Source organism: Rhizobium sp. SRI_017 (genome assembly GCF_057586295.1).
In genome coordinates this window covers 449,726-494,628 of record NZ_JBYCZP010000004.1, presented here as the reverse complement: position 1 = coordinate 494,628, position 44,903 = coordinate 449,726, and the positions used below count along the sequence as shown (strand labels likewise).

The window sequence follows — 44,903 nt, the reverse complement described above, 5'->3', positions numbered from 1 at the left end:
GACGGCCGTTCCCACATCAACGGTCTTGGATCGCTTGAGGAACGATTTGACATGCGCTTCGACACGCTCGGCCTCGGCCCGGCTCTGTATCCAGACCGTTTCCTTGGACAGGACCGCGCTCTTATTCTGCGCCGAGGAGAACCCGGCGTCCGTGGCAGTGAATTCGTTGGAAGCGCAGCTTGCAAGGAGAAGTGCCGCGGCGAGTGCCCCTGCTATCGAAAGTTCTCTCATGACTGGTCGCCTCCTTCGGAAGCGGCGTCGTCATTCAATTTCTTCCACGGCTTGGGATCGACTGGATCGCGGTGCTGGTAGCCCGCGACCGGGTTATGGTGATGTGTCGAGACGACTTCGGCGCGAGGGTCCGAAGGGTCTCTGGAGGCCGTGACCTCCGGAAGATAGGTGGACGCGCATCCGCCGAGCAAGAACGGCAGGATGGCCACCGACAACAGGTGTCTCATTGTGGATTCCGGGCATGGATTTGAACGGGGCGCGTTCGAAAGACGAACTACGCCCGGCGAGCCGCATCAGCGGCTTTCGGTCATGCGCGGATACTGGGGGGACGATGCAGGCTTGAGAGCTGGCCGACGACTGAACGCTCGTCGAAGTGCAGACGGACGGAATCCTGCACAGGAGCCAGAATGGCAGGTGCCTCGGCCAGAATGGCGAAACTGATGCAGAAATCAGTGCAACAGTTGGGCTTGTCCTGCTTCTGGTCCTTCTCGGCCGTTTCCTTGGCGACCCCATGGTCGTGGTGATCGGAGACATCCATCGAGGCGTGATCGGCGAGCGTATCGTCGAGGTTCACGACAACCGACGAAGAAGCGCCGCCATGCATGGCGAACGTCGCAGTGGGCAATGTGTAAAGCACCAGCGATGCCACCATCGCCAGGCGAAACAGAACCAGCATATTCGTCAATGCGATTCGCAACACGCTTCCCATGATCTGCTTCTTAACATTGACATTGATCATGTCAATTACGACCGATTGAGGGCGACCCGCCGCTGGACGTTTGTTTCCAACAGGGGTTAATACATTGCCACGCATGCTCGAGCCTTGACGTCGATGACGAGCATCAGTCCGCCCCCGCCCGTTTCCTCGACATTGTTGTTGGTCGTGTGGTGCGGGATATGGCAGTGGACCAGCCACTTGCCGGGCCTCTGCGCCTTCCAGACAACGTCGTACCGTTGACCCGTGCCTACATTGACTGTGTCAGCCTTGTACCGCGCCGACGGTTGCGGGGTCTCGCCATCGACAGCCACCACTTCGAACGGGCCGCCATGGATATGCATCGGATGGATGGCCATGGTGTGCGAGCCGACGAGCCGCACCTTCATCGTCTCGCCAACTTTCATCGGAAGGGTCTCGGTTGATGGGTAGGATTTGCCGTTGATGGCGAAGCAGCTCGGCATCGCCCCTTCCAACGGCATCGCCGGGAAGGTCAGCCATTGCCGCTTGAGCCACTCCCGGAGCTGGATGGTGTGTCCGTGGTCGGCACTGACCTCGGAGGCCGGGTCCTTGGGATCGATGATCAATGCCTAGAAAACAGAGATTGACAGCGTTGGAAGGTCAACCGCGCTCGAGACTATTGTGGTCGGCAGATGGCGGCTTGACCTTGTATCGGTCCAGACCAAGTAATCTCCTGGCGGAATCCTGCCGCCCGGAGACCTCCTGCATGAGACTTTCTTCGATCACTTTTGGTTCGATGATCGCCATCGGAGTAGCTTGCGCGAGCTATGGCGAGACTAGTGACGGGATTCGTAGCCGCCAGGAGGACATGAAAATCATGTCGGCGGCGGCGAAGAGGCTCAGCGACTACTTTTCGGGCAAGCGAACCTACGACATAGACGACTTCAGAACGTCCGCGAGGCAAATCTCGGCGCGGTCCGGCGAACTCCTATCTGCTCACTTCTCAGCCGGCATCGCGGCTGAGGGCAGCAACGCCAGCCCGTCGATCGCCAGTGACGGCGCGAAGTTCGATACTCTTGCCCGCGACCTTGAGCACTATTCGCGGCAGATCGCCGACAGCGCCAAAAAAGGAGACATGCTGCCGGACGAGATGAAAATGCGTTCGGGCGAGGTTCTGGAGGGTGGGCCGTTCGCCAAGAAGAAGGCCGATACCGATATCACGTCCTTCAGTTCCGAACACGCGTTTCATATGATGCTGCAGACCTGCACGGCTTGCCACGCGGCGTTCCGCCTCAAGCGGCAGTGAGAACGGTTCCCGATTTCCGTGGTTGAATGAGTGGAGGCCCTGCCTGGGAGTCGAACCCGGATCGGCTGCGAACGAAGCAGCTGCTCTGACGTTAAGCTACGAGGGCCGTTGACTTAGATATCCTCGGGCCCTGTGTGCGTTGCAAGCGGTTCCCGGAGTTAAGGTTACTCCTCATAACCAGCGGGAGCCGATTTCCGCCTCCACCTTCTTGCGGCTGTTGCCGACCTCGTGGTCCTGTCCGGCTGCGGTGCCCTGCCCCGCGATCATTTCGTCAGCCGACTTCTCCTGCTTGGATTCGATGTGTCGAATCCAAGCAGCTCAGCTCGGCGAAGGTTCCTGATGGACACAGCGGTCAAACGTAGGAGATGTCGAGCGGCAGCTTGCGGCCCGGTACCGCCATCTGCTTGGCTTCGTGCCACCGCACCTCCAGCCCGGGCGAATGCGTCGCCTTCTTGAGCTCGTCGGACACGACCAGGGTCGCGCCGACAGACTTCGACACAACCTGCAGTCTCTGCGCGACGTTCACGACATCGCCGAGCACCGTGTACTCGCTATGGCAGCCCGCCTCCAGGACACCAGCCATGGCGGTTCCCGCATGGAGGCCTATTGCCGCCTTCAGTGCCGGGCGGCCGGCCGCTTCTTCGCGAGTGCGCCACTGTTCGAGCGCCTGAACCAGTTCAAGCGCGCAGGCGAGCGCTCGATCGGCGTCGTCCTTGCGGGGAGCGGGATGTCCGAACACCGCCATCACCCCGTCGCCAAGGTATTTGTCCACCGCGCCGCCGTGCCGTACGACGACTTCTGAGACGATGTCCCTGAACTCGGCCAGCATGTGTCGCAACTGGTCCGAGGACGCGGACTCGGCGAAGCTTGTGAAGCCCCTGAGATCGACGAACATGACGGCGATGGTCCGACGCTCGAGCCGCAGGTCGTCGCCATCGGCGAGCTGGTCGACCACAGTCGGTGAGAAGAAGCGCGCGAGGTTGCGCCCCCGTTTCCGCGCCGCCGCGGCCTCGTCTGCTCTTTGGACGTTGTCGCGCACAATCGCGTAGACGGCAAGCGCGGTGACACCGAAGCTCAGAGCCAGCCCGAGTTCGCGCTGTACGTCCGCGTCCAGCAGCGCTTCCGGGATACCGAGGCCCGAGTTGCCCACGGCGACCGCGATTATCGAGACCCATCCCGCGAAGACGAGGCCGGAAAACCACCCAACCAGCTTCGCGTCAAACGAGAGAGCCGCGTTGATGAGGAGGATGAATGTGACGACCAGCCCGGGCGGCGTCAGGGCGTTCTCGTGGTCGAGCGGCCCTCGCCCGACATGCATGTAGAGCATATGAAGGATGGCCACAGCATCCAGAAGTAGGAACAGCGGCCGCCGCCAACCTGCTACCGAAAGCTTCGTCGTGAGGAACAGCGACAACAGCGTCACCGCCAGATAGCCGCCGATGAGGGCCGTGTGGACTGGACTTCTTTCGTAGGTGCCGAGAACGAAATTGCCCGCAAGAACCGCGACGGCGGCCAAGCGCAAAAGCTCGCTTCTGACGGCACCCATGCGAGCCGCGGGGCGCGACTGAAACAATTCGGGAGGATGATGGGGCATTGAATGGGCGGACATGGATTCCCTGCCTACGCAATACGCGGCTCGTAGCCAGCCCTGGAGACCGCCTCGATAACCGCGCCGGGGGCAGACGGATCGCTATAGGAAACGGTTGCGAGGTTCACATTGGCGGCTTGGACAACGGGAACGGCGGCGATCGCTTTCTCGACACTGCGGATGCACGAGGCGCAGGTCCTACCGCCAAAGCCGATCTCCGCCTTGGAGGTGTTGAAACCTTGTTGATCGAGCGATTTCAGTGCAGTCATGGAAGGTCCTTTCGCTAACTGCACCGATAGATAATCCTTCCAAGCTTGGTAAGGTCAAGAGCTTCCTACGAGAAATTCTGAACGGTTCAGGTGCTGAGCGATCATCGTCTCCGGCGCGCGGACATCTCGCGATAAAGCGCCTCCGGCGACACGCCGATTTCCTCCGCGACGTCTTTCCAACCTCCCTTCGCCGGCATCCCGCGTTCATTCCACGCCAGCCACGCGTCGAGGCGCTCACCGACCGTTCGCAGCGACACGAGTTCGGCGCGCTTCCGCGCCGCCAGGAGCTGCTGTGATAGCGCGGCCGCCCACGCGCGGCAGAACCCGACATCGGTGTCTAAGAGACGTCTGATATCCGCGACGGCATAGGCGTGCGTCACCGCATCCTCCGTGACAACCCCGTCGCAGTGGTACTCGGGCGAGAACACCGAAGCTTCAGCCAGGATGCCTCCGGACCCGGCCCGCTGGAGGACGGCTGCCTGCCCTTCCGACTGGTATCGCACCAGCCGGATTGCTCCGGATCGCACCACATGGAGATTTTCCACGGGATCGTGCCGATGGAAGATGAAGGCTCCGGCTGCGAAGTGGCGGTTTGCGTGATGTAGACATCGCAGGCGCTCTAGAAGTTCTGTGGACATGACAGCTATCATGTCACGCCTCAAAGATGGTGCGCAATATGACCAGACACAAAGGAGGAAAGCATGCGGTTCATTTCGATCCTCATCGCTCTCGCGATGGCGGCCCACCCTGCCCTCGGCAACGAAGCGCACCACAAGCACGACCACGCGTCCCCCTACGCTGGGCAACAAATGCGCGACATCAAGACTCTTTCCCAGGAGGATATCGAGGAACTCAGCCGCGGCGGAGGTTGGGGTCTTGCCAAGGCCGCTGAGTTGAACGGCATGCCGGGACCCACGCACGTACTCGACATGGCGTCCGACCTCGCTTTGTCAGCCGAGCAGACTGACAAGGTGAGCCGGGTGCGCGACGAAATGCGCCACAAGGCGGTGGTGCTCGGCCGACGGTTCGTCGCCGGCGAGGCCGAGTTGGAAGCCAGGTTCCGCGACGGCGAGATCGGAGAGGAGGAATTGGATCGTCGGGTGAAGGAGATCGAAATGACGAGGGCGAAGCTGCGCGTCGCCCACCTTGCCGCGCATATCGCCGTCTTCCGAATCCTCACGAAAGACCAAATCGCCCAATATGGCAGGCTGCGCGGCTACCACTGAAGGAAACCCGCCCGGCACCGCGATGCGATACCGGGCCAGTTGAGAGCGCTCAGGCAGCCTTGTAGGTCGCCGGGTACCCGGCCTCGTCGAGCGCCGCGCCGATCGTCTCGGGATCAGCTTGGCTTTCGACGGTCGCCTTGCGCTTGCTCAAGTCGACATTGGCGACGGCAGTCGGGTCGACCGATCTAATCGCCTTCGTTACAGTGCCGGCGCAGTGGCCGCAGGTCATATCGGGGATGTCGAATTCGTACATGGAAATATCTCCTGTCGCTGGAACTTGAGGGAATGTGGGGGTTCCAACGCTGGCAAGGTCAAGGGCTGCTTGAATCAATATTTGCGCCAGTACCAACTACTGGCTCAACCGTCTTTTCGCCATCATCGTCTTGACCTGAAAAACCTGACAGCACGGCTCATCGATGGCGATTAGTCTGGTTTTGGGCGCTTGCAGATCATCGTAACGGACCACGCCAAGTTCGACGACGATCCAGAGTTCGTCAGCCATATTAAGGATGACTGGTGGCAAGGAGGGGCATTGATCCCCGAAGAGTGGATTGGAACTCCGGGATAGAGGTAGTATTGTCGAGCAGAGTCTTGCCAATAGACCTCGCGTGGTCAATGCCTTCATTTCGCGATGACTGCTTCTCTAATCGGGCATTTTCGTCAAGCTCTTTTTGATCTTTGACGGCCTATCGTTCACGCGGGTCACGCTTCTCTTCGGAGTCTATTGGCTCCTAGCGTCTGGAGCCGCTGCACGCATGCATGGGATCAGGGTCTGGAGAGCCTCGCTTGGGGCGCGCTCGAAGCACAGCAGTCATAGTCGACTTCACGCGGCGCGCACTGCAAACCCTCTCTCAGAGTATTCCAACGGTATCGGCCAACTGGAGCCAAGGCAGCGGCCCGATAGCCTACCGACTCGGGAATCCGCGCCGTAGCGGTCAGCACGCGTTTGCCAGTCGACCCCGCGCCGTGCTTCTCTTTTAGGTACGGCATCCTATCGCTCCACGTATGTTAGTGATATCTTTTCTAGGAGGCCAAGGGTTGGTTCTGAGGAGGATGCCATGACGCCGTGGGAAATCGACGCGCTCGAGATCGCGAACTGCAATTGCAGCTTCGGCTGCCCCTGCCAGTTCAACTCGCTGCCGACGAACGGCAACTGTGAAGCCGCGGTCGGATTCATAATCAAATCAGGCTTTCACGGGGACGTCCGCCTTGACGGCGTGAAGATGGCGTTCACGGCCAAGTGGCCGGGTCCGATCCATCTCGGCAACGGGACGGTCCAATTGATCGTGGATGTGAGCGCCACCGACGCCCAGCGCGATGCGGTGGCCACCATAGCCTCCGGCGGCGACACCGAGGACATGGCGACCATGTTCTGGGTGTTCAGCAAGATGTCGCCCACCAAATTAGAAGTGCAGTCGAAGCCCATCAACCTGGAGGTAGACGTCGAGAAGCGGACGGGTCATGTCTATGTGCCCGACGTGTTCGAGATGGAGGTTCAGCCGATCCGCAATCCGGTCACCGGAGCGGAGCACCGGGCGAGGATCAACCTGCCGCACGGCTTCGAATATCGTGTCGCCGAGATGGCCAGCGGCACCACGAAGACGACGGGCGCAATCTCGCTCGCCAACAACAAGGACAGTCACGCCCACATCTGCCGGATCTACATGAACGGCCAGGGCGTCATCGAACACGCCGCCTGAGACCGGGCCATGGCGCAGTCCACAGCCGAACGCCTGCTCGTACGCGAACGGCTGGTCGTCGTCGTGGCGCTCGTGCTCTCTTTCACCCTTTCCGCCTGGTACATCCTCGACGGCGCGGGGACGGGAATGTCCTCCGTGGAGATGTCTCTGGAGACCGGGCCCGCGGGAGCTCTGATCGCGGGCACAGACGACATGGTCGCGCCTCATGTCTGGTCGTTTCGCTACGCCGTGGTCGTGTTCGTCATGTGGTGGCTGATGATGGTCGCCATGATGGTGCCGAGCGCCGCGCCGACCGTCCTGCTCTACGGGGCGCTCTACCGGGAGCGCGGCGCTTGGGGTCCGCTGGAATTCCTCGCCGGATATCTTACGATGTGGGCTGCGTTCAGCCTGATGGCGACGGCGGCCCAAGGCCTTCTCGCGGCGAGCGGGATGATGTCCGCGATGTACATGAACTTGGCGACCAACTACTTGGCCGCCGCGGTGCTCATCGGCGCGGGCCTATACCAGCTATCGCCCGTCAAAGCCGCTTGCCTGGACCACTGCCGGGGTCCCGTCGACGCCCTTACCCGCCATCGGCGCACGGGCCGGGCGGCGGCGTTTCGCATGGGCCTCGTCCACGGCCGCTATTGCTTGGGCTGCTGCTGGGCGATGATGGCTCTGCTGTTCGTCGGAGGCGTCATGAATATCTGGTGGATCGCAGCGATCACGATCTATGTCGCCGTTGAAAAGCTGGCTCCCGGCGGGAAGAAAGTCTCACGCATCATGGCAGCCACCCTAGTTATCGCCGGGATTGCACTCCTCGCGAAATCCATCGCTTCGATGTAATCTGGACCCAACGCCATTCAGACGTAGGCGATGTCGAGAGGCAGCTTTCCTCCCGAGATCGCCACCGACTTGACGTCACGCCAAGATGAGGCCGAGCCTACGGCCTTCACGGCCGACTTGACCTCTTAGAGACCACCAAAGTCGCACCCACTGACTTTGAGACCGCCTGGAGGCGCCGCGCCACGTTGACCAGGCCTCTGAGCACCGTGTACTCGCGTGTGTGTCGCCGTGAGCGGGACCTCAAGCTGCCGCATGATCGGCCGTTGGCGGATCGTCGACCCCGATCTATGGGATCGCGGCCATCTCGATCTGATGGAACTGGCGATGATAGCGATCGGAGCCAACAGTCACGGCGAAATCGCCCTCGGCGCGCTGCAAGTCGGCCTCGATATCGGCTACAGCCAATACTTGGTCCACTTCACGTGGACCAAATTTTGACGAAATGGACGAAGTCTCCGGCGACGGACACGCCGAACTGCTCGATAACGGCGCCATCAAGATCACATAGTGTATCGAGACGGCGAAGAGGACGTCCTCAGCGCCAAACGAGAGACTTCTTCAACAGACGGCTACTCGACGTTGATCGTACCTTTTATGGTCACATCCGGATCGTTGTCTTCCCTGATGATGACCTTCCTCTTCTTCTTGATAATAATGTCAGGGTCCTGACGCTCCTTAATGACGATGCTGTTCGTGGGCTCCGGATCGGTTTCGCGGATGGTCACGCTGTCGGCATAAGCGAAGGATGTCGCCGCAAATGTTGCAGCACAGGCAATTACAAGTGTGTTGCGCATCGTAGGTCTCCTTGTTGGATACGATGCGGGGCAAATGCGACACATCTGCAATTGTTCCGGCATCATTTCCTTGAAAGGCCCGCATCCGTCGGCGCAGAATAGCAGCGACGGGCATTTCTCACGTACGACAAGGGCGGCAGATGCGTGCGGTGCTACCTGGCAGAGAAGCCGATGCAATTTCGGATAATTTCACATGTGGCGCCTATTTTGCGGAGCCAATATAATAGATCCGCCCATTCTGGATCGGGCGCGTCGCTGCAATAGAATATCTATCATCCCCAAGCCGTTCCGGAATGACGAAGCCGATCTGGGCTTGTCAATGACTGTATTCGCCGAGGAACTGAAAATGATCAGGATTGTCCTTACTGCGATTGCCGCGGTCGCTGTCCTCACCGTCGTCGGCGCCTCGGCAGGCGTGGTGATCAATGGTCTGATCACGGCTGACAAGTGCGAACGCGGAGAATTGTCTATCCGGTGCGAGTTGGAATGGTGATATCGAGCAGTCAGCCTGTCATCGGGTCCAGATCGCATAGCATGTCGCCACGACGAGACCCCCGATTGTCATCCAGGGTGGCAAGAGCCAGGCGAGAAACAGGAATACGACAACGACCAGGATAATGATGTGCATCGGGTTCACCTGTTGTCCATGTGGCAGGTGACGGATGATTCCCGACGGATATTCGGACGACGAGGCGACCATTGTTTTGGGATGACGTTTGCCGGGGAAAATGCCGATCAGAAATACGAGGGCCGAGGCCCTCGTTTCCGAAGCCCCTTCAATGAATGACGTCGTAGCCTGTCTCGACATCCATCGTCCGGTCGCCTGGGCTCCAGGTGCCGGTCACCAGGCCGAAGCGATGGCTGTCCTCTCCAGAGGCGAGTTCGACCCGCTGGCCCCGCGCCATCTTGCCGAGGACGAGGCTGTCACCCATGACATGGCCACGGCCGACGACCCTTCCTGCGCCATCCTCGTATATATTGATCTCGAAGGCGCAATGGCCGGCGGCTGCATTGTCGACATAGACCGGACCTGTGCCGCTCACGGTTCTGATTCTTTCCATTTCTGGATCCTCCGTGTCTCGATGCAAGGTCCGGACAGGATCGCGCAACAACGGTCCAAATGCAAGTTTCCGCTTCTCGCGCTCCCGATTTGACGCGACGTCCCCGTGGGCCTTAGTGCCAAGTTAGGGACGATCCCGCCGCATGTTTGACAAAAGCCGCTGGTTCCTGCCCTCTCCCCGAACAGGAGGAACAAAGGATGGCAATGCCTGATACCGGCGTCGGCGCGGATCTCAATGGTTCGATCGCATTTTCGGCGGACAGCGAATGGAACATGCGCGTGGATTTCACGCCTATGGACAAACATTCGGCCAAAATCATCAAGGCAATATCGCCGGATCGCGGATTGCATGCGGATTTCGGCTCCGGCCTTTGGGACGGCGAGAAGATCGGTATTCCCTATATCGTCGTTGGTGAGGACGAAGAGCTCACCGATTTCCTTTGCACGCTCTGGCCGAGCGAAAGCGACGAAGGCCCCTTCCCCATCCCTGAGGATGCGCCGATCGAAGGCGGCGGCGACCACCACGTGATTGTGGTGCAGCTCGACAGTTCCGCGCCCAATGGGCTCGGCAAACTCTATGAAATCTACAATGCCGAATGGGACGACACGCACGATCGCTGGACCGGCCAGGCGGCGGTGTTCGACCTCCAGGGCGGCGACCTTCAGCGACCGGACGGCTGGACGTCCGCTGATGCCGCGGGACTGCCGATCTTTCCGGGTCTGGCGCGCTGGGACGAGGCCGAGGCGGCCGTGGCGACCGATGGCACACTCGGCCATGCCCTGCGATTCACGCTCTCGCAGGCGCTGACGGCGATGAAGGCGATCGGTGCCGCGAGCCACTGGGCCGACAGTATCGATGGCCCGGCAGCCTTCGGCATGCATGTCCGTCTGCGCGCGGGCTTCGAGATTCCTGACGATGTCAGTGCGGAGACCCGCGTCATCATCAACACGCTCAAGCAATATGGCATGATCCTCGCCGACAACGGCTCGGACTGGTACATATCGGGCGCGCCGGACGAGCGTTGGGACAATGACGCGCTGCATGCGCTCGGCCAGATCCGCGGGCGTGATTTCCAGGTGGTCGACAACGACAAGATCGGCGTCGTCTATGTCGGACGCAGTTCCGCCGACGAGATCCAGGGCAGCGAGCGCGACAACCGCATCTTCGGCGAAGGCGGCGCGGATACGCTGACCGGAGCCGCGGGCAATGATCGGCTGGCCGGCTGGCGTGGCCATGACGCACTGAGCGGCGGCGACGGCCGAGACATCTTCGCCTTCAATTTTGCCAGCTTCGGCAAGAATTCGTCACGAGCGCTGGGTAACGACACGATCACGGATTTCGAGATCGACGGCTCGGACCACGATGTTCTTCAGATCGACGGCAAGCTCGGAGTCAGCGAGTTCGAACGGCTGATGCTGAATGCCGACCAGCGAGGAGTTGACACGGTCATCACCATCAATGGCGGGACCTCGGTCACACTCCTCGGTGTCGACAAACTCGATCTGACGGAAAATCACGTCCTGTTCGTTTGACCGTAAGAATTCGGGCGGCTCCCGTCGTGGACCCACTTAGCCTTCGTTGCCGTCGGACACCCAGTTCTGCTCGACCACCGGCCGTACCGGATCGTGGTCGGGGCGATGCTCGAGGCACCACCAGCCGGAGACACCATCTCCGCCGTCATAGCCCCAGGCGCCCCACCGGCCGCAACTCTCGTAGTGACAGAGATGGTTGGCGCCGCTGAGGGTGTCGGAACCGTTGGATGGGGTGACCCTGGTCATGGCTTGTCTCCTCCCGAGATGCGGCTTTGAGGAGCATACATGGCTGCACGACCTGCGCAATGGTCAGGCGTGGCCGAGATCTTGGGCGCTAGTCGCTGCCATGGGTGTGTGGGCTTTGATATAGTCGACCATGCCGCGCGCGATCTCGCGCTCGCCCATGATGACGACGTCAGCACCGAATTTCTTGAGATGCTCGATCTCGTCGTCGGAATGCGCCCGCGCAATGATGCAGATCGTGGGATTGGCCGCCCGGGCCTGCTCCGTCACCTGTCCCGCTTCGAAGGCATCGGGTATGGCCACCAGGATCGTCGTGGCGCCGGCGAGATTCGTCAGCGCCAGAATTTCAGTCGAAACCGCGTTGCCGACGATCACTTCGACACCCTCTTGCCTGAGACCCTCGATGCGCTTTTCGGAATCTTCGATGACGATCAGCGGCGTGCCAGCGCTTCGCACGGCCTGGGCGACGATGCTGCCGACGCGGCCGTGGCCGACGACAATCGTATGACCGCTGAGCCTGGTCGGCGGTTGAACCAACACCTCATCTGGCTCCGGAGCGGGCTCAGCCTGTCCAGCCACCGTGCTCGCAGGGTCTTCCCGCGTGAAGCGTCGCTCCAGCCATGGTCGAGTCCGACCGCAGACAAAGAAGACGAGCGGATTGAGGATGATCGATATGATGGCGCCGGCGAGGATAAGGTCGCGTCCCTCCTTCGGCATCAACTCGAGACCGACACCCAGTTCGGCGAGGATGAAGGAGAATTCACCGATCTGGGCAAGGCTGGCGGAAATCGTGAGCGCCGTACCGGCCGACTTGCGGAAGGCGACGACGATCAGGAAGGCCGCGACGGACTTGCCGAGGACGATGATGACGACGGTCGCTGCGACCGGCAGCGGGTCGCGCAGGATGCTCGCCGGGTCGAAGAGCATGCCCACGGAGACGAAGAAGAGCACCGCAAAGGCGTCGCGCAGCGGCAGGCTTTCCTGCGCGGCGCGATGGCTGAGCGGGCTTTCCGAGAGAATCATGCCCGCGAAGAAAGCGCCGAGGGCCAGCGAGACGCCGAAGAGCTTTGCCGCACCGAAAGCGACACCGAGCGCGATGGCGAGCACGCCGAGCCGAAACAGCTCGCGCGAGCCGGTATGGGCGATGTGATGCAGGATCCAGGGAATGAGCTTCCGGCCGAAGACCAGCATGAAGCCGATGAAGCCCGCAACCTTGAACAGCGTCAGCGCAATCATGCCCGCTATGCCGAGATCGACGCCCAGCATTTGCGATAGCTGCAGAGCCACCGGATCTGGGTATGCCTGCTGACCCCCCGCGACACCGGCAACAGCCGGAATGAGAACCAGCGCCAGGACCATGGCGAGGTCTTCGACGATCAGCCAGCCAACCGCGATCTTGCCCCGTTCCGTGTCGACGATGCGCCGCTCCTGCAACGCCTTGAGAAGCACGACCGTCGAGGCGACGGAAAGTGCGAGACCGAAGACGAGGCTGCCGCCATGCCCCCAGCCCATAACCCGGCCGAAACCCCAGCCGAGCAGCGTGGCAAAGGCGATCTGCACGATGGCGCCCGGCACCGCGATGAAGCGAACGGACAGCAAGTCCTTGAGCGAGAAATGCAGGCCGACGCCGAACATCAGCAGGATGACGCCGATCTCGGCCAGCTCCAGCGCCAGGCTCTGGTCGGCCACGTAACCGGGCGTATAAGGGCCGACAAGGATGCCGGCGATCAGGTAGCCGACGAGCGGTGGAAGCTTGAAACGATTGGCAATCGTGCCGAAGACGAAGGCAAGAACGAAACCCGCAACGAGCGTTGTGATCAGTGGGGTTTCATGCATGCGCCACTCCGTGTCTGGAAATCTTTGATCGAAAATGCCATATATGGCTTATATTGACCAATATGGTTGAGATTGACGATGATTCAAGAACAGGACGGTGCAATTTTGTCTCCAGCACTCTGCCGGGCGGCGCGTGGGCTTCTCGATTGGACGCAGAGCGACCTTGCCGAGCGTGCCGAGGTGTCGCGCAGCACGGTGCGCGACTTCGAAGGCGAGCGCCATGACATCCACCGGGCGACCGGTGCACAGCTGCGTCGCGCCTTTGAAGACCATTCTGTCGCCTTCGTGATGATTGAGGGCATCGGCCCCGGCGTCTGTCTCAAGCACCGTTGATGTCAGACCTATTCCGTGGTCACATGTCTCGAACGGCTACCGAACGAGGATTGGGCAATGACCGTGGAAACGACCGAAGGCACGACGATTTCCGTAAGCTTCGATGGCGCGCGCTGCATCCATGCCCGCCGTTGCGTGACCGGCGAGCCCGCGGTCTTCCGGGCGAATGTCGAAGGCCCCTGGATCGACGCGGATGGTGCGAGCGCCGATGAAATTCTCCGCGTCGCCATCAATTGTCCGTCCGGGGCTATCACGATCCGGCGCAAAGACAGTGGTGCCAACGAACCTCCACCTAAGGCGAACAAGATCCTGGTTCGTGAGAATGGTCCCTTGGCTGTTCATGCCGACAGTGAGATTGAGGGCCACGGCGCGATGCTGCGCACCACGCTCTGCCGCTGTGGACTCTCGAAGAACAAGCCGTTCTGCGACAATTCCCATATCAAGGCGGGGTTTGTTGCGACGGGCGAGCCCGAGGCGCGGGAATCCACGCTGGCGATTACCGAACTCGTCGGACAGCTGATGATCACGCCGACACCGAACGGCCCCTACATGGTCGTCGGCAAGGTGGAGATCGAATCCGGCACGGGCCGCAACGTAAACCGCGTAGGCAAGTGCTTTCTCTGTCGGTGTGGGCATTCAAAGAACAAGCCCTATTGCGATGGATCACACAAGGCGGCGGGTTTCGAGGCACCTTGAAGCAACCAGCCGTAGAAAATGCAGTCTCCCCAGAAATAGTTCTATCAACTCATTGAGAACCAACTACACTGCCGAAGCCTGAGAAGTGCATGAAGCACTTCCGGCGATGTTTTCGGGAGAACTATAATGAAAGTTCACACCAAGCTTGCCTTCACGGCTCTCGTTGTTTGCGGAACTTTGGCTGCAACCGTGCCGGAAGCTTTCGCATGGTCCTGCCAGGCGACCGCCAGCGACGGCACCTACGGCTACAGCTACGGATATGGAAACCGTCGTGAGGCGCGGCGCCGGGCGCTGGCGGAATGCAACGCCCGGACCTATGACGATTGCTACATCGTCGATTGCCAGCGTAACGGCTGATCTCAGGATCATCGCCGCCAATACTGGCGCCCGATAAATCAGGCGAGCAACGCATCCTTGCTTTCTTCGAAGAAGGCGCGGAAGGGTTTGGGTTTGCGACCTGTCAGCGTCTCCACGTCATCAGTCAGCGCGCCGAGATTGCCCTCGCGCGCCGCGGTGTCGAAGCTCACGAGCGTCGGGATCAGGAATTCCGGGACGCCAGCCGCCTTCATCCCGCCCGCGAGTTGCTCATCGCTGAGATGGATGACTTCGATCGGCTTGCCGGTGACCTCGCTGGCGAGCGCCGCGACCTCGTCCGTTGATCGCAGTTCGGCACCCGTCAGGGTGTAGGTCTTGCTTTCCGTCGAGCCCGAAGCCAGTGCGGCGGCGATCGATTCGGCGCAGTCTTCGCGCGCGATATGCGCGATTTTGCCGGCGCCCGACGATGTGTACCAATGACCGCTTTTCAGAACCTGCGGCAGGTTCATGAACAAGTTTTCCTGATACCAGGTGTCGCGCAGAAACGTGTAGGCCAAGCCAGAAGCCTTGATCGCCTTCTCGGTATTGAGATGATCGGGGGCGAAGATGACCTTGGAATTCTCGGCGTCCGGCAATGAGGTGTAGACGATATGCTTGACGCCGGCGGCCTTGGCAGCGGCAACGGCATCCGCCTGTTGCTTCTGGCGAGTGCCCTTGTCGTCAAGCGCGTCGGTTGAGATCAGGGCCAGACGATCGGCGCCGGTGAAGGCTTTCCCGGTAAGTTCGGCGTCATTGAAGTCGGCTGCACGCACCTCGATGCCCTTGGCCGCATAGGCAGACAGCTTCGACGGATCGCGGGTCGTCGCGATAATATTGGCGGCGCTGACGCCGCGGGTGAGCAGTGCGTCGAGTACGAGTTGGCCGAGCTTGCCGGACGCGCCGGTGACGAGCAGTTTCTGTGCCATTGATCCATTCCTTGTCCTGCCGCCGGGCTCAAGTGCCTTGCGGTTTACGGGTGAAGTCTATATGGTCTCTTTTTGAGACTTGCTCTTATCTAGAGATTTCGAAATCGCTGTAAAGACGGCAGTTTTTGGTAGCCTGGTTACCTGGAAGGAACTACCCCATGACAATTTTGCGAGACAAGGGTCTGCCGACGTCGCGGCTGGAAGCCTTCGAGAAGATGGGCTTCACGCCCGCCAACTGCCCCGTGCGGGACGTCATGGATCATGTCAGCGGCAAATGGTCGTTTCTGATGCTGCTCGAACTGATTGACGGCCCATTGCGCTTCGGCGCGATCCGTCGGCGCGTACCTGATATCTCCCAGCGTATGCTGACCCAGACACTGCGTGACTTGCAGCGCGACGGCTATGTGTGCCGGACGGTCTATCCGACTCAGCCGCCGAGTGTCGAATACAAGCTGACGGAGCTTGGGCAATCCTTCTCCAAGCCATTGGTTGAACTGGTGGATTGGGCCGCCAGGAACCACGAGACGATCAAACAGGCCCGCGAGGAATTCGACGGCGCTGCGGCGGCTTAGACGGCCTATTTGATGTACCAGCCCCAGGGCTCGTCGCTGTTAAAGCCAGTGATCTGTTTGACCTCTAGATAATTCTCAAAACCCCAGCGACCGAGCTCGCGGCCGATACCGGACTGTTTGTAGCCGCCCCATGGCGCATCGGTAAATGTCGGCTGCGAGCAATTGATCCAGACGATGCCGGCGCGAAAGGCACGTGCCACGCGCTCCGCCCTCGCCCGATCCTTGGACATGACGGCCGCGGCGAGACCATATTTCGAGTCGTTGGCCATGCGGATCGCGTCGGCTTCGTCCTTGAACGGCTTGACGCAGACGACGGGGCCGAAGATTTCTTCCGTCCAAACCCACGCGTCTTCACCCATGTCGGTAAGGATAGTCGGCTCGATGAAATAGCCTATGTCGAGACCATCAGGACGCTTGCCGCCGGTGACGACCGTCGCGCCCTCGGCTTTGCCGCGCTCGATGGCCGCGACGATCTTGTCATACTGACCCTTCGACACGATCGGGCCAAGCAGCGTGCCATCTTCCAACCCATTGCCGATCCTGATCTTGCCGGCTTCCTCGACCAATCGCGCCAGCACTTTGTCATAGACGCTCTCTTCGATCAGCACCCGCGAGGTCGCCGAGCACACCTGCCCCTGGTTCCAGAAAATGCCGAACATGATCCACTCGACCGCCTCATCGATATCGCTGTCGGCGAAGACGACGAAAGGCGACTTGCCGCCGAGTTCGAGGCTGACATTCTTGATGTCCTGGGCACCAGCGATCATCACCTTGCGGCCGGTAGCGACCGAGCCGGTGAAGGCAAGCTTGTCGACCATGGGATGTTCCGTGATCGGCTGGCCCGCGTCACTGCCGAGGCCAGTCAGGATGTTCAGCACGCCGGCGGGGAGGCCGACGTCTTCAGCGATGACGCCGAGTTCCAGCGTCGTCAGGGAGCAAAGCTCGGAGGGCTTGAGCACCATCGTGCAGCCTGCAGCCAGCGCGGGCGCGACCTTCCAGGCGACCATCAACAGCGGATAGTTCCAGGGCGTGATGGCGCCGACGACACCGAGCGGCTCCTTGACGACCTTGCAGTCGAACCTGCTGTCGCCCAGTGGGATCACCTCTTCAGGGTTGTTGTCCTGCTCTTCGGCAAGACCGGCATAGAAATCGAAGCAGCCGGCGACATCGTCCATGTCCCACACCGCCTCGAGCAGCGGCTTGCCGTTGTCGCGCACTTCCAGGCGGGCGAGAAAGTCCTTCTTCTCACGCACCTTGTCGGCAATAGTGCGGAGGAACCGCGCTCGTTGCACGCCGGTTAAGCGCGGCCAAACACCTTCGTCGAAGGCTTTTCGCGCGGCCCTGACGGCGAGGTCGACATCGGCAGCAGTCGCGGCCGGAATGTGGTGAAACACCTCCTCCGTCGCCGGATCCACCACCGGCAACGTCCCGCCGAGAAGCGGCGCAACCCATCCGCCATCGATGAAGAGCTTGTCCTGCATCACATTCATCCTTCCACGAGATCGAGGATCGACCGGGCCGCCAGGGTCACCCCAGCCGCCTGCTTCATCTTCTCCGAATTGGCCTTCAGGCGCTGCCCCATGACAGCGTCACCGGCAAGGGACTCTATTGCTGCAGCCAGTTCGGCATCCGTCCAATCGTAGCGTGGGAGCCGGTGGCCCACTCCGGTTTCCTCCGCCCTCGCGGCGTTGTCGTGCCCGTCCCAGCAGTAGGGCATGACAAGTGACGGCACGCCGAAATAGAGCGCTTCGCAGAAGGAATTGTTACCGCCGTGATGGATGAAGACCGAGGATTGCGCCACGAGCGACGGTTGCGGAAACCAGCTTTCGATCATGACATTGTCGGGCACGGTGGCATATTGGTCGCGCCACGGTCCGACATTGACGACGAACCGGTAAGGCAACGCGGCGAAGACACCTATCATGCGCTGCATCATCTCGACATCCATCGCGCCGAGGCTGCCGAAGGAGGTCAGCACCAGTGGCCGGTCATTGGAGGCGGCGAAAGTCGGCACGCCATAGGGTGCTTCGTTGCGTACGCAGCCATCGAGATAGACGAACTTGCGGGGGTCAAGCGGCTCCTCGCGCTTGAAGCGCACGATGTCCGGCGAGAGCAGCAAGTTAAGATAGGGCGACGGCCCGAGGAATTCACCGGCTTGATAGGGTTTCCGGCCACACTCGGCGAGGAACGCATTCATACGCCGGTGAGCCGGTGTCACCTCACGGAGATAGCGGGCCGAGTAGGCGTGCCAATGCCCGTCCGGATTGCCGCCGCAACCTGAAAGGTAAGGCGGCACTTGCGGATCGGAAATCTCGGTTTCGGCGCAGGAGACGACACGTATCCAGGGAACGCCCGCATCTGCGATCGCCGGAAACATCACGACGTTATCGAGCACGATCGCATCGGGCTTGATCTGCGCCAGCAGCCGCCGCAGCGGCTGTTCAGCCCGGATGGCGGTATCAACGATCGCCTCCCAGGTCGGTGCCACATAGCTTGTGATCTGCTCGAGCGGCGATTGCCGGAAGGCGTCCTTGTGGCGATTGATGAAGTCGGTCCAGTTGGCCTCGCCGTTGCCGTCCGCCGCGAGCGTATATTCCGCAAAGCCATATTCGGCGAAGACTCCGCGGAAATTCTCCTGGCAGATGAAGACGGGCCGGGCGCCAAACCGCCTCAGTTCCTGGGCGATGCCGACGCAGTTCAGTGCGGCGCCGAAGCTCGCTTCAGGGAAGAGGACGATGACCTTCTGCCTTGCCATGCGCTACCCGACGATCCTGAAGGCCACGGGCACACCGCGTCCGGCAATACGTGGCCGCTCGACGTGACTGAGCTGGATATGGACGCGAAGTAGATCGGCGGCAAGATCGAACTGCCCGCGCTCGATCTGCTCGAGGATCTGCAGATGCTCACTATTGGACTGGATGAGCCTGAAGGCATTGACATGCATCGGCGGCTGCGAGGCCTTGCGCCGGCGGTGATGGGTCTGCAGCGTCTCCGACATGAAGGGATTTCCGCAGGAGCGCGCGATCAGCATGTGGAAGTCGTGATCGGTGCGTTCGAAGAGCTTCTGGTCGAAGGCGCCCTCGCCCATGCCGCGCAGAATCTCCATCGACTGGCGAAGGGATGTCAGCGCCGCTGTATCACGCCGAAAGCCGGGCATGGTCAGCGCGAGCGGCTCGCACGCCAGTCGGAATTCGTAGGACTTGGCGATCGCTTCGCCTGAGATTGCGAACTGCTTGATCAGCCATTGCTGACCGGGCGCACGCTCGGCGAGGTTCTCTTCAGCCAGTCGGGTCAACGCATTTTGTACCGCGTTGCGGGAAAACCCATAGCGTCGCTGCAAGCCGGCGACGGTCTGGGAGTCGCCGATGCGGCCCGCGGAGATATCGCGCAGGATAGCGTTATAGAGTTCGGTTTCCTCGGCCGGCAGGGCCTCGTCAGCCAGCCCGGGAAACGACGCGGGCTCGATCGCCAGCTGGTAGCCACCTTCCGGTTCGGGACTGACGATCGCCTTATCCGCCAGAAGCTGCAACGCCTTCCGGATCGGCGTTCGTGAGACATTACAATGGGATGCTAGAACCTGTTCAGTCAGCCGGCCACCACGCGGCAGGCCGCGCTCGATTGCGAAATCGAGTATTTTCTGCGCCAATTCAACATGACGCTGGCGGACTTTGCTTGAGGATTCTTCCATCCGTGCGGGCATTCCAAGCAGTGAAAAGCAGGCACATGCTGCATCTTCGGGCGTAGCCGCGCAAGAGGCTCAGAAAAAATTCCGTGCGGGCTTCGATTCATGGTTGACGTATTTTTTTTATAAATAATACTGCGATCTTCGAGAACGGCCAAAGAGACCGGGGCTGCCGGCATGCCGTAACGGGAACCATCGAACCAGCCAATCGGGAGAAAATCCGTGACCCTTTCCTCACGCCTTCGTGCCGGGCGCGCCGCGATCTACGCGCTTGCCGGCCTCGCATTTTCCACATCCACTGCACTTTCGGCCGATCTCGTCATCTCCAACTGGGATGGCTACATGGCGAAAGACATCGCCGAGAGCTTCAAGGCCGCAACCGGGCTCGAAATCGAAGTGGTGAACCACGCCACCAATGAAGAGATCATGGGCAAGCTGATGGCCAGCGGCGGCAAGGGCTATGACGTCGTTTTCGTTTCCTCGCCTTTCGCCGAAATCCTCAATGGCCAGGGCATGGTCGAGCCGCTCGACAAGGCCGCGATCCCGAATATTGCAAACCTCTATCCGGAAGCGGCGGCGCTGGCCTATGATCCTGGCAATGCCTATTCGGTGCCCTATACCTGGGGCACGACAGGTCTCTGCTATCGCTCGGACCTCGTGAAAACGCCGGTCGACAGCTGGAATGCGCTGCTTGCGCCCGATGCGGCGCTCAAGGGCAAGACGACCATGCTGGCCACCGACCGCTGGCTGATGGCCGCCGGCCTTCTCTCGCTCGGCTATTCCGTCAACGAGAAGGACCCGGCCAAGGTCGAGGCTGCCAAGACCAAGCTGATCGAGGCCAAGAAGACGCTGCTCGCCTACGACGACACGACCTTCTATTCGAAGCTTGTCTCCGGTGAGGCCCAACTCGTGCAGGCCTGGGACGGCTGGTGCAATTACGGCATCACCGAGAACAAGGACATCAAATTCGTCGTGCCGAAGGAAGGCTCCGACCTCTGGGTCGACACGATCGTCGTGATGAAGAGCTCGGAGAAGAAGGATGCTGCGATGAAGTTCATCAACTTCATCCTCGACGCCAAGAACCATGCCTGGGCGGCACAGAACATTCTCTACAACGTGCCGAACAAGCCGGCGATGGAGAGCCTCGATCCGACGCTCGCCAAGACCTATCCAACGATGGGCGTGACGCCGGCGGAATTATCAAAGCATGAGTTGCTGCGGGATCTGGGTAGCTCGATGAAGGATTATTCGAGGGCTGTGAGCGAGATCAAGGCCGCGAACTAAAGATAGAAATCTGCCCCTTACCCTCTCCCTCTCCCCGCTTGAGGGGAGAGGGAACGTTAGAGCCACCGACCGCGCTACAAATCCCTTCTCCCCGTTTTGCGGTGAGAAGGTGACGGCAGCCGGATCAGGTGCAGTCTGCGCATCTCTGAGTGAATACATGTCCTTCAACGCCGCAAAGCCGAACCTGCTTGCCGCTCCCGCCATTGCCTGGCTGGTGGTGTTCATGGTCGCGCCTTGCCTGCTGATCCTCGTATACGCCTTCTTCGAACGTGGAGCGTTCGGCGGTATCGAGTTCAATTTCACGCTCGACAATTTCAAGCGCGTCATTGATCCGCTGTACGCCAAGATCTTTCTGAACTCAGCCCGCATCGCGCTGACGACCACGGTTATTGCCATACTGATCGCCTATCCTGCAGCCTATGCCATTGCAAAGGCGCCGCGGCGCTGGCAGCCGATTCTGCTCTTTTTCGCCGTCCTTCCCTTCTGGTCCAACTACCTGATCCGAACCTATGCCTGGATCGTGCTGCTCAATCGCGAAGGCCTGTTCAACAATCTGCTGCGCTCGCTCGGCTACACCGGCGAACCGCTCTCGCTGCTCTATACCGAAGGCGCCGTCATCACCGGCCTTGTCTACAACTACCTGCCCTTCGTCATTCTCGCGATCTACTCGGTTCTTTCGCGGCTCAATCCGGAACTCACGGAAGCGTCTCGCGATCTCGGCGCCGGCGCCGTGCGCACGTTCTGGCGCGTGACTTTGCCGCTCACCCTACCTGGCGTGGCGGCCGGCGGTGTCTTCGTCTTCGTTCTCTCGATCGGCAATTTCGTGACGCCGGCACTGCTCGGCGGCGGCCGCTTCCAGATGATCGGCAACCTTGTCTACGACCAGTTTCTGACCGCCAACGACTGGCCCTTCGGCGCCGCACTCGGCATGGCGCTGATTGCGATCATGATCGCGCTGCTGTTGGTCCAGGCCCGCGCCACAGCGCATGCCTCCGGAGAACGGGGGGCACGTGAGGATGCGTAACGGTACGCTTACAAGGCGGACCATCCTGGTCCTCGTCTTCGGCTTCCTCTATTTGCCGATCGCAGTCCTCGTCCTGCTGTCCTTCAACGAGAGCGGCCTGCCGACAAGCTGGTCCGGCTTCTCGACCAAGTGGTATTCGTCGCTCGCCGGCAACACCGACATCCTCCAGGCTGCCTGGAATACCCTCGTCGTCGCCATCTTTTCCACCATGATCTCGACCGTGCTTGGCACGATGCTGGCGCTCGGCATGGAGGCACGACGGCGGAAGTCGAATACGCTGGAAGCGCTGGCATTCGCGCCGATGGTGATCCCGGATATCGTTCTGGCTGTCGCGTTGCTTAGCCTGCTGTCGCGGCTCAATATCACGCTTGGCTTGCACACGATCGTGCTCGCCCATGTGATCTTCGACCTCGCCTTCGTCTGCTCCGTGGTCCGTGCGCGGCTGAAAAGCTTCGACTATTCGCTTGTCGAAGCCTCGCGCGATCTCGGCGCCTCGGGTTGGACAAGCTTCTGGCGGATTACGTTCCCGGTCATACTGCCGGCGATCATCGCGGGTGGGCTGCTGGCCTTCACGCTCTCGGTCGATGAATTCATCATCGCCTTCTTCACCGCTGGTGCCGGCCGCTCCTCGATTACGCTGCCGATGCAGATCTATTCGATGATCCGCTTCGGCATCACGCCCGAAATCAATGCGCTCGCCACACTCGTCATGGGCTTCAGCGCCACTATCCTTCTCATTTCGCAATGGCTGAACCGGGAACAAAAAGCATGATAAACAGCCCGCCGCCCTTGCTCAGGATCGATCAGGTCGCCAAGGCTTTCGGCAAGACCCGCGCCGTCGATGGCATCAGCCTCGATATCCGCGAGAACGAATTCTTCGCGCTGCTCGGCCCCTCCGGCTGCGGAAAGACCACGCTGCTTCGCATGCTGGCTGGCTTCGAGACGCCAGATTCCGGCAAGATCCTGCTGTCCGGCAACGATATCTCGCCGTTGCTGCCGGAGCAGCGGCCGCTCAACCTCATGTTCCAGTCTTATGCGCTCTTTCCGCATATGAGCGTGCGGCAGAATCTGAACTACGGTCTGGAGATGGAGCGTCTGCCGCGCAAGACGATCCTCGAACGGGTCGACGAGACGCTCGCCTCGACCGACCTCACGGCGCTCGCAGACCGTAAGCCGGACCAGCTCTCGGGTGGGCAGAAGCAGCGCGTTGCGCTGGCGCGCGCGTTGGTCAAGCGCCCCAGGGTGCTGCTGCTCGACGAGCCGCTCGGTGCTCTCGACAAGAAGCTGCGTGAAAGAATGCAGCTTGAGCTCAAGCGTCTGCAGCACGAGGCTGGCATCACCTTCATCATCGTCACCCACGATCAGGAGGAAGCGCTGGTCATGGCCGACCGGATGGCGATCCTGAAGGACGGCAAGCTGTTGCAGGCGGGTACGCCCGAGGAAATCTATGAGGCGCCCGCCGACCGTTTCGTCGCCAATTTCGTCGGCATCATGAATTTCCTGGATGGTGAGATCGATGGTGGCGGCGCTTTCGTGGTCGATGGCGGTCACAATCCGCTCACCGTCCGTCACGGACCGCGCAAGGCTACACTTGCCGTTCGGCCGGAACATGTGGCGGTGACCGATCGCGCCGACGGCGTGCCGGTCGTGATTTCCGATATCGCCTATCACGGCCTCGACCGTGTGCTGCATGGCAGGACCAAGTTCTCGCAGCAGTCGTTCCAGCTTCGCCTCTCCGCCGAGGAAGGCCAGAAATATGCCACGGGCCAGGAGGTGAAGCTCGCCTTCAACGCCCATAAATGCCGGATTTACTGATCAGAGAAGGACACTCCATGGCAACGATCGCATTCTTTCCGGAGGCCGCCTTCGGCCCTGCACTGAACTCGGTGGGCATTGCCCAGGCCGTACAGGCGCTCGGCCACAAGGCCGTGTTTCTGTCCGACCCGGGCTTTGTTTCAGTCTACGAGGGCTATGGTTTTGAGGCCCATCCGGTGAACCTCTCGGAGCCGATGCCGCCGGAGCAGATGGCCAAATTCTGGGAAGATTTCATCAACGGCCATATCCCGAATTTTCGCAAGAGCCCCTACGACCAGGTCGACAACTATGTGAAGGATTGCTGGACCGCGATCGTCGACAGCGCCAAATGGGCGGAGAAGGACCTGCCAGGCGTGCTGGCTAGGATCAAGCCCGACCTTATCTGCGTCGACAATGTCATCCTCTTTCCGGCGATCAAGCATTTCGGCAAGCCCTGGGTGCGCATCATCTCATGTTCGGAAAACGAGATCGAGGACGAGAAAATCCCCCCGCATCTTTCCGGCTGCCGGCAGGACGACTATGCCGGCCACAAGGCCTATCGCGATCATTTCAATGCGGTGATCAAGCCGATCCACGACGACTACAATGCGTTCCTCGCCTCGACTGGCGAAGCCGCCTACCCGATCGGCCAGTTCTTCGAGGCCTCGCCCTACATGAACCTGCTGCTTTATCCGGAGTCGGTGAAATTCGACCGCGAACATCCGCTCGATCCGAAGCAGTTCCAGTATCTCGAGGGCTGCGTACGCAAGGAGGCTCCTTACGAGGTGCCCCCCTTCGCGGCGAATAACGACAAGCCTTTGATCTACATCTCTTTCGGCTCGCTCGGCGCCGGCGATACGGATCTGCTCAAGCGGCTGATCGCAACCATCGGCAAGCTGCCCTATCGCGCGCTGGTCAATGTCGGCGACTACAAGGACCAGTATGAAAACCTGCCCGGCAATGTGGTGATCGAAAGCTGGTTCCCGCAGCCATCGGTCATCCCGCAGATCGATGCGGCGATCCACCATGGCGGCAACAACTCCTTCACCGAGTGCCTGTATTTCGGCAAGCCGGCGATCATCATGCCCTATGTCTGGGATGGCCACGACAATGCCACCCGCGTCGACGAGACCGGCCACGGCTTCAAGTTCCACCGCTATGACTGGACCGAGGAGCAACTGGCCGAGAAGCTCGCCTTCATGATCAACGATCCAACGATGCAGGCCAAGCTTAAGGCGACGTCGAAGCATATGCAGACCCAGGATGGGCCGCAGAAGGCGGCCGGGATCTTGGACCAACTCGTGAAGACGGGGAAGTATGATGGTTGAGACCCTCAAATCCACCGCCCCGCACATCCACAACGCCAGCACCTTCGACGACCTGGTCGACTGGGGCAGCCAACCCGACATGCAGGAAGGCCAGTCGCATTCCTCGGGCCGGCTGCTGTTCAAGGGGCCGAACAATCAGCCCGAGACCGGAATCTGGGTCTGCACGCCGGGCCGCTGGCGGCTGACAATCCCGCGCGATGAGTTCTGCCATTTCGTCGCCGGCCGCGCGACCTATCGCCACGACAATGGCGAGGTGATCGAAGTCACGCCGGGCACCGCGGTCACCTTCCTCGCCGGCTGGACCGGCGAATGCACCGTGCATGAGACCATGCGCAACATCTACATGCTCGTCTGAGGAGACTTACAATGACCACACCGAACTGGCCCGACTACAGAGACGTTGCGATGGATGACTGGGGCGCGTCCAAGACCGCGATATCCGGCACACCACATGTTCATGGCAAGATCCTCTCGGCCAAGGCCGATGGCTCCGGCGAATGTGGCATCTGGTCCTGCACGCCGGGCGAGCGCACGCTGGCGTTCCAGAGCGACGAATTCTGCCACTTCCTGGGCGGAAAGGGCATCTATATCCACGACAATGGCGAGGAAATCCCTGTCCATGCCGGCGCGATGGTCTTCTTTCCAAAGGGCTGGAGCGGCCGCTCGGTCATCACGGAAACCCTCTCCAAGGCCTTCAAGAGCCGCTGAAAACAATAAGGAAACACACGATGAGTACCGCACCTTTCATGAAGAAGCCGCTCGAACGGACCGAGCTCGTCGACTGGGGCACGATCCCGACCATGATCGAAGGCGTCAGCCACGTCTCCGGCAGGCTGATCCACAAGGGACCAAACGGCGAGAGCGAATGCGGGCTCTGGATCTGCACGCCGGGGAAATGGGAATGCCACGTCACACGCGACGAGTTCTGCCACTTCCTCGAAGGTCGCAGCACCTATGTGCATGAGAGCGGCGAGGTCATCGAAATCACGCCGGATACGGCCGCCTTCTTCCCCAAGGACTGGAGGGGCGTCTGCACCGTGCACGAGACGATCAAGAAAGTGTACATGATCCGATGAGCATGATCGCTTTCGACCCGTCCGTACCGGCCCACTTCCTGCACCCGCACTATTTCGCAAGCGCAGGCAAGCGCATGGACATCGTCAATCCGGCGACGCTGGCGATCGAGGGGCAGTTGGCGGATACGACAGAGGCCGAGCTCGACGCGGTGCTGAAGCGGGTCAATGCGGCGCAGAAGGCGTGGAAACTGGTTGACGCCAAGACGCGCGCAACGATCCTGCATCGGATCGCCAACAGGATTGAATCCACCGATATGCGCCGCTGCGCCGAACTGATGGTGCGCGAGCAAGGCAAACCCTATCCGGAAGCGATCGGCGAAGTTGCCAATTGCGCCGGCGCCTTCCGCTATTTCGCCGAGATGGCGCGCGACGAAGCCGGCAAGGTGGCGGGGACGACGCAGGCCGGGTCGTTCCAATATGCCCGCTACGAGGCGCTCGGCGTGTCCGCCCATATCATGCCATTCAATTTCCCGATCCTGCTGATGTGCTGGACGGTGGCCGCTTCGCTGGCCTCCGGCAATGGCTGTATCATCAAACCTGCACTCGCTACGACGCTCTCGACACTGACATTCATGGAGGTCTTCGAAGCGCTTCCGGAAGGGCTGATCGCCTGCCTCCCCGGCGGAGCCGAGCTCGCACAGTCGCTGATCGCCTCCCCCCTCACCCATGCCGTCGCCTTTACCGGCTCGGTGGCGGCCGGCAAGGCGGTGGCGTCGGCCGCAGCGGCGCAGATGAAGCCGGCGGTGATCGAGGCCGGCGGCTCGGACCCGATGATCATCACGAAACACGCTCCGATCGATGTCGCCGCGGCGGGCGCGGTGACGGCCGCTTTTCACCTCACGGGCCAGGTCTGCACGTCGGCCGAACGTTTCTTCGTGGTCGAAGATGTGCATGACGCCTTCGTGGACGCTTTCAAGACCGAGACCTTGCGGCTGCGCGTCGGCAACGGCCTGGACAGGGCCGAGATTGGCCCGCTGGTCAGCGAGGCGGCACGCGCCAAGGTGATCCGCCTCGTCGAGGACGCCAAGGCCAAGGGCGCCATCGTCATCTGTGGTGGCAAGATACCCGAGGGCCTGCCGGTCGGCTGGTTCTACGAACCGACGATCCTGACCGGCGTCACCATGGACATGGCGATCATGCGCGAAGAGTGCTTCGGTCCGGTCGCCCCGATCATGACGGTCAAGGATTTCGACGACGCGATTGAACGCGCCAATGACAGCCCCTTCGGCCTCGGCGCCTCGGTCTTCACCACTTCGCTCGAGGAGGCAATGGAGGCGGCCGAGCGGCTTGAAAGCGGCATGGTCTGGGTCAACAATCCAATGATCGACAATGACGCCCTGCCCTTCGGCGGCTGGAAATCATCCGGCCTCGGCCGCGAGCTCTCCCGTCTTGGCCTCGACGCTTTCCGCCGCTCGAAAATGGTGATCATCGACCACAAGCCGGTGCGGCAGGGCTGGTGGTATCCTTACCCGGACGACTGGTTTTACGAGACCGGCGGTCGGAAACATGTCTGAGGCATCCATGAACGGGGAGCCTTCGTCGCGCATCGTCGAGCAGAGGCTGAGAAACCGTGCCCACGAATGCTTCGAATATCTCGCGGATGGCGACCAAGCCGTGCGGACACTTGGCTTCAAGGAGTATTTCGAGCTCTTCTTCGATCAATTTCCCTATGACGGCACCTGGTCGCTGGCGCTGCTGGACGATGCGGAAAGCCAGGCGACCCAGGAAGTGCTCGACATGATGCGGGCGGCACTGGAGGCGACACCATCAAGCATGGCCGAGGAAGACTTCATCCAATCCGGCTGGCCCGAGCGTATTCGACCTGTCGCGACACGCGCCGTCGAAATATTCCTGACGCGTGGAAGATCAAATGAGGAGGCGGAAGAAATCGCGCCGTCTCCATCGAAGCGATAATACACAGAAAGACATCACATGATCATCACCATTCTCGGCGGCGCGGGTTTCATGGGTGCGGGTATCGTCCGCGACATGGTTTCCGACCGCGCGATCATCGACATCACAAGGATCAGGATCTGCGACACCTCGCGGTCGCGGATGGAGGTGCTGGCAAAGGAGCTCGGCGACGGCAGGCTGGAACTGGTCGATCTCGATGTCACCGATCCGGCGAAGCTTGCAGCCGCAATTGCCGGCGCAGATATCTGCGTCAATTGCGTGCCGACGCTTACGGGTCACCAATTGGTGATCTTCGAGGCCGCCTTTGCCGCGCGGGTCCCCTATGTCGATCTCGGTGGTCTCGGCACATTCACGGTCAAGCAGATCGCCGAACACGAGCGCTTCAAGGCAGCCGGTGTCACCGCCGTGACCGGCGTTGGTGCTGATCCCGGCATGTCCAATGTCATCTGCCGCGCAGTGGCCGACGAGTTGGATGAGATCGACAAGATCAACCTCTATTGGGCCGCGGAATTTGTCGGCCCGGAGAACCCGGTGCTTGTGCCGCCCTACTCCCTCTCCACGGTGCTTGCCGAATATGCCCACCCTTCCACGCAGTTCCTCGACGGCAATCATGTCACGTGCGAGCCGATGGGCGGCGTCGAGTTCATCGACCTGCCGGAACCCTGGGGCAAGTGCGAGTTCATGTACTCGCCGCATTCCGAGCAGCTCACCGTCCCGCTCGCCGAGGGCATCGCCGAGAAGGGCATCCGCGAATTCACCTGGAAACTCCACCTACCCCACCGCGAGCACGAAGCTTGGGTCGGGCTGGTGAAGGCCGGATTCGGCGACTTCGATGCGCCGGTCGAAGTGAATGGCGTCTCCGTGAAGCCGCTGGATGTCCTGACAAAAGTCATCCAGCGCAACATCGAAACGAACGCTGACAGAATCCCCGCGCAGGACAGCCACGAGATCCATTTCGCCATCGGCCGCGGCAAGAAGAACGGTCGCCCGGCCATTGCCCGCTGCGACGTGATCGTCACACCCGATCCTATGTACGACGGCTATGTCGATGCATGTACATCGATGAACGCATCCATAGCGGCGCAGTTGATCCTGAAATACCCGAAGAAGCCTGGCGTCCATGCGCCAGAGAGCTATTTCGACGCCCTGACCTATTTCAAAGAAGTCGAGAAACGAAAGTTCAAGGTCACGAAAAACATCGAATATCTAGACTGATTGGGCGCTCAGGCAAGCTTGGCGACGCGGCCCTGCGATCTGCTTCTCTCGACCGGCTCTGGCAGGAAGGGTGTTGGGCGCGCAATGGCATAGCCCTGCACGTAATCAACACCGATTTCCTTCAAGGCGGCGAGGATCTCCTCGTTCTCCACGAATTCGGCAATCGTCTGCCGTCCCGAGAGATGCGAGATCTGGTTGATCATCTCCACGGTCGTCCGATCCATCCTGTCGGTCAGCATGTCGCGGACGAAGCTGCCGTCGATCTTGACGAAGTCAATCGGCAGTCGCTTGAGGTAAGTCAGCGACGACATGCCGACGCCGAAATCATCGAGCGCAAAGCGGCAACCCATATCGCGCACCGCTTTCATGAAGGCCACGGCCAGGTCGAGATTTTCTATGGTCGCCGTCTCGGTGACTTCGAAGCAAAGGGCTCGGGCCGGAACCCCCGTCCGCCTCAATTCACCACACAGGAACGCCATGAAGGTCTCGTCCTTGAAGGTGAGGCCGCTGAGATTGATGGAGTAAGTGTCGTGTTCAGTGCTCGAGCGTTTGCTGATGATATCGAGTGCATGGCGAACCACCCAGCGGTCGATGGCTGGCATGACGCCGAAGCGCTCCGCGGCCGGGATGAAAGCGTTCGGCGGCACCATCTTGCCGTCTTCCTCCAGCCGGAGGAGGATTTCGCAGTGCTCACCCTGGTTCCGATCCGCGCCTGCCGGCGCTATGGCCTGCGCGAAGAGGCGGAAGCTATCCTGTTCGAGCGCCCGGTGAAGCCGATGCACCCAGCCGAGATCGACGGTGAACTGCGTCTGGGCCGCATCGGCCGCTTCATAGACGTGGACGCGATCTCGTCCCTTCTCCTTGGCGATGTAGCAGGCAACGTCGGCCGCACGCAGCGCCTCTTGGGCGGTGAAATCGCCTTTGCGGAAATGGACGAGCCCGATGCTGCCGCTGATGGCATAGCGCTGGCCCTGCCAGGTGAACTCGAGATCTTTCAGCGCTTCGCGAAGGCTATCTGCGACCTTTTTCGCTTCCTCCTTGGTGCAGTCGGGCATGACGAGGCCAAATTCGTCGCCGCCGAGCCGAGCGATCAGGTCGCTTGGCCTGATATGACCCGGAAGCACTTCCGATACATGTTGTAACAGGCGATCACCGGCGGCATGGCCACCGCCGTCGTTTATCGCCTTGAATTGGTCGAGATCGATGAAGATCACCGCCGACGGTATTTCCGGCCTTGCGACGACATCATCGAGGGTCTGCTCGAAGAGACGCCTGTTTGGCAGTCCGGTCAGTTCGTCGTGATTGGCGTTCCACGACAGCTGTCTCTCTATCAACCTGCGATGGGTAATGAACGAGTTGAGCCGCCAGATCGTGAGAAGAACGAACAGGAATGCGACGCCAATATTGCTCCAGAGCAGAACCTGCTGGATGCGACGGGTGCTCTTGCCCAACCGGTCCGAGAACTGCTTGGTCAGCGGCGCAATCTCGGCATTGATGGTGTCGAGCCGTGTCCTGAGGGCAAGACGCTCGGCATCGGGCAGTTCGCCCGCGCTGTCGATGGACTCGGCGAAAGACACGGTTTTCAACACGCCGATATCGGCGACACGCCAGTCTTCGACGGCGCTGGCAAAGTCCGGAACCCAGCGGAAATTCCGGTACAGCCAGATCAGCGAGGAAATATCATCTGGGTGATTGCCACCCTTGCGGAAACCTTCGAAGGCGGCCTTCAGGTCTGGTGGATTCGCATCGAGCGCCAGCCTTGCTTCACGGTCGCCGAGCGGCACTGCGATAGACCGCTGAAACTCCCTGAGGAAGAAGGCGTCGCCCGAGTCAGCATAGCGGTTGAGATGATAGAGCGCTTGAAACTGTCCCTTGGACCAGAGGCTCTCACCCGCGGAATAGGCACGCAGAGACGCGGCCACCTGCAGGCTGAAAGTCGCGATGGCTGTCTGAAGGAGGATGATGAGGATAAAGGGCCAGGCGACGGAAACCAGCTTCAGATTTGCACTTCTCGCATGCTTCATTGCCAAACGCCCCTTCCCGATGCCGCTTGCATGGGCTTGAGTTCAGCCTTCGTCATGAGGCGATAAGCGCACAGAAGAGACATCGGCGCCGAATAATATTATGCCCACATAATATTCGCGCCGTCGAGTGTCAGATTCAGCACTCGTCAAGACTTTTGGTTGTAACTAGAGTGAGACACGCTTTGCCGGGATGGCGGCGTCAAGGGCGCTGCAGGGCGCCCATTTGGCGTTCGTGTCGGGTGCTCACACCGTCACATATTTCCGCCAGTCGTGCTCTTCCTTGAATCCCAGGACTTCGCGGATCTTGCGGTTCGAAAGCAGGCCCTCATACTCGCCGATCTCACGCTTGAAGGGCACATCCGGAAAGAAGCGTTGTGCTAGCTCGCGACTCGGCGTGTTGGCTGAGACTGTATCGTTTGCGGCGTTGAACACCTGATAGCCTAGCCCATCCTTCTCGATGCAGAGATGGACGATCTGGCCGAGGTCGCGCGCGTCGATATAGGACCAGGCGATGCGCTTGCGCATTTCCGGATTGGCGAAGAACGTCGGGAACATCTGATATTCGTGCGGTTCGATGACATTGCCGATGCGAAGCGCATAGATGTCGGCGCCGGAGCGTTCGGCAAAGGCGCGGGCGGTCTTCTCGTTGATCACCTTCGAGAGGCCATAGGAGTCCATCGGGTTGACATCGTAGTCCTCTTCCAGCGGGAAGTGGTGGAAGTCGCGATGTCCTTCGGCGAAGCAGACGCCATAGGTGGTCTCCGAGGAGGCCACGATGATTTTCCTCACGCCGAGTTTCACCGCGGCTTCGATGACGTTGTAGGTGCCCATCACATTGATGCGATAGGTCTCGTTGTCGGGCTTGATCAGGATGCGCGGCACGGCAGCGAAATGCACCACGGCATCGAAGGGCTGAGGCCCCTTGCCGTGGTCGAGATCCGGAAAATCGCGATGCATGCTCATCGCGTTGAAAACCTGGCCGGAATCGCAGATGTCGGCCTGCAGATTGGTCACCCCGGGATGATTGAGCGGCACGAGGTCGATGTTGTGGACCTCATAGCCGGCATTGACCAGCCATGGCACAGCATGCCGGCCCGCCTTGCCCGAACCGCCGGTGAAGAAAATCCTCTTGGCCATGATCCATCCTCCTCTGTTGCCGCCCGGAATAATCATATTTTTCCGAAACAGCAAGGCGGAAGCGGATCACCCGAACATGCGACGTACCATTGGGACGATCCGGTCGGTGAAGCCGATCGGCGTGCGCGGCTGGTTGGCCGGCAGGTAATGTGCAGGCTTGCCGTTGTCTTCCAGATTGTAGAGTGGCGGATCGATCTCGCCGACGAGATTGACAAAGAGGCGGCTGTGCGGGCTAGGCTGGCGCACGGTCACGCCATGCACGGAATCGAGCGAGTTGATGAAGAGCACGGCGAGGTTCTTGTCATAGGTCACCGTGCGGACCACATCGAGATTGTCGTCCTCGATATAGGCACCCTTGAATTTCCGATGCCGTTCCGCTTTGCCGGCAAGGTCGCTGTTGTAGCGGCTGATCGTGAGGTCCCCGCCCACGGATTCATAAGTCTTCGGGCGCATGTAGAAGAGACCGGAAAACAGCTTGTCGCCGGAATCGAGATGGCTTGATCGCACCGAAGATGCCTCCGTGACCGGCGTGTTGCCGGAGATCATTGCATCCATCAGCACGTCCTTGCTGGCGAAAGTGTCGTGCTTGCGAATGCCGATGCGCAATCTTTCGAGGCTGCTGCGGTCCGGGAAACGCTCCGGATAGAGCCCGTGGATGCCTTCGTAGAAGACATTGACAATGTCGCGATAGAAAGCCTCGGAGGCATGATAGGCAATGAAGTCGCGCCAGACCTGCGGCAGGTTCTTGTTGCGGCGGATCTTTCGCGACGCGTAGTTCCAGCGATGATTGTTGCGGCTCGCATCGATGCCCATCGACTGCGGTGACGGGAAGCTGGCCTCGAGCTCGGCATAGAGATCGTCGGGGAGCGCGTTCGGGATGACGATGTGGGGATACGGGTCGAGCTGGAGATCGGCGGCGGTGGCGCGCTGCAGAATGGACAGGTTGCGGCTCATGGCACCTCGGCTGGTTATTCTTGACTGAAGTCCGCCTGAAATAGGATTTCCTCCGGCCAAAGGCAACGGGCGAAAAGCGCCAACCGGGCAAAGAAAAGCCCCGCTGCTTCCAGCGGGGCTCAAGATCAGGCTTGCACCCGAAACTTACTCGATGATGGAAGCGACGATACCGGCGCCGACGGTGCGGCCGCCTTCGCGGATCGCGAAGCGCAGCTTTTCTTCCATCGCGATCGGAACGATCAGCTCGACAGACACCGTGACGTTGTCGCCCGGCATCACCATTTCCGTGCCTTCGGGAAGCGACACGATACCGGTCACATCAGTCGTGCGGAAATAGAACTGCGGACGGTAGTTGGTGAAGAACGGCGTATGACGGCCGCCTTCTTCCTTCGTCAGGATGTAGGCTTCGGCCATGAACTTCTTGTGCGGCTTGACCGAACCCGGCTTGCACAGGATCTGGCCGCGCTCGACGCCGTCACGGGCAACGCCGCGGATCAGTGCGCCGATATTGTCGCCGGCCTGGCCCTGGTCGAGCAGCTTGCGGAACATTTCAACGCCGGTCACCGTCGTCTTGGTGGTCGGGCGGATGCCGACGATCTCGACTTCCTCGCCAACCTTGACGATGCCGCGCTCGACGCGGCCGGTCACGACCGTGCCACGGCCCGAGATCGAGAACACGTCTTCGATCGGCAGCAGGAACGGCAGGTTGATCGGACGTTCCGGCGTCGGGATATAGGCGTCGACGGCGGCCATCAGTTCGCGGATCGAGTCTTCGCCGATCTTCTTGTCGCTATCTTCGAGAGCAGCCAGTGCCGAACCCTTGATGATCGGAACATCGTCGCCCGGGAAGTCATAGGACGACAGCAGTTCGCGAACTTCCAGCTCGACAAGTTCGAGAAGCTCGGCGTCATCGACCTGGTCGACCTTGTTGAGGAAGACGACGATCGCGGGAACGCCGACCTGGCGGGCCAGCAGGATGTGCTCGCGGGTCTGCGGCATCGGGCCGTCGGCCGCCGAGCAAACCAGGATCGCGCCGTCCATCTGGGCCGCACCGGTGATCATGTTCTTGACATAGTCGGCGTGGCCGGGGCAGTCGACATGGGCGTAGTGGCGGGCAGCCGTCTCATATTCGACGTGCGCCGTCGAAATGGTGATGCCGCGCGCCTTCTCTTCCGGAGCCGCGTCGATCTGGTCATAGGCCTTGTATTCGCCGAAATACTTCGTGATCGCGGCCGTCAGCGACGTCTTGCCATGGTCAACGTGACCAATCGTGCCAATGTTTACGTGCGGCTTGTTCCGCTCGAATTTGCTCTTACCCATGTGGATGCTTCCCTATTGTCGAAATACGGCCGCCAGCCCGAGGCACGGGCCGGGTTGCGCAGCCGTTTAGAGCTTTCGCTTGTATTGCGCAAGCAAAATTGTTGAAAGTGCCGGCAACCCCGGCGGTTGCGCCGAACGTGGTGAATGGTCGGGCTTTTTTCAAGGTCGAGCCGGGTTGGACAGTCGGCTGGAGGCAACGAGATGGCAACCCGCATGATTGCAGCTCTGGCTTTGACCGCCCTCCTCGGCAGCGGTGGCCTCTGGGCCTGGTCGAACTACTGCGAGGACTATGAACTTTGCTATCCGGACTGTCGTGTTGCTGCCAACGGCGTCGAATACTGGAAGACCCTACCACCCGTTACCGGGACATCGGATTGGGTGGCGGCCAGGGCGTCGCCGGGGTCGGAGTGCCTCGCGCTACTGTCAGTTATGAGAGCGAAATATCCCGGCAAGCAGGTGGCCATAGATTTCGTCAACCTGGCCAATGAACGCAAACCCGCGCCATTCTATCAATATGACTGCACCTTCGACATCAAGGAGCCCGCCTTCAACCTCGCGCGAAATGCTGAGTGCCAGGCCTTGGAGCGCTAGCTCAGTTGGGGCACCCGCGGCGATGACCCTCTCATCGAAACGCGCCGTGCGAACACAGCCGGCGACCTGCTTGATCTGGATCAATGGAAAGACTGGAGCGGGTAACGGGAATCGAACCCGTGTATTCAGCTTGGAAGGCTGCTGCTCTACCATTGAGCTATACCCGCCTTCTTGATCGATCTCAGGACGAATGGTGGAGAGAGTTGGATTTGAACCAACGTAGGCTGAGCCAACGGATTTACAGTCCGTCCCCTTTAACCACTCGGGCATCTCTCCAGTTTTCGTCCGGATCAAGCGACCAAGCATTCCAACCGCGGGTCGAAGCCCCTTGGTCTGCGGCGGGTTTATGACGAGCCATCCGCATCCTGTCAACACGGGTCGGAAAAATTTCCGCACATTTTCAAAGCACATGGATGACCAAGGCATTTCTGAGGTCTATAGCAGCATCATGAGCAAAGACCCCAAAGACGGCCATACACCCAAGGACACCCACTATGCCAACCTGCGCCGGGCGCACCGCGACCAGAAGCGCGAACGCGGCGAATTGCCCGCAAAGTCGCCCGGCGCGGGAAAGACCAAGGAACCCTGGAAGGCACCGCAGCTGCCTGCTGAAACCGTCTGGCTCTACGGCATCCACACGGTGAAGGCCGCGCTCGACAATCCCGAGCGCAAACTGCTGAAGCTCCGCGTGACGCGTAACGCGCTGGCGCGACTCGAACTCAACGACGCGCAGATGCTCGGCTTTACCATCGAAATCGTCTCGCCGCAGGATATCGACAAGCTCACCGGGTCCGACGCCATCCATCAGGGCGTGCTGCTCGAGGCGCGACCGCTGCCCGTCCGCAAGCTCGATTCGCTCAAGGATCGCCCGCTCCTACTCGTGCTCGACCAGGTCACGGACCCGCACAATGTCGGTGCGATCATGCGTTCGGCGGTTGCCTTCGATGCCGGCGCGGTTATCACGACGGAACGTCATTCGCCGACCGAATCGGGCGTGCTGGCGAAATCCGCTTCGGGCGCGCTGGAAATGATACCCTATGTCCAGATCACCAATCTTGCCGATGCACTGGAAGAGCTTAAGACTCTGGGTTTCCAGACCATCGGTCTAGATTCGGAGGGCCCCGCGCCGCTCGAAGGAACATTCGCGGGCAATAAGGTCGCACTGGTGCTCGGTGCCGAAGGCAAGGGATTGCGACAGAAGACACGCGCCACCTGCGACGCGCTGGCAAGACTGGACATGCCTGGCGCGATCAAGTCGCTCAATGTGTCGAATGCCGCGGCAATCTCGCTCTACGCCGCGAGAAGCCATCTGATGAAGTGATCAATTGACCAGCATGGACCGCGACAGGGCATTCTCCGTCACCGGACAGCCTTCCTGGACCTTGGTCCAGGACGAGACATTCAACTTCATCTCGCACCGAGCGAGATAGCTGCCGCCGTCGACGTTGAGGCAGGATGTCTCGCCGAGCTGGAACATGACGCCGCGATTGCGGCACTTGCAATTGTGGGCATCCGCCAGAGCGGGAATCAGCACCACAGCCAAGCCGGGCATGAGCACTCCAAGACGCATTGCCGATGCTCCGATAGATACACCGCCAGATTACACCCGTCCGGCGGCATCGTCAAAGCGGGTCGCCCGTCAATCCGGAACGCGGCAGGTTGTGTCGCCGGCGCGTGGCGTGTAGGTGACGGCGGTGCCGTCGAAGGTTGCCGTTACCGGGTAGGAAACCACGCTCGGGAGCTGTTCGATTTCCTTGGCGTAATCGGGCGTGCGCTTCTTTTCCGCATTATAGGCTTCGGTGCAGTCCGGCAGCTGGACCGTTGTACCGATGCCCGTCTCCTTCTTGATCTTCTGGGCGCAGGCGGTGCCGTCGAGATAGAGCGAGCAGTCGGCGGAAAAGGTTCTGATGTAGTCGAGCGTGAGCTTGCCGCCCTGCTCGTCGATCTTCTCGAAATCCGCACCTTCAAAACTGTCCTCGAACAGTTTCTTCATCGAGGTCGTATCGAACACTATATAGGGCATGCCACCGTTGAAGCCGTCCGGGGCCTGGAAGAAGGCAAGATTGCCCTTCGCGCCAAGGAAGTAGCCGGCGACCGGATCCGTCACCTTTTTCTCGGCCGCATCGTCGCGCACGCATTTTGCATCTTCGGGCAGGACAGCGAGCTTTTCGGCACCAACCTCGCCGAGATCGACCTCCTTCACCATGAAGCCCTTGAAGCGATAGCAATTGACCGACGGCTTGGCGTCCGGATTGTCCTTGTTCGCCGGCAAATCGACATTGTCGACCGCGACAGGTTGATCGAACGGGGTCTCGACGTCGTCGTCTTCGGGCGAGCAGATGGTCGGCGCCTTCTTGCCGATGGTCCATTCGAGCACGTCGCCCTTCTCGGCGAGCTGATGCTTGCCGTCGGTATAGAGAACGAAGGGATCATCGGTCTTGAAAGGCAGCTTGATGGATGTGCCGTCGGCGATCGTGACCGTCACGTCATTTTCGGTAAACAGAGCAGTGAGTTTGGTGCCGTCCTCGCAATTCAGCGGAAAGGGTTGATCCTCCTCCTGGTCCTGCGCCACGGCTGGCGACACCAGGACAAGCATCCCGAACATCATCGCGACCATACCCAGCATCAGGCGCAAGGAGCCGAACAGGCCCGATTCGACTGAGAGTGTCTTGTTTCGGCACAGTTCCGTCATCCGCTCGCTCCGCTGAAACTCCCGCGCAACCATCGAACCATGTCGACGTTGCGCGGGAAAGCCAAGATGTTCATTTTCAAGCCTTATCGCAAACCGGAAGGTCTGAACATGGCTTCGATGTCTCTCATACGTCTGTGCCGCGTCGCGGCAAGCGCCGCCCTTCTCGTCGCAGCGGCGAGCGGCATTTCTCTTGCCGGCACCAACCCGCTCGAGGACTTCAATTCCGAGCCGCTGACCAACAGTTTCCGCAGCAGCTATTCTGCGGTCGGTGACGCGACGGTCAATGTCGACGTTCCCTATGGCCTCGACGCTGCACAGAAATATGACGTCTATCTTCCCTCCAGCGCCGCGAACGCGCCGATAATCGTGATGGTCCATGGTGGTGCCTGGACCAGCGGCGACAAGCAGGGCAACGACGTGGCCGAAGCCAAGGCGGGCTACTTCGTCGCCAAGGGCTATATCTTCGTATCTCTGAACTACCGCCTGCTGCCGAAATCCGACCCGCTCATCCAGGCCGCCGACGTGGCGCGCGGCATTGCCAATATCCAGACCAACGCCACCAAATGGGGCGGCGACAAGAATAAGATCGTGCTGATGGGCGCCGGCGCCGGCGGCCATCTCGCCGCGCTGCTCTCGTCGAACCCTTCCCTCGCCTCCGACCAGGGCGCGACAATCTGGGCCGGCGCCGTGGTGCTGGAGACGGCGGCGCTCAACGTGCCCACCTTGATGTCGACATCGCACGACAATGCCTATGACACTGCCTTCGGCAGCAATCTCGAATTCTGGGAAGACTCCTCGCCGACGCATCTCGTCGACGCCTCCGGCGTGCCGATCCTCGTCGTCTGCTCGACCGAGAGCGGAGAAGACACCTGCTCCAAGGCGAGCGCATTCAAGCAGGCAGCCGACGCGCAGGGCGTGAACGTCACAGTCTCACCGCAGAATGTCGATCCTGGACAGGTCAACAGCCGCGTCGGCGTCTCGACGAGCTACACCGACACGATCGAGAGCTACATCGACTCCATCCTCTAACTCCTCCCTGCGATCGTGTCCCGGCGCCCCTCGCGGCGCCGGGATGTTCCTTTGTGTCGAAAGCAGTATCGGGTGGTGCGACTTTTTTCTTGAACCTCGGGAAAAATGTGCTAATCCGACGCCGGCTGCCCTTATAGCTCAGTTGGTAGAGCATCTGATTTGTAATCAGAGGGTCGGGAGTTCGAGTCTCTCTGGGGGCACCATCGCTTCAACAGCGTTTTCCCAACTAAGTAGATCAAGTCTTGGGCGACTGGCGCGCCTTCAAAGGCGATTCGCAGGGGATCGTCGATATAGAACGATCGCTGATCGGCTGGCACGGCCCAGCAGCCTCTCAAGCGCCGGCAGCCGGCGGAATCGACCCAATAAAAGTCGGAATTTCCCCCGATCTGGGGATGCAGGATTGTATCCGTGGTGCCATACCGAACCGTGCCGAGCGTGGCATCACTGATGCCAGGCGATACTACCCCTTGATCACCGTCCGGCGGCCCTGCCCGGATCGCTCGGCTTCTGATTCTTGCAGTGAAGAGACTCGTGACGATGCTTCGTGCAAAAACAACCAGACAGCCCTATCGGGACATCCCCAAACTGGCCAGCACCCAGCATCCGCAATGTCACCGCTGCGGGGGCGCGACGCGCTTCCTGGAAATGTTGGATCAACCAGTCTATGGCGAACCGGGCAAGGCGCTCACACAATATGCCTGCAAGACCTGCCACATCCTCATCGAAGAACTTCGTCCGGTCTAAACGGCACAGCCTGGGGCCTGTGCCAATCCGCGCCGGCATCAGCAGCCGCCCGTACCAGACCGGGATCAGCCCCACTCTTTGCCACTCGAAGTAAGGTTAACAGCGGATTTCAATGGCCCGCCCGCAGCCTTGTGTCATCCTGAAATCTCCGGGCGGTGCGGCTCAGCCATATGGCCGCAAGTGTTGCTCTCCACGGCAATGCGCCGTCCGGAGCCCATCTTTTTGCACCCCGGTGTGAACCTGGGCACCTCGCGCCTAAGGGGGGTCAACCCCGCGCGACGTCAGCAACGGCCTTCTTGAAATCGTCCTTCTGCATCAGAGCCCGGCAGCGTGCGAAGCGCTCGTCGGCATAGGCCCGGAAATCGGTGGCGGGGTTGTCGGCCGCCAGCTGGATGAGTCCCCAGAGGGTCCACAGCAGATCGCACATCGCCTTGTAGATGACGATCCTGCCGCGCTCGAACGGGGTGGGCTCGCCGCCGAAATAGGCGTGGATCAGTTCCGCTTCCTGGGCGGCATCGAAATTGCCCTCCACTACGAGATCGGCGAGATCCCACATGGGGTCGTTCATGCCGCAATATTCCCAATCCACCATCCACATGCGGTGGCCGGTATCGAGAAAGTTCTCACAGAGCGGGTCGCAATGGCAGGCGACATTCGGCAACGGATGGGCATTGAGTGCGGCGCGCACCGCGTCCGCCTCGCGAAGAACGTCGTGATAGCCTTCCGGCGGATCGACATCCTTGGTCGAGAGAATGCCGAGATATTCGTCGATCATCGCGAAGAGTTCAAAGCGCGCGGGAAAGACGGCACCGCTGTCATGCAACGTCCGGAAGGCAATACCGGCCCTGGTCGGCGCGCCGAAGACCGATTTGAAGGCCTCCGGAGACATGGTCGTGGCACCCTCGACGAATCGAGACACCATCTCGCCTGTCGCCCGGTCGACATAGAGAATTTCGGGGCTGACTCCGACAGCGGCAGCAGCCTGGGCCGCGACGGTCTCGTTGCGGCGGTTGATATATTCCTCGGTGCCCTTGCCCGGCAGCCGCAAGCAATATTCGCCGAGACGGAAGACCATGTTGGTCAGGCCGCCCAGCCTCTCGATCGGCCCCTTGTAGGATCGGAGGAAGGGAATGGTGGGCAAAGCCTGCCGTACGAGTGCGATCTCCGATTTGGTGGTCATGCTTTCAGTCTCTCCATCCGCGCATCATAAAGCGTCCGTGGCCCGCGCAGCGCGTCGTAGGCCTTGCCGAACGCCTCGATCTTGAAAGCTCTTTCCCCCGCGATCGCCACGGGCAGGTAGCCAAATGCAACCGTCTTGCCAAGCTGGTAGCTATACCCGGTGCTCGACGTCGTGCCGACGACCGTGCCGCCAAAAATGACCGCCTCACCGCCCAGAAATGGTGCGAAGCCATCGACGGTGAAGGAGACAAGCTTGCGTGTCACGCCCTCAGCCTTGATGCGTCGGAGTGCTTCGCGACCGATGAAGTCACCCTTGTCCAATGCGACGCAGAAGCCGAGACCGGCCTCGTAGGGATTATAGTCCGGTGTAATGTCGCCCGACCAATAGAGGTAGCCCTTTTCCATGCGGCAGGCGTCGATGGCGCGATAGCCGACATCGGCGATGCCATGCACCTCGCCCGCTGTGCGCAGCGTGTCATAGACATGCACGGCATAGTCCTGCTCGACATAGAGCTCATAGCCGAGTTCGCCGACATAACCGATGCGGACGGCCAGCGCGCGCGCATTGCCGATCTCGATCTCGCGGGCGGCGAGGAAGGGAAAAGCCTCGTTGGAGAGATCGTCGTCGCTGACGGACTGCAGAACATCGCGCGATTTGGGGCCGCAGATATTGATCGTGGCGAAACGGTTGGTGACATCGCGCATGGTCACGCCTTCGGGCAGGTGGCGCGAGACCCAATGGCTGTCGGGGACACCGAATCCGGAACCCGTGATGAGATAGAACAGGTCCTCGGCGCTATGGATCAGTGCCACATCGGCCTCGATACCGCCCTTCTCATTGCAAAGCTGGGTATAGACCCCCTTGCCAGGCGGACCGGAGAGGTCGTTGGCGGCGATACGCTGCAGGGCCGCTTGCGTGCCGGGCCCCGAAATTTCAAACTTGGAGAAGGACGTCTGGTCGATCAACGCCACGCCTTCGTGGATCGCACGCACCTCGGCGCCGATGGCATCGAAGGAACTGGGCTTGCCCTCGAAGGACGGAGTGTCGACCGCTTCCTGGCCCGGCCTCACGAACCAGTTCGGCCGCTCCCAGCCGAATTTCGAGCCGAACATGGCGCCACGCGCGGCAAGCCGTTCGTGCAGCGGCGAGCGCCTGAGACCCCTGCCCGCCTGGCTTTCCTCCCCCGGCCAATGGATCTTGTAGTAGGCGCCGTAGGCTTCGACCGCGCGTTCGTCGAGATAGCGGCCCTGGCTATGAACCTTGCCGAATCGGCGGACGTCGAAAGGCCAGAGGTCCATGCCGGCATCGCCATGCAGGATCATGTTGGAGAGCGCAAGGCCCGCCCCGCCCGAAGCCGCGATCCCTGCCGTGAAGCCGCAGGCGACGTAGAAATTGTCGAGTTCGGGCGCCAGGCCCATGATCGGCTCGCCATCGGCCGAGACCGGAATCGGGCCATTGATGACGGTCTGGATGCCGATTTCGTTGAGCACGGGCAGGCGACCTGCGGCCGGCACGGCGAAGCGTTCCAGCCGGTCCATGTTCGGTTCGAAAAGTTCGCGGCCAAAATCGAGCGGCGGCTTGCCGCGCCAGCAGGCTTTCGAACCATCCTCCCAGCCGCCGATCGCAAAGCTGCCGGTGTCCGGCTTGAGGTAAAAATTGTTGTCCGGATCGCGAAGGGTCGTGAGATAGGGATCTAAGGTCAGCTTCTTCTCGGTGAGGAAATACTGGTGCTCGACCACCCCCGCCGCGAGCGAAACGCCCGCCATCTCACCGACGCGCTTGGCCCAGAGGCCGGCGCAGTTGACGAGGATGTCACAGGATACGGTCCCGCCATTGGTGACGACGCCGACGGCCCGGCGGGTTTCGACGACGATTTCCTCGACAGTCACACCTTCTTCGATCTTCGCTCCATTCGTCCGTGCGCCCCTGGCATAGGCCATGGTCAGCGAATAGGGATCGATATAGCCGTCGCCGGGGATGAAGGCCGCGCCCTCGATGCCGTCCTTGACGATGAAGGGGAAGCGCGACGCAGCTTCCTCCGCCGAAAGCGAATAGCACTCGACGCCAAAGCCCTTGGCCTGGGTCATCGAACGGCGGATTTCGCTCCAGCGCTCCGGGCTTCCCGCGAGGCGCAGCGAGCCGACCTTCTTCCAGGCAATGTGCTGGCCAGTCTCGGCTTCGAGCCGGTCGAAGACGGCGACCGAATTCTGCATCAGCCGGGTGAGATTCTTCTTGCCCCTGAGCTGACCGACAAGGCCGGCCGCGTGCCAGGTACAGCCGTGCGTAAGCTGCGCCTTTTCAAGCAGCAGCACGTCCTTCGCCCCGTCGCGGGCGAGATGATAGGCAATCGAGGTGCCGATGGCACCGCCGCCGATGATGACGATATGGGCGTGCCGGTCTGCGCGGAATGCCATGCTGAGCCTCAAGCTTTCACTTTGTTCATGCCGGGATCATAGAGCGGCCCAAGGTGAATTTGCGCTGGCGTGCGTTTCATGGCGACGACGAGTTCGTAATCGCCGGAGCTTAGAAAGTCCTCGCTGACGCCATCGGCGTTGCGGACATAGCCGTAGCCAATGTTCTTGCCGAGCGTATAGCCATAGCCGCCGGACGTGAGATAGCCGACCGGCTCGCCATCGCGAAGAATCGTCTCGCGGCCAACCAGGACGATATCGGGGTCATCGACGGTGAAGCCCGCCAGGGCCTTCTTGCGCGGCTCGGTTTGGGCCCTTTCAAGTGCCCGCCGGCCGAGAAAGTCGGTGTTCTTGCGGAGTTTCACCGCCCAGCCGAGACCGGCCTCAACCGGCGTGTCGTTTGGCGTGATGTCGGAGCCCCAGGCGCGATAGCCTTTTTCGAGGCGGAGCGACTCCAGCGCGCGGTAGCCAATCGGGCGGATGCCATGCACAGCACCCGCCGCCATCAGCACGTCGAAGACCGTGCCGGTGGCCGCGATCGGCACGTGCAATTCCCAGCCGAGTTCACCGACATAGGTAACCCGCAGCGCACGAACCGTGTGACCAGCGATCTGGATCTGACGAGCATGACCGAACGGGAAGCCTGCATTGGAGACGTCGGCATCCGTAACCGCGGCAAGGACGTCGCGCGCCTTCGGGCCCATCAGCGACAGTGTGCCGAAATCCTCCGTCACATCCTTGAGCGCCACATCGAGGCCCGCTGGGATATGATCCTCGATCCAGCCGAGGTCATGGGTGCGGAAGCCAGTGCCGGTGACGATGTAATATGTCTCCTCCGCCAGCCGTGCGACCGTTAGGTCCGCCTCGATGCCGCCGCGGGTGTTGAGAAGCTGGGTGTAGGTCAGCCGGCCGACAGGTTTGGAGACGTCGTTGGCGCAGATCCAGTCGAGTGCCTTGCCTGCGTCAGGTCCAGTCATCTCATATTTCGAGAACGAGGACTGGTCGAAGATCCCGACCGCTTCGCGGACATGGCGGTGCTCGCCGCCGACGGCGTCGAACCAGTTCTGGCGGCCCATGGAATAGACATCCTTGGCCTCGGTGCCTGCGGGTGCGAACCAGTTCGGCCGTTCCCAGCCGAGCTTGGAGCCGAAAACGCCGCGATGAGTGTTGAGACGCTCGTAGAGCGGCGAAACGACACGCGGGCGGCCGCTCTCATATTCCTCGTGGGGGAAGCCGATCGTGTAATGTTTGCCATAGGCTTCGAGCGTGCGGTCGAGCACCCATTGACGGTCGCGGTGCATGCCGGCAAAGCGCTTGATATCGACGACCCAGAGAT

The 44,903-nt window shown here is 60.8% G+C and carries 50 protein-coding genes, 4 tRNA genes and 2 pseudogenes (1 of these 56 cut by a window edge); 27 read left to right on the top strand and 29 right to left on the bottom strand.

Annotation, left to right across the window (positions count from 1 at the left end):
- From AC2YI2_RS12800 to AC2YI2_RS12780, 5 genes and pseudogenes are all read right to left on the bottom strand, one after another.
- Positions 1-231: pseudogene (locus AC2YI2_RS12800) on the bottom strand (TolC family protein); the annotation flags it as partial.
- Positions 228-458, bottom strand: a complete 231-nt coding sequence (locus AC2YI2_RS12795) for a hypothetical protein (protein WP_487386838.1) — start codon at positions 456-458, stop codon at positions 228-230. The pseudogene AC2YI2_RS12800 and the gene AC2YI2_RS12795, both read right to left, overlap by 4 nt.
- A gap of 80 nt (positions 459-538) precedes the next feature.
- A complete protein-coding gene (locus tag AC2YI2_RS12790; RefSeq protein WP_487386837.1) occupies positions 539-1,045 on the bottom strand; it encodes a hypothetical protein in 507 nt (168 codons plus the stop codon).
- Positions 1,027-1,536 (bottom strand): annotated as a pseudogene (locus AC2YI2_RS12785) (multicopper oxidase domain-containing protein); the annotation flags it as partial. The pseudogene AC2YI2_RS12785 and the gene AC2YI2_RS12790, both read right to left, overlap by 19 nt.
- Positions 1,537-1,567: 31 nt before the next feature.
- Positions 1,568-1,714: a hypothetical protein gene (locus AC2YI2_RS12780; RefSeq protein WP_487386864.1), complete on the bottom strand. Its 147-nt coding sequence runs from the start codon at positions 1,712-1,714 to the stop codon at positions 1,568-1,570.
- Here AC2YI2_RS12780 and AC2YI2_RS12775 point away from each other — a divergent pair.
- Complete coding sequence (locus AC2YI2_RS12775; protein WP_487386863.1) at positions 1,674-2,213, top strand: c-type cytochrome; 540 nt, start codon at positions 1,674-1,676, stop codon at positions 2,211-2,213. The two genes, AC2YI2_RS12780 and AC2YI2_RS12775, sit on opposite strands and share 41 nt — an antisense overlap.
- A 31-nt stretch (positions 2,214-2,244) precedes the next feature.
- Here AC2YI2_RS12775 and AC2YI2_RS12770 read toward each other — a convergent pair.
- The 4 genes from AC2YI2_RS12770 to AC2YI2_RS12755 form a co-directional block, all read right to left on the bottom strand.
- Positions 2,245-2,320 (bottom strand) — tRNA-Thr (locus AC2YI2_RS12770).
- Positions 2,321-2,565: 245 nt separating this feature from the next.
- A complete protein-coding gene (locus tag AC2YI2_RS12765; RefSeq protein WP_487386836.1) occupies positions 2,566-3,759 on the bottom strand; it encodes an adenylate/guanylate cyclase domain-containing protein in 1,194 nt (397 codons plus the stop codon).
- A 74-nt stretch (positions 3,760-3,833) separates the two neighbouring features.
- Complete coding sequence (locus AC2YI2_RS12760; protein WP_487386835.1) at positions 3,834-4,070, bottom strand: heavy-metal-associated domain-containing protein; 237 nt, start codon at positions 4,068-4,070, stop codon at positions 3,834-3,836.
- Positions 4,071-4,171: 101 nt separating this feature from the next.
- Positions 4,172-4,708, bottom strand: a complete 537-nt coding sequence (locus AC2YI2_RS12755) for a Crp/Fnr family transcriptional regulator (protein WP_487386834.1) — start codon at positions 4,706-4,708, stop codon at positions 4,172-4,174.
- Between the two features lie 63 nt (positions 4,709-4,771).
- Between AC2YI2_RS12755 and AC2YI2_RS12750 the strand changes: the two genes are divergently transcribed.
- Entirely contained in the window at positions 4,772-5,296 is a 525-nt protein-coding gene (locus AC2YI2_RS12750) for a hypothetical protein (protein WP_487386833.1), read from the top strand.
- A gap of 49 nt (positions 5,297-5,345) precedes the next feature.
- On the opposite strand, the gene AC2YI2_RS12745 is transcribed toward AC2YI2_RS12750, so the two are convergent.
- The gene (locus AC2YI2_RS12745; RefSeq protein WP_487386832.1) at positions 5,346-5,549 is read right to left on the bottom strand and encodes a heavy-metal-associated domain-containing protein; all 204 of its coding nucleotides are present in this window, start codon (positions 5,547-5,549) and stop codon (positions 5,346-5,348) included.
- An 805-nt stretch (positions 5,550-6,354) separates the two neighbouring features.
- On the opposite strand from AC2YI2_RS12745, the gene AC2YI2_RS12740 reads away from it, so the two are divergent.
- The 3 genes from AC2YI2_RS12740 (at position 6,355) to AC2YI2_RS12730 (ending at position 8,259) form a co-directional block, all read left to right on the top strand.
- Positions 6,355-6,996, top strand: coding sequence for a DUF1326 domain-containing protein (locus AC2YI2_RS12740; RefSeq protein ID WP_487386831.1), 642 nt, complete (start codon positions 6,355-6,357; stop codon positions 6,994-6,996).
- A gap of 9 nt (positions 6,997-7,005) precedes the next feature.
- Complete coding sequence (locus tag AC2YI2_RS12735; RefSeq protein WP_487386830.1) at positions 7,006-7,821, top strand: DUF2182 domain-containing protein; 816 nt, start codon at positions 7,006-7,008, stop codon at positions 7,819-7,821.
- Between the two features lie 252 nt (positions 7,822-8,073).
- Positions 8,074-8,259 carry a hypothetical protein gene (locus AC2YI2_RS12730; protein ID WP_487386829.1) on the top strand — a complete coding sequence of 62 codons (186 nt, stop codon included), beginning with the start codon at positions 8,074-8,076 and terminating at the stop codon, positions 8,257-8,259.
- Positions 8,260-8,390: 131 nt separating this feature from the next.
- On the opposite strand, the gene AC2YI2_RS12725 is transcribed toward AC2YI2_RS12730, so the two are convergent.
- The gene (locus AC2YI2_RS12725; RefSeq protein WP_487386828.1) at positions 8,391-8,615 is read right to left on the bottom strand and encodes a hypothetical protein; all 225 of its coding nucleotides are present in this window, start codon (positions 8,613-8,615) and stop codon (positions 8,391-8,393) included.
- Between the two features lie 346 nt (positions 8,616-8,961).
- On the opposite strand from AC2YI2_RS12725, the gene AC2YI2_RS12720 reads away from it, so the two are divergent.
- On the top strand, positions 8,962-9,108 hold the full coding sequence (locus AC2YI2_RS12720) for a hypothetical protein (RefSeq protein WP_487386827.1): 147 nt from the start codon (positions 8,962-8,964) through the stop codon (positions 9,106-9,108).
- Positions 9,109-9,391: 283 nt separating this feature from the next.
- On the opposite strand, the gene AC2YI2_RS12715 is transcribed toward AC2YI2_RS12720, so the two are convergent.
- On the bottom strand, positions 9,392-9,676 hold the full coding sequence (locus tag AC2YI2_RS12715; protein WP_487386826.1) for a hypothetical protein: 285 nt from the start codon (positions 9,674-9,676) through the stop codon (positions 9,392-9,394).
- Between the two features lie 197 nt (positions 9,677-9,873).
- Between AC2YI2_RS12715 and AC2YI2_RS12710 the strand changes: the two genes are divergently transcribed.
- The gene (locus tag AC2YI2_RS12710; protein WP_487386825.1) at positions 9,874-11,208 is read left to right on the top strand and encodes a hypothetical protein; all 1,335 of its coding nucleotides are present in this window, start codon (positions 9,874-9,876) and stop codon (positions 11,206-11,208) included.
- A 36-nt stretch (positions 11,209-11,244) separates the two neighbouring features.
- Here the strand turns inward: AC2YI2_RS12710 and AC2YI2_RS12705 are convergent, their stop codons facing one another.
- Together AC2YI2_RS12705 and ybaL are read right to left on the bottom strand one after the other, a co-directional pair.
- Complete coding sequence (locus AC2YI2_RS12705) at positions 11,245-11,454, bottom strand: hypothetical protein (protein WP_487386824.1); 210 nt, start codon at positions 11,452-11,454, stop codon at positions 11,245-11,247.
- A 63-nt stretch (positions 11,455-11,517) separates the two neighbouring features.
- Positions 11,518-13,287, bottom strand: a complete 1,770-nt coding sequence (gene ybaL, locus AC2YI2_RS12700; RefSeq protein WP_487386823.1) for a YbaL family putative K(+) efflux transporter — start codon at positions 13,285-13,287, stop codon at positions 11,518-11,520.
- Between the two features lie 78 nt (positions 13,288-13,365).
- Between ybaL and AC2YI2_RS12695 the strand changes: the two genes are divergently transcribed.
- The 3 genes from AC2YI2_RS12695 to AC2YI2_RS12685 all read left to right on the top strand — a co-directional run bounded on the left by AC2YI2_RS12695 (position 13,366) and on the right by AC2YI2_RS12685 (position 14,673).
- Complete coding sequence (locus AC2YI2_RS12695; RefSeq protein WP_487386822.1) at positions 13,366-13,620, top strand: helix-turn-helix transcriptional regulator; 255 nt, start codon at positions 13,366-13,368, stop codon at positions 13,618-13,620.
- Positions 13,621-13,677: 57 nt separating this feature from the next.
- Positions 13,678-14,316, top strand: coding sequence for a CDGSH iron-sulfur domain-containing protein (locus AC2YI2_RS12690; RefSeq protein WP_487386821.1), 639 nt, complete (start codon positions 13,678-13,680; stop codon positions 14,314-14,316).
- A gap of 126 nt (positions 14,317-14,442) precedes the next feature.
- The gene (locus AC2YI2_RS12685) at positions 14,443-14,673 is read left to right on the top strand and encodes a DUF4189 domain-containing protein (RefSeq protein ID WP_487386820.1); all 231 of its coding nucleotides are present in this window, start codon (positions 14,443-14,445) and stop codon (positions 14,671-14,673) included.
- Between the two features lie 38 nt (positions 14,674-14,711).
- Here the strand turns inward: AC2YI2_RS12685 and AC2YI2_RS12680 are convergent, their stop codons facing one another.
- Positions 14,712-15,596, bottom strand: a complete 885-nt coding sequence (locus tag AC2YI2_RS12680) for an SDR family oxidoreductase (RefSeq protein WP_487386819.1) — start codon at positions 15,594-15,596, stop codon at positions 14,712-14,714.
- Between the two features lie 215 nt (positions 15,597-15,811).
- On the opposite strand from AC2YI2_RS12680, the gene AC2YI2_RS12675 reads away from it, so the two are divergent.
- The gene (locus AC2YI2_RS12675; protein ID WP_487386862.1) at positions 15,812-16,168 is read left to right on the top strand and encodes a winged helix-turn-helix transcriptional regulator; all 357 of its coding nucleotides are present in this window, start codon (positions 15,812-15,814) and stop codon (positions 16,166-16,168) included.
- A 5-nt stretch (positions 16,169-16,173) separates the two neighbouring features.
- Here AC2YI2_RS12675 and AC2YI2_RS12670 read toward each other — a convergent pair whose 3' ends face one another.
- Genes AC2YI2_RS12670 through AC2YI2_RS12660 form a run of 3 tightly spaced genes read right to left on the bottom strand, consistent with a single transcriptional unit; the run spans position 16,174 to position 19,856 of the window.
- Positions 16,174-17,649: an aldehyde dehydrogenase family protein gene (locus AC2YI2_RS12670; protein WP_487386818.1), complete on the bottom strand. Its 1,476-nt coding sequence runs from the start codon at positions 17,647-17,649 to the stop codon at positions 16,174-16,176.
- A 5-nt stretch (positions 17,650-17,654) separates the two neighbouring features.
- A complete protein-coding gene (locus AC2YI2_RS12665) occupies positions 17,655-18,923 on the bottom strand; it encodes a nucleotide disphospho-sugar-binding domain-containing protein (protein WP_487386817.1) in 1,269 nt (422 codons plus the stop codon).
- 3 nt (positions 18,924-18,926) lie between these two features.
- Positions 18,927-19,856, bottom strand: a complete 930-nt coding sequence (locus tag AC2YI2_RS12660; RefSeq protein ID WP_487386816.1) for a GntR family transcriptional regulator — start codon at positions 19,854-19,856, stop codon at positions 18,927-18,929.
- 216 nt (positions 19,857-20,072) lie between these two features.
- Here AC2YI2_RS12660 and AC2YI2_RS12655 point away from each other — a divergent pair, with 216 nt between their 5' ends.
- The 11 genes from AC2YI2_RS12655 (at position 20,073) to AC2YI2_RS12605 (ending at position 29,485) form a co-directional block, all read left to right on the top strand.
- Entirely contained in the window at positions 20,073-21,134 is a 1,062-nt protein-coding gene (locus tag AC2YI2_RS12655) for a polyamine ABC transporter substrate-binding protein (RefSeq protein ID WP_487386815.1), read from the top strand.
- Between the two features lie 157 nt (positions 21,135-21,291).
- Positions 21,292-22,158 (top strand): ABC transporter permease, encoded by an 867-nt coding sequence (locus tag AC2YI2_RS12650; RefSeq protein WP_487386814.1) that lies wholly within the window; start codon positions 21,292-21,294, stop codon positions 22,156-22,158.
- Complete coding sequence (locus AC2YI2_RS12645) at positions 22,151-22,930, top strand: ABC transporter permease (protein WP_487386813.1); 780 nt, start codon at positions 22,151-22,153, stop codon at positions 22,928-22,930. Before AC2YI2_RS12650 ends, AC2YI2_RS12645 begins: the two co-directional genes overlap by 8 nt.
- Positions 22,930-23,973, top strand: a complete 1,044-nt coding sequence (locus AC2YI2_RS12640; protein ID WP_487386861.1) for an ABC transporter ATP-binding protein — start codon at positions 22,930-22,932, stop codon at positions 23,971-23,973. Before AC2YI2_RS12645 ends, AC2YI2_RS12640 begins: the two co-directional genes overlap by 1 nt.
- 17 nt (positions 23,974-23,990) lie before the next feature.
- Positions 23,991-25,280 carry a glycosyltransferase gene (locus tag AC2YI2_RS12635; RefSeq protein WP_487386812.1) on the top strand — a complete coding sequence of 430 codons (1,290 nt, stop codon included), beginning with the start codon at positions 23,991-23,993 and terminating at the stop codon, positions 25,278-25,280.
- Positions 25,273-25,635, top strand: a complete 363-nt coding sequence (locus AC2YI2_RS12630; protein ID WP_487386811.1) for a cupin domain-containing protein — start codon at positions 25,273-25,275, stop codon at positions 25,633-25,635. Before AC2YI2_RS12635 ends, AC2YI2_RS12630 begins: the two co-directional genes overlap by 8 nt.
- A gap of 11 nt (positions 25,636-25,646) precedes the next feature.
- A complete protein-coding gene (locus AC2YI2_RS12625; protein ID WP_487386810.1) occupies positions 25,647-25,988 on the top strand; it encodes a cupin domain-containing protein in 342 nt (113 codons plus the stop codon).
- Between the two features lie 20 nt (positions 25,989-26,008).
- Entirely contained in the window at positions 26,009-26,356 is a 348-nt protein-coding gene (locus AC2YI2_RS12620) for a cupin domain-containing protein (RefSeq protein WP_487386809.1), read from the top strand.
- Entirely contained in the window at positions 26,353-27,870 is a 1,518-nt protein-coding gene (locus AC2YI2_RS12615; protein ID WP_487386808.1) for an aldehyde dehydrogenase family protein, read from the top strand. The genes AC2YI2_RS12620 and AC2YI2_RS12615 overlap by 4 nt, the downstream gene beginning before the upstream one ends.
- Before the next feature lie 7 nt (positions 27,871-27,877).
- Positions 27,878-28,270 (top strand): hypothetical protein, encoded by a 393-nt coding sequence (locus tag AC2YI2_RS12610; protein WP_487386807.1) that lies wholly within the window; start codon positions 27,878-27,880, stop codon positions 28,268-28,270.
- 18 nt (positions 28,271-28,288) lie between these two features.
- Positions 28,289-29,485 carry a saccharopine dehydrogenase family protein gene (locus AC2YI2_RS12605; protein WP_487386806.1) on the top strand — a complete coding sequence of 399 codons (1,197 nt, stop codon included), beginning with the start codon at positions 28,289-28,291 and terminating at the stop codon, positions 29,483-29,485.
- Positions 29,486-29,493: 8 nt separating this feature from the next.
- Here AC2YI2_RS12605 and AC2YI2_RS12600 read toward each other — a convergent pair whose 3' ends face one another.
- The 4 genes from AC2YI2_RS12600 to tuf form a co-directional block, all read right to left on the bottom strand.
- On the bottom strand, positions 29,494-31,509 hold the full coding sequence (locus AC2YI2_RS12600; protein ID WP_487386805.1) for a putative bifunctional diguanylate cyclase/phosphodiesterase: 2,016 nt from the start codon (positions 31,507-31,509) through the stop codon (positions 29,494-29,496).
- Positions 31,510-31,752: 243 nt separating this feature from the next.
- Positions 31,753-32,646: an NAD-dependent epimerase/dehydratase family protein gene (locus tag AC2YI2_RS12595; protein ID WP_487386804.1), complete on the bottom strand. Its 894-nt coding sequence runs from the start codon at positions 32,644-32,646 to the stop codon at positions 31,753-31,755.
- A 66-nt stretch (positions 32,647-32,712) separates the two neighbouring features.
- Positions 32,713-33,600, bottom strand: coding sequence for a hypothetical protein (locus AC2YI2_RS12590; RefSeq protein ID WP_487386803.1), 888 nt, complete (start codon positions 33,598-33,600; stop codon positions 32,713-32,715).
- Between the two features lie 144 nt (positions 33,601-33,744).
- On the bottom strand, positions 33,745-34,920 hold the full coding sequence (gene tuf, locus AC2YI2_RS12585) for an elongation factor Tu (protein ID WP_487386273.1): 1,176 nt from the start codon (positions 34,918-34,920) through the stop codon (positions 33,745-33,747).
- A gap of 201 nt (positions 34,921-35,121) precedes the next feature.
- On the opposite strand from tuf, the gene AC2YI2_RS12580 reads away from it, so the two are divergent.
- Positions 35,122-35,511, top strand: coding sequence for a hypothetical protein (locus AC2YI2_RS12580; protein WP_487386802.1), 390 nt, complete (start codon positions 35,122-35,124; stop codon positions 35,509-35,511).
- Positions 35,512-35,604: 93 nt separating this feature from the next.
- On the opposite strand, the gene AC2YI2_RS12575 is transcribed toward AC2YI2_RS12580, so the two are convergent.
- Together AC2YI2_RS12575 and AC2YI2_RS12570 are read right to left on the bottom strand one after the other, a co-directional pair.
- A tRNA-Gly gene (locus tag AC2YI2_RS12575) sits at positions 35,605-35,678 on the bottom strand.
- 24 nt (positions 35,679-35,702) lie between these two features.
- Positions 35,703-35,787 (bottom strand) — tRNA-Tyr (locus AC2YI2_RS12570).
- A gap of 172 nt (positions 35,788-35,959) precedes the next feature.
- Between AC2YI2_RS12570 and rlmB the strand changes: the two genes are divergently transcribed.
- Positions 35,960-36,832, top strand: coding sequence for a 23S rRNA (guanosine(2251)-2'-O)-methyltransferase RlmB (rlmB, locus tag AC2YI2_RS12565; protein WP_487386801.1), 873 nt, complete (start codon positions 35,960-35,962; stop codon positions 36,830-36,832).
- On the opposite strand, the gene AC2YI2_RS12560 is transcribed toward rlmB, so the two are convergent.
- A complete protein-coding gene (locus tag AC2YI2_RS12560) occupies positions 36,833-37,081 on the bottom strand; it encodes a hypothetical protein (RefSeq protein ID WP_487386800.1) in 249 nt (82 codons plus the stop codon).
- A gap of 69 nt (positions 37,082-37,150) precedes the next feature.
- The gene (locus tag AC2YI2_RS12555) at positions 37,151-38,203 is read right to left on the bottom strand and encodes a hypothetical protein (protein WP_487386799.1); all 1,053 of its coding nucleotides are present in this window, start codon (positions 38,201-38,203) and stop codon (positions 37,151-37,153) included.
- Between the two features lie 66 nt (positions 38,204-38,269).
- Between AC2YI2_RS12555 and AC2YI2_RS12550 the strand changes: the two genes are divergently transcribed.
- The 3 genes from AC2YI2_RS12550 to AC2YI2_RS12540 all read left to right on the top strand — a co-directional run bounded on the left by AC2YI2_RS12550 (position 38,270) and on the right by AC2YI2_RS12540 (position 39,976).
- Positions 38,270-39,232 (top strand): alpha/beta hydrolase family protein, encoded by a 963-nt coding sequence (locus tag AC2YI2_RS12550; protein WP_487386798.1) that lies wholly within the window; start codon positions 38,270-38,272, stop codon positions 39,230-39,232.
- A gap of 127 nt (positions 39,233-39,359) precedes the next feature.
- Positions 39,360-39,435, top strand: a tRNA-Thr gene (locus tag AC2YI2_RS12545).
- 328 nt (positions 39,436-39,763) lie between these two features.
- Positions 39,764-39,976, top strand: coding sequence for a hypothetical protein (locus AC2YI2_RS12540; RefSeq protein WP_487386797.1), 213 nt, complete (start codon positions 39,764-39,766; stop codon positions 39,974-39,976).
- Positions 39,977-40,241: 265 nt separating this feature from the next.
- Here the strand turns inward: AC2YI2_RS12540 and AC2YI2_RS12535 are convergent, their stop codons facing one another.
- The 3 genes in view from AC2YI2_RS12535 to AC2YI2_RS12525 are tightly spaced (at most 8 nt apart) and all read right to left on the bottom strand, a layout consistent with a single transcriptional unit that may run on beyond the window.
- The gene (locus AC2YI2_RS12535) at positions 40,242-41,156 is read right to left on the bottom strand and encodes a phosphotransferase (RefSeq protein ID WP_487386796.1); all 915 of its coding nucleotides are present in this window, start codon (positions 41,154-41,156) and stop codon (positions 40,242-40,244) included.
- Positions 41,153-43,570, bottom strand: a complete 2,418-nt coding sequence (locus tag AC2YI2_RS12530; protein ID WP_487386795.1) for a GcvT family protein — start codon at positions 43,568-43,570, stop codon at positions 41,153-41,155. The genes AC2YI2_RS12535 and AC2YI2_RS12530 overlap by 4 nt, the downstream gene beginning before the upstream one ends.
- Positions 43,571-43,578: 8 nt before the next feature.
- On the bottom strand, positions 43,579-44,903 hold the 3' portion of the coding sequence (locus AC2YI2_RS12525) for a GcvT family protein (protein ID WP_487386794.1). Its footprint extends 1,117 nt past the window's final position; only the last 1,325 of its 2,442 coding nucleotides appear in the window; its start codon lies off the right edge, out of view; its stop codon occupies positions 43,579-43,581.

Coding starts and splice junctions, on each gene's coding strand:
- AC2YI2_RS12745 (WP_487386832.1), bottom strand. CDS start 5,549: ATGTACGAATTCGACATCCCCGATATGACCTGCGGCCACTGCGCCGGC.
- rlmB (WP_487386801.1), top strand. CDS start 35,960: ATGAGCAAAGACCCCAAAGACGGCCATACACCCAAGGACACCCACTAT.
- AC2YI2_RS12620 (WP_487386809.1), top strand. CDS start 26,009: ATGAGTACCGCACCTTTCATGAAGAAGCCGCTCGAACGGACCGAGCTC.
- AC2YI2_RS12660 (WP_487386816.1), bottom strand. CDS start 19,856: ATGGAAGAATCCTCAAGCAAAGTCCGCCAGCGTCATGTTGAATTGGCG.
- AC2YI2_RS12615 (WP_487386808.1), top strand. CDS start 26,353: ATGAGCATGATCGCTTTCGACCCGTCCGTACCGGCCCACTTCCTGCAC.
- AC2YI2_RS12590 (WP_487386803.1), bottom strand. CDS start 33,600: ATGAGCCGCAACCTGTCCATTCTGCAGCGCGCCACCGCCGCCGATCTC.
- AC2YI2_RS12580 (WP_487386802.1), top strand. CDS start 35,122: ATGGCAACCCGCATGATTGCAGCTCTGGCTTTGACCGCCCTCCTCGGC.
- AC2YI2_RS12530 (WP_487386795.1), bottom strand. CDS start 43,570: ATGGCATTCCGCGCAGACCGGCACGCCCATATCGTCATCATCGGCGGC.
- AC2YI2_RS12535 (WP_487386796.1), bottom strand. CDS start 41,156: ATGACCACCAAATCGGAGATCGCACTCGTACGGCAGGCTTTGCCCACC.
- AC2YI2_RS12725 (WP_487386828.1), bottom strand. CDS start 8,615: ATGCGCAACACACTTGTAATTGCCTGTGCTGCAACATTTGCGGCGACA.
- AC2YI2_RS12695 (WP_487386822.1), top strand. CDS start 13,366: ATGATTCAAGAACAGGACGGTGCAATTTTGTCTCCAGCACTCTGCCGG.
- AC2YI2_RS12775 (WP_487386863.1), top strand. CDS start 1,674: ATGAGACTTTCTTCGATCACTTTTGGTTCGATGATCGCCATCGGAGTA.
- AC2YI2_RS12710 (WP_487386825.1), top strand. CDS start 9,874: ATGGCAATGCCTGATACCGGCGTCGGCGCGGATCTCAATGGTTCGATC.
- AC2YI2_RS12550 (WP_487386798.1), top strand. CDS start 38,270: ATGTTCATTTTCAAGCCTTATCGCAAACCGGAAGGTCTGAACATGGCT.
- AC2YI2_RS12675 (WP_487386862.1), top strand. CDS start 15,812: ATGGGCTTCACGCCCGCCAACTGCCCCGTGCGGGACGTCATGGATCAT.
- AC2YI2_RS12690 (WP_487386821.1), top strand. CDS start 13,678: ATGACCGTGGAAACGACCGAAGGCACGACGATTTCCGTAAGCTTCGAT.
- AC2YI2_RS12560 (WP_487386800.1), bottom strand. CDS start 37,081: ATGCGTCTTGGAGTGCTCATGCCCGGCTTGGCTGTGGTGCTGATTCCC.
- AC2YI2_RS12605 (WP_487386806.1), top strand. CDS start 28,289: ATGATCATCACCATTCTCGGCGGCGCGGGTTTCATGGGTGCGGGTATC.
- AC2YI2_RS12555 (WP_487386799.1), bottom strand. CDS start 38,203: ATGACGGAACTGTGCCGAAACAAGACACTCTCAGTCGAATCGGGCCTG.
- AC2YI2_RS12765 (WP_487386836.1), bottom strand. CDS start 3,759: ATGGGTGCCGTCAGAAGCGAGCTTTTGCGCTTGGCCGCCGTCGCGGTT.
- AC2YI2_RS12735 (WP_487386830.1), top strand. CDS start 7,006: ATGGCGCAGTCCACAGCCGAACGCCTGCTCGTACGCGAACGGCTGGTC.
- AC2YI2_RS12750 (WP_487386833.1), top strand. CDS start 4,772: ATGCGGTTCATTTCGATCCTCATCGCTCTCGCGATGGCGGCCCACCCT.
- AC2YI2_RS12645 (WP_487386813.1), top strand. CDS start 22,151: ATGCGTAACGGTACGCTTACAAGGCGGACCATCCTGGTCCTCGTCTTC.
- AC2YI2_RS12755 (WP_487386834.1), bottom strand. CDS start 4,708: ATGTCCACAGAACTTCTAGAGCGCCTGCGATGTCTACATCACGCAAAC.
- AC2YI2_RS12650 (WP_487386814.1), top strand. CDS start 21,292: ATGTCCTTCAACGCCGCAAAGCCGAACCTGCTTGCCGCTCCCGCCATT.
- AC2YI2_RS12600 (WP_487386805.1), bottom strand. CDS start 31,509: ATGAAGCATGCGAGAAGTGCAAATCTGAAGCTGGTTTCCGTCGCCTGG.
- AC2YI2_RS12740 (WP_487386831.1), top strand. CDS start 6,355: ATGACGCCGTGGGAAATCGACGCGCTCGAGATCGCGAACTGCAATTGC.
- AC2YI2_RS12730 (WP_487386829.1), top strand. CDS start 8,074: ATGATCGGCCGTTGGCGGATCGTCGACCCCGATCTATGGGATCGCGGC.
- AC2YI2_RS12595 (WP_487386804.1), bottom strand. CDS start 32,646: ATGGCCAAGAGGATTTTCTTCACCGGCGGTTCGGGCAAGGCGGGCCGG.
- AC2YI2_RS12720 (WP_487386827.1), top strand. CDS start 8,962: ATGATCAGGATTGTCCTTACTGCGATTGCCGCGGTCGCTGTCCTCACC.
- AC2YI2_RS12685 (WP_487386820.1), top strand. CDS start 14,443: ATGAAAGTTCACACCAAGCTTGCCTTCACGGCTCTCGTTGTTTGCGGA.
- AC2YI2_RS12610 (WP_487386807.1), top strand. CDS start 27,878: ATGAACGGGGAGCCTTCGTCGCGCATCGTCGAGCAGAGGCTGAGAAAC.
- AC2YI2_RS12715 (WP_487386826.1), bottom strand. CDS start 9,676: ATGGAAAGAATCAGAACCGTGAGCGGCACAGGTCCGGTCTATGTCGAC.
- AC2YI2_RS12665 (WP_487386817.1), bottom strand. CDS start 18,923: ATGGCAAGGCAGAAGGTCATCGTCCTCTTCCCTGAAGCGAGCTTCGGC.
- AC2YI2_RS12625 (WP_487386810.1), top strand. CDS start 25,647: ATGACCACACCGAACTGGCCCGACTACAGAGACGTTGCGATGGATGAC.
- AC2YI2_RS12760 (WP_487386835.1), bottom strand. CDS start 4,070: ATGACTGCACTGAAATCGCTCGATCAACAAGGTTTCAACACCTCCAAG.
- AC2YI2_RS12670 (WP_487386818.1), bottom strand. CDS start 17,649: ATGCAGGACAAGCTCTTCATCGATGGCGGATGGGTTGCGCCGCTTCTC.
- ybaL (WP_487386823.1), bottom strand. CDS start 13,287: ATGCATGAAACCCCACTGATCACAACGCTCGTTGCGGGTTTCGTTCTT.
- AC2YI2_RS12790 (WP_487386837.1), bottom strand. CDS start 1,045: ATGCGTGGCAATGTATTAACCCCTGTTGGAAACAAACGTCCAGCGGCG.
- AC2YI2_RS12630 (WP_487386811.1), top strand. CDS start 25,273: ATGGTTGAGACCCTCAAATCCACCGCCCCGCACATCCACAACGCCAGC.
- AC2YI2_RS12795 (WP_487386838.1), bottom strand. CDS start 458: ATGAGACACCTGTTGTCGGTGGCCATCCTGCCGTTCTTGCTCGGCGGA.
- AC2YI2_RS12680 (WP_487386819.1), bottom strand. CDS start 15,596: ATGGCACAGAAACTGCTCGTCACCGGCGCGTCCGGCAAGCTCGGCCAA.
- AC2YI2_RS12635 (WP_487386812.1), top strand. CDS start 23,991: ATGGCAACGATCGCATTCTTTCCGGAGGCCGCCTTCGGCCCTGCACTG.
- AC2YI2_RS12705 (WP_487386824.1), bottom strand. CDS start 11,454: ATGACCAGGGTCACCCCATCCAACGGTTCCGACACCCTCAGCGGCGCC.
- tuf (WP_487386273.1), bottom strand. CDS start 34,920: ATGGGTAAGAGCAAATTCGAGCGGAACAAGCCGCACGTAAACATTGGC.
- AC2YI2_RS12780 (WP_487386864.1), bottom strand. CDS start 1,714: ATGGCGATCATCGAACCAAAAGTGATCGAAGAAAGTCTCATGCAGGAG.